Below are 57,671 nucleotides of genomic sequence, written 5' to 3' on the forward strand. Positions count from 1 at the left end.
GCGCTCCAGCGTCGGTTCGGGTCATGCGGGGGCCGTCACATCGGGAGGGAGAAGAGTCGCACAGGCTCCGCAGGCCAGTGCGCATCGTCGCGCAGGGGCGTCACCATGGTCCGCAGCGGCATGGTCACCAAGCGGGTCTCGGGTTGTCCGACGAGTACATGCTGGTCGAGCGGATGCCACCCGAGGCGTTGGTACAGCGGCACGAGGGGAGGCCGGCAGAACAGGAGCGCATGGTGAGGACCCATCGTGCGCGCGTGGTCGAGTGCCGCTGCGACGACGAGCCGAGCCAGACCATGACCTCGCACGTCGGGTGCGACGGCCACTCCGCCGACGCCCACCACCTCCGTCTCGGCGGCACCGATCGCGACAGGCAGCCGTAGCAGGCCGGCGTGGGCCACAAGCCGCTCGCCGTACCTGACACCGAAGTGCTCTTCCTTGGGCAGTCAGGTAAGGCCGGCCGCGGCAACACCGAAGGGATCGGCGCCGCCGCCGAGAATCTCGTCCCCGTCCGCTTTCGTGTACCGGGGGAGCCGCACTACGGCCGGTGCGGCAGGGATGGGTTCTCAGGCATCCCCACCTGATGATCTCTCCTCCGCGGAGTGGCCAAGCGTTCGGCAGTTGCTCGTACGTGCCCGCCGTCACTCGCCACCGTCTACCCGCTGACGGCCCGGGCCGACATTGCGGTCGCTCGAACCACTCAAAAATGGATGTGACCCACGTCACATTCAGCACCTGTCAGGAATCGGGGCGCTGTCCCGCTCAAGTCACCGAGAGCCAAGCGAACCGACAGGAGCAACACCATGAAGCACCGCATCGTCGTCCTCGGCGCCGGCTACGCCGGAGCCTACGCGGCCGGGACCCTGGCGCGTCGACTGTCCCCGGAGGGCACCGAGGTCACCGTGGTCAACGCCGAGCCGGACTTCGTCCAGCGCCTGCGGCTGCACCAGCTCGCGGCAGGCCAGGAGATCGACGCTCCCCAGCTCACCGACGTCTTCGCCGGCACGGGGATACGGCTGCGCCTGGCCCGTGTCACGGCCGTCGACCCCGAGCGCCAGGTCGTCGCTGTGGCCGACGCCGACGGCGGCGGCGAACTCGGTTACGACACGCTTGTCTACGCGCTCGGCAGCCACGGTGACGACCGCGGCGTCCCCGGCGTGGCCGAGCACGCTTTCGACGTCGCCGCCCGGCCCTCCGCGCTGCGCCTGCGTGAGCGTCTGGACAGCCTGGAGAAGCGGGGCGAAGGCGTGAATGTACTGGTCGTCGGCGACGGGCTGACCGGCATCGAGACCGCCACCGAGATCGCTGAATCCCGGTCCGGCCTGTCGGTGGCGCTGGTCGCCCGCGGTGAGCTGGGCGCCCCGCTCTCTGCCGGAGCCCGCGGCCACCTGCGCCAGGTCTGCGACCGGCTGGGCGTCACCGTCCTGGAGCACACCAGCGTCGAATCCGTCGAAGCGACGCGGGTGCTGTGCGCCGACGGCACTGCCCTGGCGGCCGACGCGACCGTGTGGACGGCCGGGTTCGCGGTCAGCTCCATCGCCGCGGCCGGCGGGCTCGAGGTCACCGAGAACGGGCGGATCGTGGTCGATCGCACCATGCGGTCGGTCTCGCACCCGAACGTCTACGCCGTCGGCGACAGCGGCTACGTCATCGGCGACAACGGTCGGCCGCTGCCGATGTCCTGCGCCTCGGCCGGCTACACCGGCCGGCAGGCGGTGGACGCGATCGTCGGACGTCTGACCGGCGGCAAGATCGCGAACACCAAACTGGAGTACCCGGGCAACCACATCAGCCTCGGGCGGCAGGACGGCATCCTGCAGATGGTCGACGACGAAGGACAGGCGAAGCCGAAGTACATGGGCGGCCGGAAGGCCGCCCGGATCAAGGCGGGCATCGTCAGGATGTCGCTGTGGGCCACCTCGCACCCGACCTTCGGCCTGCCCAAGCGCAAGCACCACCTGGCCACCGCGCCGAAGACATCCGCCGCCGAGAAGGCGGTCGCGTAGCCGCCAGGCCGCGCTGCACGATCTTGAGCCACTCGACGCCGTGATCACCGGTGAATCCGCCGTGGCAACCGGCAGACGGCCCTCAACCCCCGCCTGTCCTGGCAGTCCGTGTCGAGAAGCCCGCATCAGCGCTTCCGCTACGTCTGCAATCCGGCAAGAACTGACCCGCGTCGCGGCCGGAAACCCGCTCACCCGGCGATGAACTCCCTCCTCTGAAGGAGAAGACATGTCCACCCAGGCCGCGCCCCCAGTCAGCGCGTCGCCCTACCCCTGGCCGGCCGTCGCCAAGGCAGTCGCCTTGCTCACGGTGAGCATCAGCCTGCTGCTCACCGCCTTCGCCTGGCCGTCGGTACGTTCATCGGTGCATGACGTGCCGATCGCCGTCGCCGGGCCCGCCCTCGCCGTCCAGCAGGTCACGCCCGTACTCGACCAACGGCTTCCCGACGGCTTCGAGGTCGTCGAGGTCGCCGACACCGCCGCCGCCGAACGGCTGATTCGCGACCGTGAGGTGTACGGGGCGATCGACCTCAGCTCCGGCACCCCCCAGGTCATCACCGCGTCCGCCGGAAGCGCCGCCGTCGCCCAGACCCTGAACGGCATCGCGGCCGGCCTCGGCCAGGCGCCGGGAACCGTCGCCGCGGTCGCCGCCCGCGACCTCGTCCCGCTGCCGGCCGACGACCCGCGCGGCGCCGGACTGGCCGCCGGGGCCCTGCCGTTGGTCATGGGCGGCCTGCTCGCCGCCCTGCTGTTGACCAGGCTCGTCCGCGGCGGAGTCCGCCGCGTCACCGGAGCGCTCGCTTTCGCCGTCACCGGCGGACTTGCCGTGGCGGCGATCCTGCAGTTCTGGTTCGGCTCGATGGACGGCTCGTACGCCGCCAACACCGGGGCTATCGCCCTGACTGTCGCGGCCATCGCCCTGACCATCCTCGGTCTCGAGTCGCTGCTCGGGTACGTCGGCTTCGGCCTCGGCGCCGCCATCATGATGCTCATCGGCAACCCCCTGTCGGGCACCGCGACCGCACCCGAGATGCTGCCCGGCTGGTCCGGCGCCCTCGGCCAACTGCTACCCCCTGGGGCCGGTGGTCAACTGCTGCGCTCCACCGCGTTCTTCGACGGTCACGGTGCCACGCACTCCGCCACCGTCCTGGCGACGTGGCTCACGCTCGGTACGGTGCTGTGCCTGGCCGGCAACCTGCGCCGACGCCCTACCGCCACCACCGAAGGCACGGTCGAAGGAACGGCCGCACAGCCGGCCACGCGTGCGACGGTCTGACCCCCGCACCCGACGACCCTCGCGGCGCGACCGCCCTCTCTCCCCCCCACCGACTTGGCGCGCAACACCCCACCTCCACAGGGCAAACGCCCTGAGGCGAGCCTTCCGCCACACCACATAGGGTGGTCCGCATGGACAGCACCGCCATTGATCGCTTCGACACCAGCCGGTTCGAGGCGAGCCGGAACCGGCTGGCCTCGTTGGCGTACCGGCTGCTGGGTTCCGCCACCGACGCCGAAGACGCGGTGCAGGACGCGTTCCTGCACTGGCAGGCCGCGGACCGGCAGCGGATCAAGGTGCCGGAGGCATGGCTGACCAAGGTCGTCACCAACCTGTGCCTGGACCGGCTCCGCTCGGCACAGGCCCGCCGCGAACGCACCGCAGGCGCCTGGATGCCCGAACCGCTCCTCGACGGCGATGCGTTGCTCGGCCCGGCCGACACGTTCGAGCAGCGCGAATCGGTCTCCCTGGCCCTGCTGACGCTCATGGAGCGCCTGTCCCCCTTCGAGCGGGCCGTCTACGTCCTGCGCGAAGCGTTCTCCTACGGTCACGCCGAGATCGCCGAGATCCTCGACATCACCGAATCCGCAAGCCAGCAGCATCTCCACCGGGCACGGCGCCGCATCACCGCCGCGCGCCGCGGCGACAGCGAGGTCGACCCGGCATCCGCCCGCAGGATCGTCGAGGAGTTCCTCGCCGCCGCCGCCTCGGGGCGCACCGAACGGCTGGTGGCGCTGCTCACCGACGACGCGACCGCGATCTCGGACGGCGCAGGCGGCACGGCCGAGAAGCTGCTGCGGTTTGACACCCCGCAGCGCATCGCCGCTGTCGTACGGGCCGGCTTCAAGCCCACAGCGGCGAAGCGGCGACTGGCCGGTGGCACACCGGCCATCCACTACGCGGTCGTCAACGGCGCCCCCGCCATCCTGTTCGTCCTCGTCGACCAGGTCATCGGCGCCGTGACGTTCGACATCGCGGGCGGCAGGATCGCGACCGTGCGCGGCATCGCCGCCCCCGCCCGCCTCGTCCGCCTCACCGAAGCCTGGCGGGAGCACGGAGCGGACACGCCGCTCGTCGCCCAGTGGTGACCCGCCGCCGACCGTGCGGCCGGCGGCGGCACCCGGCGTTGCGAATCAATCCCAACAAGCTCGGCCTGGCTCGAAGCGCAGGAAGTAGGAATCGGCAGGGCGTGAGCCCGTGGCCGTCTGGTCGAGTGCAGTGGACACCCAGCGGGTCTCCCAATAGAGGTCGATGCTGCACCGTGACCGTGTGCATGAAACAGGGCCAGGAAGGCGAAATGCGGCTCACACGGTCGGTCAGGATTCGAGCCGGTGCATCCGCTTCGACGTGATGCTTCCAGGACGATGTGGCGTGCTGCGCCCGGACACGGCGCTTGTGCGTGAGGGGGGGCTGGAGGGTCGTGGTGTGTGTGGCACGGGGATGTGCGTTGCCCTGAGTGGGTGCGAGCGGCCTTGTTCGTGGGAGCCCGGTCGGCTGGAGTGGCCGGTGGATCGGGCCGGTGGTGCAGGACAGGGGCAGACTGCTGGCGGAGTTCGAATGGGCGATGATCTCCGCGGTGATGGACACGGCGGTCTCCTGGGGGTGCGGGCGCCCAGGTCGTCTGGCGGTAGTGCCGGCGCAGGGCTGCTGGAGCCGTGTCTGAGATCTCGTCCGAGATGTACCCGACTGGCCCTCCGTCGTGCCGCGGACGCTACGTCGCCCACGAGTGCGGCCGACGTGCGCCCGCTCCGCGCCCCTGATCAGCCGGTTTCCGTCAAGGCTGCGTGCGCGGCGGCAAGGATCTCCTCCGAGAGCGGGGAGCCCTTGGTGGCCCGGGACAGGGCCAGCGCACCGAACAGGGTGCAGAGGCGGACGAGGCCGTCCAGGTCGTCACCGCCGAGGAAGTCGGCGAAGTCGGCCACCCCCTCGGTGTAGACGCGACGGGCCTCACGACCCCCGCCTTCGCGCGCGATGTCGGTAGCCAGCGCGGCGACCGGGCAGCCGTCCGCCGGGTCGTCGCGGTGTTCGACGGAGAGGTAGGCCTCGATCAGCGCCCGCTGGGCGGCCTCGCGCTGCCCTTCGTTCTGCTCGAGCCCGGCGGTATGGGTCCGAGCGAGCTCGTCGAAGGCGTGGGCGGTGGCCTCGTCGACGAGCGCCTCCTTGGAGGCGAACTGCTTGTAGAAGGCGCCGTGGGTCAGGCCGGCCGCCTTCATCAGGTCGGCGACGCTCACCTGCGTGCCCTGCTCCCGGAACAGCCGCGAGGCGGTGTCCACCACCCGCCTGCGGTTCTCCTCCGCCTGCGCCTGCGATACGCGGCCCATGATCACCCTCCCGCTTGGATGTCGACTGGCATCTATCGTAGTCGCGTGTTTAGATTGGGTACATAATCTAAACCGTGCGGGTAGACCGACGACACCCGCCGAAGACGAGGAGCAGGCATGGAACTGAACAACGCGGTCGCGGTCGTCACCGGAGCCAACCGGGGCCTCGGACGACACCTGGCCGCCCAGCTCGCGGAGCGCGGCGTGAAGGTGTACGCAGCGGCCCGCCGTCCCGAGACGGTCGACGTGCCGGGCGTGATCCCGCTGCGGCTCGACGTGACAGACGAGGCGTCGATACGTGAGGCCGCCCGCATCGCGTCGGACGCGACCCTGCTGATCAACAACGCGGGCATCTCCACCGGCGCGACGCTGATCGGAAGCGACACCGACGAGGTGCGCCGGGAGATGGAGACCAACTTCTTCGGCCCGCTCGCCGCGACCCGCGCCTTCGCCCCCGTCATCGAGGGCAACGGCGGCGGCGCCGTGCTCAACGTCCTGTCCGCCCTGTCCTGGTTCCACCCGGCCGGCCTCGGCTCCTACGCCGCATCCAAGGCCGCCGCCTGGGCGCTGACCGGTGCGACCCGCGACGAGCTGGCGCCTCGCGGCATCGCCGTCTCGGCTCTGCACGTCGGCTACATGGACACCGACATGGCCGCCGACATCCCCGCCGACCAGAAGGTCGCCGCCTCCGACGTCGCGGCCCAGGCCCTGCACGGCATCGAGACGGGCCTGCCCGAGATCCTCGCCGACGAGACCAGCCGGTACGTCAAGCAGAGCCTGGCCGCCACGCCGCAGTCGAGCGCCGCCTGAGGCGCCCCGGGCCCGGGCCTCCGACCTTCCTGATCCCGCACGAGGCAAGGACACCTGATGCGTTGCACGACCTTCGGACACCGGACCGGACTGTGCGTGTCCGAGTACGCGCTCGGCACGGCGAACTTCGGCACCGGCTGGGGCGCCGGCGCCGAGCCGGAAGAGGCGCGCCGCATGTTCGACCGGTTTGCCGAGGCGGGCGGCACCTTCCTCGACAGCGCGGACGCCTACCAGTTCGGGGAGTCGGAGGAGCTGACCGGCAAGCTGATCTCCGCCGACCGCGATCACTTCGTCCTGGCCACCAAGTTCTCCCTCGGGGCCGCGCCACAGCCGGGCTTCTCCAGGACGGGCAACAGTCGCAAGAACATGGTCGCCTCGGTGGAGGCCAGCCTGAAGCGCCTGGGTACCGACTACATCGACCTGCTGTGGGTGCACTTCCCCGACGAGCTCACTCCGATGGAGGAGCTCCTGCGCGGACTCGACGACCTGGTGAGCGCCGGCAAGATCCACCACGCCGCGCTGTCCCACTTCCCCGCCTGGCGCGTCTCGCGCGCGGTGACCCTCGCGGACCTGAGGAACTGGGCCCCGATCGTGGGCATCCAGCACGAGTACAGCCTCGTCGAGCGCACGGCCGACCGCGAACTGCTGCCCATGGCCGAGAGCCTCGGGCTCGGCGCCGCCCTGTGGTCTCCGCTTGGGGGCGGACTGCTCACCGGCAAGTACCGCGGCTCCGCCGAGGGGCGCCTGACCGACCTGGGGGCGGTCATCCACACCGAGAGCACCGACCAGAAGAGCGCCGTCGTCGACACCGTCCTGGCCATCGCCCAGGAGACCGGCGTGACGCCCGCCCAGGTGGCGGTCGCCTGGGTGCGCGAGCGCGCCGCCCGCTCGGTGGCCACGCTGGTCCCGATCATCGGCCCGCGCAACCTCGCCCAGCTCGACACCTACCTCGGAGCCCTTGACGTCCGGCTGACCGACGAGCAGTACACCCGCCTGGCCGAGGTCAGCGCGGTGCCGCTTGGCGCGCCCCACGAGGGGATCGCCGCCACCTTGAATCACCTCCAGGGAGGCGCCACCGACCGCGTCGCCGCCCCGGCCGTGCCGGTGGCCTGAAGGACGGACCCGGCCGAGTGAGCGGTACCCCCGCGCCGCACCCAAGAAAACGACACAAACTGTCTCGTACTGGGAGAAGCCCGGGACGAACGAAGACCCCGCCGCTCCCACGGACGGGAATAGGAACGGAGACGACGATGAAGGCCTTCCTGGTCGAGAAGTACGGCGGCCCGGCCGGGATGCGTGCCGCCGAGGTACCCGACCCGCGGGTGGGCGCCGAGGACGTCCTGGTCGAGATCCGGGCGGCGAGCGTCAACCCGCTGGACATCAAGCTCCGCGACGGGGCCTTCAAGGCGTTCATGTCCTACCGTCTCCCGCTCGTCCTGGGCAACGACCTCGCCGGGAAGGTCGTCCGGGTCGGTCCGTCCGTCACCCGCTTCGCGGTGGGCGACGAGGTCTACGCCCGGCCCGACAAGGACCGCATCGGCACCTTCGCCGAACGCCTCGCCGTCCACCAGGACGACCTGGCCCCGAAGCCGGACGGCCTCACGATGACCGAGGCCGCCTCCCTCCCCCTGGTCGCCCTCACCGCATGGCAGGCACTGGTCGAGCGGGCACGCGTACGGCCGGGCCAGAAGGTCCTCATCCACGCGGGCGCCGGCGGCCTCGGCTCCGTCGCCGTCCAGCTGGCCAAGGCGCTGGGCGCGCACGTGACCACCACCGTGAGCACCGCCAAGGCCGACCTGGTCAGGGAACTCGGCGCGGACGAAGTCATCGACTACCGCACCCAGGACTTCGAGACCGTCCTCGACGGTTACGACGTCGTCCTGGACAGCCTCGGCGGCGAGAACCTCGCCAAATCCCTGCGGATCCTCAAGCCCGGCGGAATGGCCATCAGCGTCGCGGGCCCGCCCGACGCCGCCTTCGCCCGCGAACTCGGCGCGAACCCGATCCTCCGCCTGGCCATGGGCGCGCTGAGCTTCAGGACCCGGCGCAGCGCCAAGCGTCAGGGCGTGACGTACTCGTTCCTATTCATGAAGGCCAGTGGCGCCCAGCTGCGCGAACTCACCGCCCTCATCGACGCCGGAATGATCCGCCCCGTCGTCGACTGTGTCTTCCCGTTCGACGAGACCCTGCAGGCGATGGAATACGTAGAGAAGGGACGGGCCAAGGCCGGCAAGGTCGTCGTCGCGATGACGTGAGGGCGGGAACGAACGCCGGGCACCGGCACCGGACGACACGAGAAGCCCCGCACACCCACTCTTCCCCCACGCCCCGCCCCCCGCACTCCCCTAGGACCCGGTCATGAGCGCAGCGTCCAGTTCCCCCACCCCCACCCCGACGTCGTACGCGAACACGCCGACCCGTTCCGTGTCCGTGCGCGGTGTGGACTTCGTCTACCGGGAGCTCGGCCCGGGCGACGGCGTACCGCTGATCCTCCTCAACCACCTGTCCGCGGTTCTGGACAACTGGGACCCCCGCGTCGTCGACGGACTCGCCGCCCGCCGCCGGGTGATCACCTATGACAACCGCGGCGTCGGCGCGTCCGGCGGCTCCACGCCCGACACCATCGAGGCGATGGCCCTCGACACCGTGCTGTTCGTCCGGGCCCTCGGGTACGAGCAGGTCGACCTGCTCGGCCTGTCGATGGGCGGCTTCATCGCCCAGGTCATCGCGGCGCAGGAACCCCAGCTCATACGCAGGGTCATCCTCGCGGGCACGGGCCCCGCCGGAGGCCCCGGCATCGACAAGGTCACCCGGCTCACCGTCAAGGACACCCTCAGAGCCGTCCTGACCCGCAAGGACCCGAAGCAGTACCTCTTCTTCCCCGACACCACTGTCGGCCGGCGGGCGGCCCACGCCTTCCTCGACCGGCTGAAGGAGCGTACAGACGACCGCGACAAGGCCATCTCGATCTCCTCGTTCCGCGCCCAGCTGAAGGCCATCCACCGCTGGGGCCTCCAGGCGCCGGCCGATCTGTCGCGTATCCACCAACCGGTCCTGGTGGCCAACGGGGAGAGCGACCGGATGGTCCCGAGCGAGAACACCCTGGACCTGGCGGCCCGGCTGCCCAAGGGTGAAATCGAACCCCTCTACCCCGGCGCCGGACACGGCGGGATCTTCCAGTACCACGAGGTGTTCGTCCCGCGGGCGCTTGAATTCCTGGAAGCGTAGCCAGCCGTCAGACAGGTCCAGGGCCCCTGCACTGCATCCAGCGAGACCGGCACCAGCAGATCCGTCCACGTATGTCGGTGGAACCACTGATGATCACGGCGCACCGCCGAGGACCCGTGCCCAGGAATCCATGCGAGTCCATGCAAGACCACCTGCGCCAGCGTCTGAATGTCTGAGCCAAGGAACGCCGGCCCCAGCTCGCCCGCGTCCACATACGTCTCCGCTCCGGATTCGCCCACGTGAGGGGCGAGCGGCGGCCAGGACCTGTTTCCCGAATCTGCGGCAAGGCGGCCCTGACGTGCAGAGGGACGTCTCTCCCCACTGCGGAAATCACCCGCCCGTGGAAGCGAGTGATGCCACGCACGACTGACTCGCCCAGGTAGGCGGCAGCTGAGGATCGTCAGGGAGGCTTCGCCCTTCTGCATGGTCAGTGCGCGGTAGCGTCGCCGAGAGGACCTATCAGGGAAGGAACGATCACCGGATGCCGCACAGCACTGATGTCGCCGATAGGCGCGGTCTGATCCTCGATTTTGCCGGTGTGCTCACCGCGAGCCCTATCGCCGTCCACCGTGATTGGTGCGTGTCCGAAGGACTGGCTCCGGGTGCGTGGCGCAGCACTCTCAATGATCACCCTGAGGGGCGGCGTCTGTACGCGGCTCTGGAGATCGGCGAGATCGGGCAGGCCGAGTGGAACGAGGGCACGGCAGCTCTGTTGGGTGCGCATGTGGATCCGGTGAACCTGATGGGGCGGGCCTGGGCCAGGGTGCCGGCGGCCCGCCGGACGCGCTCGCGCGTGCCGCGCGGGAAGCCGGTCACCGGCTCGCTCTGCTGTCCAACAGCTTTGGCCTCGACCCGTTCAATCCTTACGAACACGTCGGCATCTGTGACCTGTTCGACGCGCACGTCATCTCCGAGCTGGTCGGAATGGCCAAGCCCGACCCGGCGATCTACGAACTCGCCCTGGATCGGATCGGGTTGCCGGGCGAGCGGTGCGTCTTCGTGGACGATCACGCGGTGAACCTTCCGCCGGCCGCCGAGCTGGGAATCGCCACCGTCCACGTCACGGATGAAGACACGGCCGTGGCTGAGCTGGAGGCCCTCCTCGGTGTCACGGCGGTGGTCGCCGCGTGAGGCCAACTGCATTCTGATCAAAGGCTGTCGGCCTCGCCGTTTTTGCCAGTACTGTCCGCGTGGGGCCCATCACGCGGGGTTCTGGATCATGCAGTGGTCGGAGTACACCACCTCTGAGCGCTTGAAGGCGCTGCGCGGCGGCATGACGCAGGAGCAGTTAGCGGAGGCCGCCGGCGTGTCCGTCGGCGTCGTCCGCAAGCTCGAACGCGGCGGGACGGCGTCGCTTCCGTCCCTTCTCTCGATTGCCGACTCGCTCGGTACGGACATCGCCGTGCTCCTCGGCCGGCAGGCGCCCCGCAGGTCCGTGGACCGCGACGAGCGGGCCGCGCTGCGCATGGTCTCCGCAGCCACCCACGACGCCGCCATCGGCATCCCCGCCGAAGTCGAGCCGGGCACCGTCGAAGAGCTCCGTGCCGTCGTCCGTCGTGCGGACGATGCCTACTGGGGAGGCCGGTACACCGAGCTCGGCACCCTCCTGGGCCGACTGCTCCCCGAGGCGCGAGCCAGGTTCGACGCCTCGGGCACGGCCGAGCGAGAGGCCGCCGCCGGAGTCCTGATCGACACCTTCCAGACCGCGGGCATGGCCGCCAACGTGCTCGGTTCCCGTGACCTCGCGTATGCGGCTCTGACGTACGGCCGACAGATTGCCGCCCAGGGCGGCGACGACCTGCGTGGACCACCACCGCACCCGGCGCGGCGGACCAGATGATCGACTACAGCAAGCGGCCCGCCTCCAGCCCCTTCAGCGGCGTCCTGCTGTCCACCTACGACGCCCGCGGCCGCGAGGCCTCCGCCGCTTCGGGCCGCTGGCCCAGCGGCATCCAGACCTTCCACTCCGCCACGGCCGACCTGGGCGAGGACTTCACGAACTCGGGAGCCGTCGACGCCCATTGGGGGGCCGGGAAGGTGTACGACTTCTACTTCTCGAAGTTCGGCCGGACGGCCTCGACGGCAAGGCCGGCTTCGTCAACTCCCTCGTCGGCGTGGTCAGCAACGGCCGCCCCTTCAACAACGCCTTCTGGGACGGCGCCAAGATGGTGTACGGCCAGGGTGGCGGCGACTACCGCACCTTCTCCGCCGACACCGACGTCGTCGGCCACGAGATGACCCACGGCGTCATCGAGCACACCGCGAACCTCGTGTACGTCGGCCAGTCCGGCGCCATGAACGAGGCGATCGCCGACTACTTCGGCAACGCCATCGACGTCGAGGCCAACGGCCTCTCCATGGACGACCCCGACACGGCCCTCCTCGGCGAGGACCTGTGCACCACCATGGCGCCCCGCGACTGCGCGCTGCGCGACCTCGACGACGGCGTGACCACCCAGGACGACTTCATCGGCGTCACCTACCGCGGCGACAACGGCGGCGTCCACCTCAACTCCACCATCTTCTCCGGTGCGTTGTGGGAAATCCGGCAGAACCTGGACGACGACTTCGCCGACAAGATCGTCTACCGCGCCCTGTCGGCCTACATGACCCCGCTCGACGGCTTCACCGACGGCCGTGAGGCAGTCCTCGCCGCCGCGCGGGAGCTGGGCGCGACGAAGGGCCAACTGGCGACCGTCAGCGAGGCGTTCGACGACCATGGCGTCGTCGAGGGCTGGGAGCGGAACCTCGGCGTCGACACGAAGACGCTGATGACCGGCGTCAACATCGCCGGCACCGGTGTCGGCGCCGGAAACGGCACGTACGCCGTCTCCCGCTCCAACGCCTCCGGCGAGGAGCCCTACTCGGTGTGGATCGGCCGCACCGACGGCAAGGGAACCCCGGAACTGGTCAGCGGGAACACCGGCAACTACCAGGTGTACGCCGACACCGACGGAGAGACCGTCGTCTGGGCGGAGTACGGTTCCACGTCCATCGCCATCAAGGCCCGCGCGGTCTCCGGCGGCGTGGTCAGGACCGTCGCCCACGCCGGCATCAGCGCCGCCTCCCTCGCGGTCGACGGCGACGACATCGTCTTCACCGACTTCGACCCGCGGTTCGGCCTGGAGCACGTCGTGCACTTCGACATGAAGACGGGCGTCAGGACCGCCGTCGACCAGGGCCGCGCCGACCGTGCCACCGCCCTGCCCTCCGTCCGCGACGGTAAGATCGCCTACGCCAAGGTGTGGTCGCAGCCCGACGGCTACCACCTGGGCGCCGAGGTCTTCGACATCGCGACCGGCACCACCACGCTGATGCCCGGTGACACCACCAAGACGATGGGAATCGGCCAGACAGCGATCACCGACGACGGCGTCTTCTGGCTGCGGGACGCCGACATCACGGACGGCGGCAAGGCCTCCCTGGAGCGGGCCGGCGTCGACGGCTCGAACCCCGTCACCGTCCTGCCCGAGGCCATCGAGGCCCCGGTCTACGGCTACTCCCTGACCGCCTCCGACGACGCCGTCACCCTCACCTCGCTGCCGCCGGCCACGTCCTGGGACAACGCCACCCTGCCCAAGCTGTACCAGGTGGCGCCCGACGGCAAGGGCGGCGTGAAGCGGGTCTCCTGTAACCGCGGCGACCAGGTCTACGCCGCCGCCGACACCGGCAAGCGGGTGGTCTGGCTGGACGGCACCACCGGCTCCACCGACCTGGTGATGCGCGACCGCCCGGCCGGCACCTGCTGATCCGGACCGGCGCCGGCGCGCGGTAGCCCGTAACCGAGAGGAAGGGCCCGGCACTCCCCAGGGGGGTGTCGGGCCGTTCGGTGTGTGCGGTCCTTCGGCGTGCCGGGACGTCAGGGACGGGTGGCCGCGATCTCCCGCTTGAGGATCTTGCCCGTGGCGCCCTTGGGCAGCGCGTCGAGGATCCAGACCACCCGGGGGTACTTGTACGCGGCGACCTGGCCGCGCACGAACTCCCGCAGCTCCGCGGGGGTCGCGTCGGCGCCGGGGCGCAGCGCGACCGCGGCGCCGACCTCCTCGCCGAGCACGTCGTCGGGCAGTCAATCACGGCGGCCTCGGCGACGGCCGGGTGCTCGTACAGGACCTCCTCGATCTCCCGGGGGCAGACGTTGTAGCCGCCGCGGATCACGAGGTCCTTCTTGCGGTCGACGATGGAGTAGTAGCCGTCCTCGTCGACGCGGGCCAGGTCACCCGTGTACAGCCAGCCGTCCTTCACCGTCTCGGCGGTGGCCTCCGGGCGGCCCCAGTACCCCTTCATGACGTTGTGTCCGCGCACGCATTCACCGACCGCTGGCCGAGGCCGATCCGGCCGCCCACGAATCCGACCTTGCCCTGACGCTGGGCATGCTCGTCTCCGTCGAGATCGCCTCAGGGAGGCCCGGCTCACCGGTGGCCGTCGATGCGGCCCAGGGGGCCGTGGAGATCGTCCGGCGGCTGGCCCGGAGCCAGCCCGAGCGGTACGGCCGCCAACTGGAGGCCGCCCTTGTCATGTTGCGGTACCACCCAGGACGGCCACTTCTGACGGCCTGGCCCGGTCCCGGGGCTCGATACCGGCGGGTGTGGCCGGCCGGGGAGTGAAGGGGACGACACCGAGCCCACTGTCGGTGCAGGAGCGTGCGACTGGCGGTTCGGCGGCAGTCAGGCCCCGGCGGCCGCGCGCCGGATCGCGTCGAGGGTGCGCGTCACATCGTCGTCGGTGGTCGACCAGTTGCTCACCGAGATCCTCATGACGCGTCTGCCGTGCCAGGTGGAGCCGCTGATCCACGCGGTGCCGTCGTCGAGCAGCCGGGCGAGTACCCGGTCGGTGCGCCCGTCGCTGCCGAACTCGGCGCAGACCTGCGTGAACGCGACCTCGTTGAGAACCGTCGCGCCGTCGATCTCGGCGATGCCGGCGGCGAACGCGGAGGCGTGGCGGCACAGCCGCTCGACGAGGTCGGAGACGCCTGACCGGCCGAGGCACCTGAGGGCGGCCCACACGGTGAACGCGCGGCCGCGCCGCGAGAGTTCGGGCACCTTGTCGATGGGGTCACCGTGCTCGTGCTGGATGAGGTAGTCGCCACGCTGGCCCATCGCCGCCCGGACCGCGGACGCGTCGCGGACGATCGCGAGTCCGCAGTCGTAGGGGACGTTCAACGTCTTGTGGGCGTCCGTCGCCCAGGAGTCCGCGTCCGCGCAGCCCGCCGTCAGGTGGGCGCAGTGCGGCGAGGCGGCCGCCCACAGTCCGAACGCGCCGTCGACATGGACCCAGGCGTCTGCCTCGCGCGCCGCACGGATGCTCGCGACGAAGGGATCGAACGCGCCGGAGTGGATGTCGCCGGCCTGGAGGATCACGATCGTGGGGCGCTGTCCGCCGGCCGTCAGCGCCCGCTGCAGGGCCTCGGGCTCGATACGTCCTTGATCGTCCGCCGTCACCAGCTCGGGCAGACCGAGCCCGAGGTAGCGCAGGGCCAGGTCGATGGCCATGTGCCGGGACTCGCCGGCGACGACACGCACGGGCGGGCCACCCGTGAGGCCGTCGCGGGCGACGTTCCAGCCGGTGCGCCGCAGTACCGTGTCCCGCCCGGCGGCGAGGCACGTGAAGTTGGCCATCGTCGCACCCGTGGTGAAGCCGACGGAGCTGTCCCTCGGCAGGCCGAGCAGATCGAGCAACCAGGCGCCGGCGATCTCCTCCGCCGCCGCGTACGCGGGGGAGACAGTGCGCATCACACAATTCTGGTCCCAGGCGCTGACCAGCCAGTCGGCGGCCAGCGCGGCCGGCTCGGTGCCGCCCACCACGAACCCGTAGAAGCGGCCGCTGGGGAACGCGGTGAGCCCCGGCTCACAGGCCGTGGCCAGCAGGTCGACGACGTCGGCGGGCGTACCGGGGCCGGCAGGCAGTTCGGCACCGAGCGCGCTCACGATCTCGTCGACCGAAGCGCGGGCGGGAATCCGGCGGTCGGGCAGGCTCGCCAGCCACCGGACAGCATGCTCGTACGCCTGTCGGAGCGCAGCCTCACGCGCGTCCATACCTCGGACTATGCGACGGTCGCCGCCGCCCCGCAACACCTCGGCGATTCGACTCGCCAACCCGGCTCGTCCGAGTGCACGGCGCATTTGACACCGCCTTGCGTGTCTCATTTAGGGTGAAATCCGACATGCGTAAGAAGTGGCGGCCCGGCATCCCCTACGGAGCGCCCGTCTCATGCGTTCAGGCACCGGCCTTCGGGCCTTGGAGGTCAGATGACGGAGGACTCCGGACAACGGCACCCGCAGACCGCCTCGGGAGCGGACCTGCGGCGCGTGGGGATCCACCCGGACTTCTGGTATCCCGTGGCCCGGTCCAAGGACGTCTCCCGCGGGAGGACTTTCGCCGCCGTGTTCGCGGGTGAGCGGATCGCGCTGTACCGGACCGAGAGCGGTGCGGTCTTCGCACTGGAGGACCGTTGCGCTCACCGGCAGGTGCCCCTGAGCATGGGCGTCGTGGAGGGCGAGACGCTCCGCTGTTGTTACCACGCGTGGGCGTATCGGGGGAACGGTCACATCTCGCAGATTCCGTATCTCCCCAAAGGCGTCAGCAGGCCGCCTCGTGGCGTGCGGGCCTTTCCGGTTCGGGAGAGATACGGGTTCGTGTTCGTGTTCCCCGGAGACAGGGAACGGGCGGAGACCACGCCCCTGCCCGAGCTGCCGGAGTTCGCAGCACCGACGCACAAGACCATGACCTTCTCGCGGACTGTGCGCTGCCACTACTCGTTCATGCACGAGAACCTCCTCGACATGAACCATCAGTTCCTGCACCGAGGTGTCCTCGGCAGGATCAAGCCGGAGCTGCTCGGCTATGAGACGGGCTCCCGCTTCGTCGAGGCCCGCTACTTGTTCGTCCCCGGAGGCGGAAAGAAGGACCGGGGTGCCGGCCTGTTGTCGGCCGAGGGGATCGGGGGCAGCACGTCTCCCGACGTCATCACGGTACGGACCGAGTACCCCTATCAGACGCTGCAAGCCGTTCCGGTGAAGGACGACCAGCCCGCTTTCTCCCTCTGGGTGGCTTACGTACCGAAGGATGCCGAACAGCGGATGAACCACACATTCGGTCTCCTCGCGATCGCGCGACCACCGGTCCCGGGCCTCATCGAGCTCGCTTGGCCCTTCATCCGTCGCTTCACCGAGCGGGTGTTCGCCGAGGACAGGATGGCTGTCGAGGCCGAGCAGCGCGCCTGGGACGAGCAGGGTGAGGACCGGAATCACGAGGTCTTCCCGCTCATCCTCCACGTCCGCGACGTGCTGCGCGCCAACGGTGTTCCTCTTGAGGGCCAGGCCGTGACACCTTGAGCAGTGGCTGAGTCACCTCGCCGGCATGCCCCTCCCGTCATGGTGCATCAGTCGGTCCGTCCGGGTCCGGCGGGCGGTGGTCCAGGCAGCAGCGGACGAAGTCCTGGACGACTCGGTCGGTGTCGGCGGCGGGCGGCCAGGCGACGCCGACACTGGTCGGGGCGACGCCGGTGACGGGCCGGTAGACGATGCCGGGGCGCGGGTAGAAGCGGGCGGCGGACGCGGGGGCGAGAGCGATGCCGTAGCCGTTGGCGATGGCGGTGAGCCAGTCGTCCGGGTTCTCGGTGACGGCTCCGATGAGGACGGGCCGGCCCTCGCGGGCGTCGACGGCCAGCCAGTAGTCGCGCCAGGGGCCGGTCTCGGGCGGGGCGGCGACGAAGGGTTCGTCCCACAGTTCGGAGAAGGGGATCTCGGCACGGCCGGCCAGCGGATGGTCGTCGGGCAGGACGGCCCACCGGTCCTCGGTCAGCAGCGTTTCGGTCCGCAGGCCTTCCTGGCCGGGGAAGGGGAGCCGGAGCAGCGCGGCGTCGACGTCCCCGGCGGCGAGTCCGGCGGTGGGGTCCGACCACGGCGCCTGGCGCATGTCCACGCGCCAGCCGGGCCGGCGGGCGGCGAACGCGGCGGTGATCCGCGGGGTGAGTTCGTTGGCGGCGCTCGCGAGGAAGCCGACGCGCAGGACACGGGCGGCGCGCGAGGCAGCGCTCCGGGTCTCGCGGCGCACCCGGTCCCAGTCGGCGAGCAGGCCGGGGACGCCGGCGGCGAGGGCGCGGCCGGGCTCGGTGAGGGTCATACCGGCCCGGGAGCGGGTGAAGAGCCGGACGTCGAGGAGGGTTTCCAGCTGCCGGATCTGTTTGGTGAGCGCCGGCTGGGAGATGAACAGCCCTTGCGCGGCGCGGGTGAGGTTGCCTTCCTGGGCGACGGCGGCGAAGTAGCGGAGCAATCGGGTGTCCACATCCATGCCGTCAGGCTATGGATGCAGGTATTGGACCCGCAACGGTGGGCGCGGGGAGGGTGGTGAGCAGGGCCGAACGCCCTCTCGTCGGGCTTCTTTCGCCATGGAGGTTTCCGTGTTCGCCGTCTATGTCGTCCTCACCGTGCTCACCGCCGCCGTTCTCGCGTACGGCGCGTGTCTGGACTTCGTCCGGCACCCGTCGATCGCCGCGATCGCGGACCGTGTGAGCGTGCCGCGGACGTGGATGGTGCCGTTGGGGGCGTGTCTTGCGGCGGGTTCGGCCGGGCTGTTGGCGGGGTTCGTCGTTCCGTGGATCGGGGCGGCGGCCGGGGTGGGGCTGGTGCTGTACTTCCTCGGGGCGGTCGGCGCACATCTGCGGGTCGGCGACCTTCGGATCGGCGGGGCCCTCGTCTGCCTGGCGCTGTCGGTTGCCGTGCTCGTCCTGGGCATCGCGGTGCACGGGACGGAATAGGCGCAGACTCCCCGTGCGGGCCCTACCCCTCGTCGTCCCTGGCAGGCACCCACCAGGTGCCGATCCGCCTCCCGCCGTTGCGCCGCAGCAGCCCTCACCCGGATGGGTTCACCGTGCGTGCCCCCGCAGGCGCCTCAAGTGTGCGCGCCCTAGATTCGGGCGGAGGTGCACCGATCGTGTGCGCCTCGCCGTCCGTCGCCCCTACGGCTTCAGCGAGTTCAACGACTGGGGCGACATCGACGGCGGAGCGTGGGCAGGGCTGAAGATCGATCCGGTGATCGCCGGTCAGGCGGTGCGGTGGCTGCGCAACCGGGCCCCGGCCGTGGCGGAGGACCAGCCGTGGTTCATGGCCGTCAACTTCGTCAACCCGCACGACATCATGAGCTTCGACTACGGCGGTACCCCGCAGGTCCGGCTTCCGTTCGGGCTCGCTCACGCGGTGGTCGCCAAGAAGGCGGCCGACATCCCCGTCTACCGGAAGCGCTGGGACTTCCCGCTGCCCGCCAGCCTGCGGGACGACCTGTCCGGCGCGGCCCGGCGGTGGCCGAGTACGCGCGGATGCTCGACACCGTCTTCGGGCCCGTGGCCGACGACGAGCATTGGTACGACGGCCTGAACTCCTACCTCAACGCACTGCGTGACGTCGACCGCAGTGTCGAGCTGGTGCTCGACGCGCTCGAAGCCTCCGGCCAGGCGGACCGCACCGTCGTGGTGTTCACCGCAGATCACGGGGAGATGGCCGGCTCCCACGGACTGCGCCAGAAGGGCAACCTCGTCTACGACGAGAACTTCCATGTCCCGTTCATCCTGTCCCATCCCGATGTCCCCGGCGGCACGCGAACCGAGGCCCTCGGTTCGGGGGTGGACCTCGCTCCCACGCTGCTGGAGTGCGCCGGGGTGGCCCCTTCGGAGATCGCGACCCGCTTCCCCGCGCTCGGGGGCAGTTCCCTGGTTCCGGTTCTCGACGGGACAGTCGTGCGCCAAGGAGCCCTCTCCGCGGTCGAGTCGATCGTGACCCTGGATGCTTCGTTCTGGTTCGAGTTCGCCGACTCCGATGCCTCGGCACGCGTCCAGTCCGGTGCCCTGCGACCCGACTGGACCAAGCGCGGCTTCCTGCGCGCCTACACGGACGATCGCTACACGTTCGGCCGCTACTTCTCCCCGCTGAACCCGAACCGTCCGAAGGACCTCGAATCGCTGTTCGCCGACAACGACGTCGTCCTCTAAGACCGCCAGGAGGACCCGGCCGAGGTGAGCAACCTCGCCGCCGACCCCGACCGTCGTGACCTCGTCCTGCACTACTCCGGTCTCCTGGAATCCCTCATCGACGCGGAGATCGGCACGGACACCCGCGCCTGGGTGACCGAGCGCCCCCGGCTGCTCGGCTGGCCGACGTGGCACGGCGACACGGACCAGCCGGCCGCGGCGGGGGCGGCGGCGTCAGGAGGGTAGGGCGCGGTACGGAGGGCGAGACCCCAGGCCACTCCGGCGCGCGGGGCGGCGGAGTCAGCGGACGGTGCCGGAGTGCGGCTCCGTGCCGCCCTGGTCGAGGCGGAAGGGCGGGTAGGCGTCCGTCATGAGGCTCGCGTAGGCGGCGACGCGCAGGACCCAGCGGTTGAGGCCGACGATCAGGGCGAAGAGATCACGCGGGTACTTCTCGGTGAAGGCCACGGCGAAGCCCGCGATGAGCGTGAGCAGGGTGATCAGTCCGCTGCTCCACCATCCTGCGTGCATGCCGCTGGTGAAGAAGGCGATCACGAGGTACTGGGGGATGGCGAGCAGCCACCACTTGACCAGGACCAGCGAGCGGGAGAGCCGCTCCGGGTAGGCGATGTCGAGCCGGGCCGGGTAGTCGGGTTCGGGGCCCAGGCTGAAGGGCGGGTAGCGGTCGGTGCCGAGTGCGCCGTACGAGTAGTACGAGACGCGCCAGGACCAGCGGAGCACGCCCAGGTTGAAGTCGAACAGACCCCGTGGGAAGCGCTCGGTGAAGAGGATGGCGAAGAACGCGATGACCGTCACCACGAAGAAGGCGATCCACAAGAAGATCAACACGAACCAGTGCGGGATCACCAGGATCCACTTGACCAGCCACAGCCAGCGCGACAGCCGGCCGTCGAGTTCGGCCGTCACCGCCACGGGAGCGTACGGGGCGCTCGGGGTGTCCATGATCGTCACTTCCTCGTCAGGTCGTCGTCTTCGCTGACGCTGCGGTGCCTCATCGCTCGCGCCTTTTCGCGCGTTCGACAGGCGGCCCCCCTCTCAGGATGGCCCGCTTCCGCCGCCTTCGGGAGGTCGGCCCGGCGCCTGGGGTTGACCGTGGTCGTCGGCGTAGGCCGCGAAGACCCGATCGGGTCCCCCTCCCGTGCGCAGAAAGCGCTCGTCGAGCACGGTGGCCAGGTCCTCCAGCGCCCTGCGCAGTACCGACGCGGAGAGCCGGACGTCCGGGTGACGTGCTGCGGTGGCCTGGTCCGCGAGGCCGACGGCGTAGCCGAGCTGCCCGGGCAGGGACGTGTTCTCGTCCCCGTCGTGGAAGTAGTACGACTCGGCGTACTGCAGGAAGTCGACCGTGATCGTGGAAAGTGCCGAGGTGAGGCCGTCGAGGAGCGCCGCACCCCCGTCGGAGTCGAGCGCCTCGGCGGTGGCCCGGCTGCGGCGTACGTGGGACAGCCGCAGGGCCAGCGCTCTGCGGCGGGCGAGCGCGGGGTAGATGCCGAGGAGCCAGGCGACGGTCGCCGACAGCAGCACGAAGCCCACCAGGGCTTCCATCGGGGCGAGCACCCGCAGCCATCCCGAGGTCGGGGCGATGTCGCCGAGCCCGAGCGTGGCAAGGGTGACCAGGGAGATGTACAGGGCGTCGAGCGGGCCGGCGTGTTCGGACGGGACGAGCCCCGCCGCGTACGAGAAGTCCTCCGGCATGTGGGGCCAGTAGATGAGCCCCCAGCCCACGGCCACGGTCAGTGCCCACGCGGCGACGACCGTCACCATGCCGAGCGGGCCCGCGAGACCGGCCGGCCTCCTCCGCGTGCCGAGGCGAGCGGACAGCCACCAGAGGGACACCATCACGAGCCGGCTCAGACCGCCGTGACGAGTCGGGTGCCAGAGCGTGTGGAACACGTCCCGGAGGATGAACAGCACCAGGACAGCGCCCAGGGGCGTCGCGAACCACGTCATCCCGGCACCTTCCCCCACGAGCGGCGTCGGAGTCCCGGCTCACGGCGTCGATCTCAGCCCCGTGGCGGTACCCGCTCGCCCCTTCGGGCGCGCCGGAGCCACGGCGTGCCGCCGCGGTGCTACCGCCCGGCTCGCGTCCGCGCCTCGGTCCGGTGCCGGACGACGGTCGTCAGGGCCGACAGCCGCGTCGTCACGACGGGCACCGGTGCCACCGGGCGGTCGATGCGCCGGGCCTCCTCCGGCAGCGCGGCGAGATCGGCCTCGAAGCGGGCCCGGGCGGCGTCCAGGGTGTCGGGCGGCTCCGTGCGGAGGCCGCCGCGCATCACGGTCCGCAGCAGCGCCTCCGTGCCCTCGGGCGGCTCCTCGTTCGCCAGGCCGATGACGTCCCGAAGCCCGGGGCCGCGGTGGACCTGCTTCCGGCCCGGAGCCGTCACTTTCGCCGACGACAGCCTCATGACGGGCTGACCGGCGTACTCGACCAGTTCGTACGCCGCGTCGAGATACGGGGCGTCGGCGGCCGTGCCGACCTTCGTCCCCACGGCGTACACGTCGATGGGCGCCCCCGCTCGTACGAGCGCGTCGACGCCGTACTCGTCCAGGCCGCCGCTCGCGATGACCTGGACGTCCCTCAGCCCTGCCTCGTCGAGCGCGGTACGGGCGCGTCGGGCGAGCGCGAACAGGTCGCCGCTGTCGAGGCGGATCCCGCAGCCGGGACCGGGGCCGAGATCCTTGAGGACGCGCGCGGCGGTCGCGACGCCGCGGTCGGTGTCGTAGGTGTCGACCAGGAAGGTCACCGGGCCCGGACGGGTGCGGGCGAAGGCCCGGAACGCCTGCTCCTCGGAGCCGAAGGCCTCGACGTACGAGTGGGCCATCGTGCCGGAGGCGGGGATGCCGTACCGGTTCGCGGCGGCGAGGTTGCTGGTGCCCGCGAAACCGACGAGCGCGCAGACGCGCGCCGCCTGCATGCCGGCCTCGGGGCCGTGCGCGCGGCGCAGGGAGAAGTCCACGAGGGGCCGACCGGCGGCGGCGAGCACACACCGTGCCGCCTTGGAGGCGACGGTCGTCTGGTGGCAGACGAGAGACAGCAGGTACGTCTCCACGAGCTGCGCCTGCGGAAGCGGCGCGGTGACTTCGAGAAGGGGCTCACCGGCGAAGACGATCCTCCCCTCGGGCACGGCGCGCACCTGGCCGTCGAACGACAGGCCGTGCAGCGGTTCGAGGTCCGCGACGGGGCACCGCAGAGCCTCCGCGAAGTGCTGGAGGTCACCGCCCCCCACCCGGAAGCGGGAGAGGTGGTCGAGGGCGGGTTCTAGCCCCGCGGCGACGAGGAATCCTCGGCCCGGCGGAAGGTCACGGACGGAGAGGCCGAAGGTGGCCGGTGCGCGCATGTCCTCCCGCACGTACGAGAGCGCCATCGTGACCTCGTACAGGTCGGTGGCGGTCACCTGGGACATGCTTCGAGCATGCGCTGCCCGCCCCCGACCCGCACGGGAACGGCCGGACGTGCCTAGGCCGGGCCCCGGGCGGTGAGGTCGCACCGTACGTCCACGACCCCTGGTCCGGAGGCCCGAGCTCAATCGAAGCTGAGCACTTCGGAGACGGGCCGGCGGGGCGTGGCCCGCCCCTGGGGGCCGTAGCCCAGACGGAACACCATGTGGACGAAGCCGACCTTCGAGCTGGGGTCGCGTGCGTCGGAGCGGAGTTCGGGCCACTCCAGGGGCTGGGACATGAGGGAGGTGGAGAGACCGTCGAGGGTGGCCTGCAGCAGGACGCGCTGCATGGCCTGGCCAGCCTTCAGCCACTGCTCCGGGGTGTCGTCGGCAGTGCCGAGCAGCGCGATCTGCGGGTTCTTCTCGAAGCGTGCCGAGACACGGCCGGGCACCTGACGAGGGGCGTCGAAATCCCTGGCGGGGGAGGTCACGTCGTACTGCCGTGGGCCGAAGGCGTACGCGGGGACGCCCTCGGTGGCGGGGCCTTCCCCGACAGCGCCCGTGCGTGTCCAGGCGGCGATCTCCGCTCGTACCGCTTCGTCCGCCGCCTCGAACAGTTCGGCGGTGTGGACGAGGCCCATGACGGTGTCGGTGTGCCAGGCGCCCGGTACGACCAGTCGGCAGCCCTCCAGCAATGCCGCGGCACGGAGCCCGTCGACCACTTCGGAGGGGATCCGCCGGTCGAACTCCGTCGTGTCGATGTGACCACCGGGAGCGGCCGAGTTGACCTGTCGGCCCGACGCGCCGAGGTAGTGCACGTCGGCGCGCTGGTAGTCGGAAGCGTTCAGTGCGGTGCCGGAGGCCGAGGCGGGGATCGCGTCGGCGGGGAAGACGGCGGTCGCGTCGGTCGGCGCGTCGAGCTGGCCCCATGTCTTCACGTCCGCGGCGCCCATGCCGTACGGGGCGGCGGCGCCGGTCAGCGGCACGTCGTAGACGACGCTCGTGGTGGCGGTGCCTTCCTGGACGTCCGTGGTGCCCTGCTTGAGGCCGGACCGGGACGCGTTCAGGAGCATGCCGTCACCGGCGGTGGCCGCGTTTCCGGCCTTGCCGTATGTGAACGTCCAGGGCAGTTCACCGGGCGGCACGAGCGTGGTGACGCGTCCCTCGGCGTCGTAGCCGTACTCGGTCTTCAGCGGCGGGTTGATCTGGGGGTTCCATGCCTGGCGCAGCCGGTTGGCGTCGTCGTAGACGTAGGTCTGCACGGCCTTCGAGGTCGCCGCGGCCGCGCCCGGGGCGGTGCTCCACAGGCGGACCTCCTTCACCTGGCCGGCCACGTCGCCGAAGGTGCCGGCGGTCGCCGTGGTGGAGGTCGCGTAGACGAACTCCAGGGCGCGGCAGCCCTTGGTGGCCGGGTCGGCCGCACAGCCGGCGGTGGTGACGGCCGACGTGGGAGCGATGATCCGCTTGGGGCGGGCAGGGTCTTGCCGTCGACGGCGACGGTCTCGGAGACCACGGTGACGGTGGAGTTGGACACGCCCTCCATCAGGGTGCTGGAGACCTGCCAGGTGGTGGCGGAGGCGTCGGGCTTGGTGAACTCGGTCACCGTGCCCTCGTTGTCGGTCAGGGTGAACGTCGCGGTCACCCCGCCCTTGAGGGTGAGCTCCTCGGCGCCCGGCTCGGCGATCCAGCCGGTCCTGGCCGTGTTCGAGGTGAAGTGGGTCTCGTCGCCCTCGGAGCCGATGACGGCGACCGCGGTGTCGGAGATCCGGCGGACGTGGGAGTAGCTGGACGCCCACTTCCGCGGCGGTGCCGGCCACCCACTCCTTGCCGAAGATCGGCGCCTGGCCCTCCTGCCTGGCCGCCTTGTCGGGCGTACGGGAGGACGCGGTACGCGCCAGCGAGGGGCCGAACGCGGAGGCGTCCGTGGTCGACAGCGTGAACTCGCCGGTGAGCAGGTTCACCGAGCCGGGGCCGATGTCGGTGGAGGCGGCGCCGGAGGCGTTGCGGTCCACGATGACCTTGAGCGGCTGGGTGCTGCCCGTCGCGGCGTCGGGGCCGGTGAGGTCGGCCTTGATCTGGACGCTGCCGTCGGGGTTGACCGTGTCGGTGGCGTTCCAGACGAGGGCGGCGTTCTTTCCGCCGGTCATCGGTACCGGCCAGCCGGTGAGCGGTGTGCCGCCGGAGGTGACGTGGCCGGCGGGGATCGGGACCCAGGGGTCGGCCTCGGAGCGGCGCCAGGAGAAGGCCGCCGCGTCGTACCTGGTGCCGTCCGGCCTCGGCGACCAGGGTCAGGCGGCGCGCGGTGCGTTCGCCGTCGGCGGGCTGGACGAAGCCGCCGGGGCCGGCGTGGAAGGCGTACCTGATGGCCTCGGACTTGTTGTCGGCCTTGTCGGCCTGCCGTACCTGGAGGGTGTGGGTGCCGTCCTTGGGCGGGGTGACGGTCAGGGCCTTGGCGGTGGTGGCGCCCCCGGTGGCGACCTTGGTCCAGGTCACTCCGTCGAGGGACCATTCGAGCCAGTTGTGGTCGGTGCCGTTCGGGGTGACGGTGAAGGTTCCGGCCTGGCCCGCGCCCTTGACCCAGGTGTTCGGCGGGTAGTCGGTGGAGGCGATGCCGGTGGGTGCGGACGGGGCGGTGGTGTCGACCGTGAAGGTCTTCCACTCCGACCAGCCCAGGTTGTAGTGCGTGCCGTCGTAGGGGCTGCTACGGAACTTGTACGTCTTGCCGTTGGCCAGCGCACCGGCCGGCACGGTCACCGGGGCGGGCTGTCCGGACGGCACGAACGCCGACCGCAGGACCGCGCCGACCTGGGTGTCGGTGACGGAGTCGAAGATCTGGTAGGCGCCCTGGGTCTTGTCGCCGTTGGGGTCGAGGAACGTGTCGCGCAGGGTCGGTGTCGCGGTGTTGACGACGTAGGCGCCGGAGTAGGAGAAGTACGGCGGACCGGCCTCCTGCTTCGTGCCGGTGCGAGGCCGGTAGTTGTAGGTGACGACCAGCTTCGGGGGGTTGGTGGCGGCGTTGGCGGAGTTGACCCGCTTCCACTGCGCGGTGATGTTCTCGTCGGAGGCGCGCAGCCCCATGTGGGACTTGGCGGCCTTGGCCGAGGCCCATTCCTGCACCATCGTGGTGACGTTGGCGTTGATCCAGCCGTCCGGCTGGATGGCCGAGCAGGAGGCGTTGCCGCGGGTCTCGGTCGAGGTGGCCTTCGCCGCGATCCACGCCGGCTGGGCCGTCCACCGCGACCCGGTCGAGGCCGCTCCGGTGGACCACAGGGTCGACCGTCACCGGGTACTTCATCGCCGGGTCGGTGAGGAATCCGGCGTCCGGGGTGAGGGTGAGGTCGACGCCGCCCTTGGTCTTGACGGCCTTCATCGCGACCCTGGCCTGGCGTGTGTGCTCACCGGAGACGGGGTCGACGGTCGCGTCCCACATCACCGGGGCGGGCATGACCGCGGACTTCCTGGACTTCTTGTCCGTGAACAACACGCTGCCGTCGGGGCGCGGTTCGACCTTCAGGCCCTTGGTCCTGAGCGGCAGGGTGTAGGAGAAGCCGGCCGCGGGCCTGGACTTGATGTCGACGAACTGTTCGAAGCCCGTACGGGTCGCCTCGATCACGACGTCGGCGCCGGGCACCGCGTCGACGTAGGTCGCGCGGGTGCCGTCGAGCAGGGGTGCGGGCAGGCCGCCCCGCCACTGGAGGGTGATCTGCTCGTCGCCCTGACCGAGGGTGACCAGGTCGGTGGCCGGTGCGGACCGCGCCGCGAGGAGGGATCGCGCGGGCGCGCCGGTCCTGCCCGACAGGGTCAGACCCTCCGGGTGGGCCTTGGCGGCGACGGAACCGTCCGCCTGCGCGGCGAGGTCGACATCCACATCGCGCCAGGCGTCCGTGACCGCATCCTTGAACCGGACCGGTCCTGCGGACAGCTCGGTGGTGAGGGAACCGTCCTTGTTGGCCCAGGTGGTGGAGGTCTCGGTGCGTTCCGAGAGTGCCTCGACCCGTCGGCCCGACAGCCGCGCGGCGACGCGCGCGGAGCGGATGTCCGCCGCCTGGGTGACGGCGGGCCTGTCGGGTGTGGCCGCCGCCGGGAGCGGTGCGGCCGTCGCTTCGGCGCCGTTGAGGAGCGTGAGGGACATGGCCAGGGCGAGGCTTCCCGCTATGCAGCCGGAAGCCCTTTCGCGCCAGAGGCGTCTGCGTCTAGATGGCGCAGACCTACCAGGCATCATATTTCTTCGATCTCCAGTTCGAATATATGTGTATGGGTGGGGTGTGGTGAACATGGGCACGTCGCCGCGCGTGTGCCGAGGGCGGGTGCCGGACCACTCCGTCGAGTGGGTGGCCACCAAGAGGGGTCGGGGGCCACCCACCTCGGCCGTGCGCCGCGGGTCAGACCGCGGGGGGCGCGACGGGCTGGGACTGGGTGGCGCAGTGGATGCCGCCGCCGCCGGAGGCGATGTTGTCGATCCTGACCTGGACGACGGTCCGGCCGGGGTAGGCGGCCCGCAGGATGCCGTAGGCCGCGTCGTCGGCGTAGCTGTCGCCGAACTGGGGCACGAGGAGTGCGCCGTTGACGGTGTAGTAGTTGGTGTAGCTGGAGAGGAAGTCCGTGCCCTTTCCTCGGATGTACCGCCGGTCGGGACCGGGGAGCTCCGTGATCTCCAGTCGGCGACCCTGGGCGTCGGTGGCGCTCTGGAGGACCTTCTTGGTCTCGTTGTAGACGGCGACCCACTTGCTGCTGGCGCCGGGGCCGGGCTGGTCGAGGATCACCTTGCCGGGCGCGACGAAGCGTGCGAGACAGTCGATGTGGCAGTCCGTGATGTCCTGGCCGGCCAGGCCCGGGACCCAGATGACCTTGTCCGCGCCGAGGGCCCACTTCATCGACCGCTCCACCTGATCCTGGGTCATGCCCGGGTTCCGGTTGCTGTTCACCATGGAGCTGACCGTCGCCATCAGGGTGCCCTGGCCGTCGGCCTCGAGCGATCCGCCCTCGCCGACGAACGGAGCCTGGATCCTGTTGACCCCGTACTGGCTCAGGAGGGTCGTGGCCGCCGCGGCGTCGTTGGCGTAGGGCTGGTAGTAGCTGGTGCCGGTCTTGCCCCAGCCGTTGAAGTTGGTGTCCACGCCGGCGACGGCGCCGGGCGCGACGACGAAGGTGGGGCCGAAGTCGCGGATCCACAGGTCGTCGACGGGAATCTCTATGACCTCGATGCCGTGGTAGGCGCCGGGGCCGCAGATGTACCGGGCGTCGGCGGCCTGCGAGGGACGGGCGAGCACGACGACCGGCTCGAAGCGGGAGATGGCGTAGGCGATGCGCGCGATGTCGTTGCGGACGCCCTCGAGCTGCGTGGACCAGACCGACGACAGCGCCGGCCAGGCCATGAAGGTACGCACGTGGGGGTCGGTCTCCGCGGGGACCCGCAGGGTGGTGCCCGATGCGGCGGTGGCCGCGACGGCGGGCGTGGGCAGTGCGGCCCCGAGGGTGGCGAGCGGCACGGCCGTCGCACCGAACTGGAGAAGCCTGCGTCGGGACGTGAGGGGCGACGTGGACATGAGGGCTCCCTTGAGGAGGGTCGGCTGATTGCGTCGCCCATCCTGGCCTTAACTGAAAATTCAGTCAAGATCGTTGATACGGCTACTTGGTGAGCTCGGCGGGCCGGTGCGAGGACATTCCCGATGAGTCGGAGGAACATCTACTTCTGTGAGGTCGGCACGGCGCGCCACGCCGACAGTGGGCAGGGGGTGGCGCGCGGGTGGTCGGCCATGAGGAGGCGGCCATGATCGTCGACTGTGCACATTATCGGGACGGGCGTCGCCAGCACGAGGGCGCGATGCCACTGGAGCAGGCGGCCGCACGCTGCAAGCTGGGCGGGTTCGTGTGGCTGGGAGTCTTCGAACCGGGTCCTGAGGAACTGAGCCGGGTCCGCGAGGTCTTCGGACTGCACGAGCTCGCCGTCGAGGACGCCCGTACCTTCCACCTGCGGCCGAAGGCCGAGCAGTACGAGGACGGCACCGAACTGATCATCCTGCGCACGGCACGCTACGACGACGAGCGCGAGGAGGTCGACACCGGCGAGATCAGCATCTTCCTCGCCGAACACTTCGTGATCACCGTGCGCCAGGGCGTCGCGAGCGAGCTGCACGAGGCGCGGAGCCGACTCGAAAGCCGCCCCGAACTCCTGAAGACCGGTAGCGCGTCCACGCTGTGGGCCATCTTCGACCAGGTGGTGGACAGCTACGCGCCGGTCGTCGAGGAGCTCGAACGCGACATCGAGCAGATCGAGGCCACCGTGTTCTCCGGGGCGGTCGCCCCGACCCAACGGATCTACTCCCTGCGCCGAGAGGTGACGGACTTCTACCGCGCCGTGCACCCGCTCCTCGCCGTGCTGGGGCGGCGCCTGCAACCCGGCAAGTCGCCACCCGCGCTCCTGCCGTACATCCGCGACGTGCACGACCACCTGCTGCTGGTGAACGAGGAGGTCGCCGCCCAGCGCGACCTCCTGACCACGGTCCTGGAAGCGAACATCGCGGTGATCTCCGTCGAGCAGAACAAGATCAATCTTCGGCAGAGCGCCACGATGGAGCGGCTCACCATCCTCGCGAGTGTGTTCCTCCCGCTGTCCTTCGTGGTCGGGTTCTTCGGGCAGAACTTCGACTGGCTGGTCAGCCACATAGGCAGCTTCACGGCGTTCCTCGTCCTCACCCTGGCGGGGCTGCTGCTGCCGTGCCTGATGCTCTACGTCTGGCTGCGCCGGCGCCGCAGCCATCCACCACCCCCGACATCCGAGGTGACCGGCACCGTCCCGCGCGAAACGACGGCCCCCAGGGAGTGAGGACGAGCGCCCGGTCCCTCGGCGTCAGAGAAGCGTCAGACGCTGTCCCGAAGTAAAGGGGTGAGCCCCGGCGCCGTGTGGCGCCGGGGCTCACCCGGTGGTCGGGCCTGACTCACCCGAAGGCGAGCTTGTCGCCCCAGCCCGATCCGATGACCGTCTTCACCGGGGGGTTGGTGTTGGTGAGCGACGGGTGGTAGATCGACATGTGCCCGTCGGACTTGAACCGGGCCCAGATGTCCGGGATCCCGTCGCCGTTGATGTCCGGGATGCCGATCGCCGCGTCGACGTTGGCCTCGGTCCAGCTGCTGCCGAACGGCTCGTCCCCGTTGGCGGCGTTGGCGGCCAGCATCAGGGAGTTGAGGTCGACACCGCCGGCCGCGGCGGGCTTGCCGCGGCGCAGGTACATGTTGCCGTTGTCCAGGTTCCGCCAGAGCAGGTCGGCCACGCCGTCCTTGTTCACGTCGGCCAGGTTGACGATGTCACGGCGTGCCCAGGCGTCCGCGTTCATCTGCGTCGCGGCCCTGAAGGCACCACCGGTGTAGCCGGAGAGCACCCAGAACCCCGCCGCGTCGCGCAGCACCACGTCCGGCAGCTTGTCGCCCGTGATGTCGCCGAGGACCTTCATCTGGATCCAGGTGGACGGCGCCGGCGCGTTCGACGGGAGCCGCACCTTCATCCGCTGCCCGACGTCGAAGGAGCCGTAGCCGTCACCCGGGTAGAGCCAGAAGCCGCCGTCCGGGGTGCGGGCGAAGAGGTCCGTCGTGCCGTCGCCGGGATAGACGTCCTGGTGGTGGCCGATCAGCGCGGCCTTGTTGCCGAGCGTCGAGGCGGGGTCGTACCAGTGGCCCGGCGGGTTGAGCGTCGTCGTGCCGTCCTTGTTCCGGAGGTACGAGGACGTCAGCGCGGCGTACAGCTCGCCGCCCGGCTGGTCCGTGCCGGCGACGGGCGTGCCCGGGTACGTCTTCAGCACGCCCTCGGGGTCGATGACCAGCAGGTCGGGGGTGCCGTCGCCGCCCGTGTCACCGGGGGCGTCGGCGTTGTTCTTCGGCGGGACGTAGGTCGTGTGGTCCGTCCGCTTGCTCGGGTTGCCGAGGCTGTCGTAGGCGTACACCTGAAGGGTGTTGGGCCCGGCGGTCAGCGGCTTGAGTTCCGGGACGGTGGCGACGCCGTTGGCGTCGGCGTTGACCGTGACCGGGGCGATGCCGCCCCAGGCGTACGTGAACTTCACGGCGCCGGGGGACTCGAAGGTGATCGGACCGGTCTTGCCGAAGCTCACCGTCGCCCAGGTGGCGCCGTCCGGGGTGACCGGCAGCCACACGTCACTGGTGACGATGGGCTGGGACGGTCCGCTCGGGTCGACCGTGATCCGGCAGGGCTCGGTGCCCGGCGGGTAGTTCGAGGATGTGGCACCCGCCAGGTCCTCGCTCATGGCGTCCCACGAGAAGGTGGTGTTGGTGACGATGTCCTTCAGCAGCGGGTCGGTGACCGGGATGGTCAGCGTGGCGGTGCCGCCGGTGGCGCCGATCGTGTAGTAGGTGCCGGCCGGGACCGTGCCGCCCGTCTTCCAGAACCGGAACCGGACCCGCTTCATGTTGTTGTCGGGGTCCTTGGCGGTGACCCGCAGGGTGATGTTGGTCTTGCCGACCGTCACTCCCGCGCCGGGACCCGGAGTGCAGGGACCACCCGGGGTCGAGCTGCCGGTGGTGGGCTCGGACGGGTTGCGGTTGTAGACGGACTCGATGACCGCGGAGGTCGCCTTGAACTTCCGCCAGGTCTGGGTGTTGCCCTCAAGGGTGGCCCGCATGCCCAGGGTCACGGTGGCATGGCCGTTGGTGGTGGCGTACTGGGCCGCGTCCTTGACGTTGAACGCCTCGTAGTCGTCCGGGCAGGTCGAGCCCGACCCCGGCCAGCCGTGCGCGAACCGCTTGCGCTGGATCTCGTCGGACCAGCTCGGCTGCGCGCTCCAGGTCGTACCGGAGGAGATCGGGCCGGTGCGCCACAGCTGGAACTCCATCGCCGTGCAGGACCAGGAGTGGACGTTGAGCACCTTGAAGGTGGCGCTGCTGATCGTGGCGCCCTTGATGGTCTTGTCCCAGTCCATGCGCCAGAACGAGCGGGCGGTGCCGTTGGTCTCGTTCTCGCTGCCGACGCGGGCCTCGGAGGTGCCGGAGTTGAAGTTCGTGCCGTTGAAGAAGCTCGTCGTCGGGTACGGCTTGTAGGCCACGGTCCAGGCGTCCCAGCCGGGGTTCAGCGGCGGGTCGACGAACAGCGGGTAGCGGACGCCCTCGCGGCCGGCCAGACCGGTGGCGGCGAAGCCGAGCTCCAGGCGGGCGGCGCCGGTGTTCTCGCCGGCCAGGGCGATCGGCAGGGGCGCGGACTTCGCGCCGGGCTCGATGCCGCTGAGGCCGGACAGCTTCAGCACCTGCGCCGGGCTGTCCGTGGCCGTCAGGTTCGGTGCGCCGTCGGGCAGTTCGGGGTCACGGCCGCTGGAGTCCCAGGCGAAGGGCGTGGGGATCGAGGCGATCTCCTTGCCGGCCTTGTCCAGGACGCGGACGCGGCTGGCCTTGCGGTCCTGCCGGAAGACGGCGGTGTCCGAGCGCAGCCCGTACGTGACGGTGGCCAGGGCCTTCTGGCGGGCCGCCTCGGGGGTCTTGACGATCAGGACCTGGGCCAGGCCGCCCTCCTCACGGGCCACGAGCAGCAGGTCGACGCCCGGCAGCACCTCGGAGTAGAGGGCGCGGGGGCCGTCGAGCACCGGCTCGGGCAGGGCGCCCGGCCAGGTGTACGCGATGGTGTGACCGCCGCCGAGGTCGAGCTCGGCCAGCACCGTCTCGCCCGGCTTCCCGGCGCGGGCGAACGAGCGGTCGGCGCGGTTCTTCGGCGCGTTGCCGCTCGCGAAGCGGACGGGGGCGGCCGGGTTCACGGGTGCGATGCCGAGGCCCCGGGGAGCCTTGGCGGTTCGCCTGAGGGTGTTGTCGATCGCGGCCCACTCGCCCTTGGCGTTCTTCGCGCGGGTGGGTGCGGCCGTGGTCCGGGTCCTGAACTGCCCGTCGGGCAGCGCCCAGGTCAGCGAGGTGGCGGTGGTGGCCGTGTCGACGAGCACCTGCTTGCCGGTGCGCAGGGCCTGGGCGATGGCGGCGGCCTCGTCGCGCGGCCCGGTCGCCGCGGGCCTGGCGTCGGTGGAGCGGCCCCCGGCGGTGGTCGGAGGCGGGCCGTCGGGCTGCCACCAGGGCAGCAGGGCGGCGGTCAGGGCGGCCAGGACGAGGCCGATGGTCAAGGACAACCGCGTGCGCGTACGCACGAACGGTATGAGGTATCGGGGCGGGGCGGTCACGGCGGTCTACTCCCGTGGGGACCAAGCGGATGGGGACAGCACAGACAGCCCCGTACGGCGGTCCGCGGGGCAGGAGGCGCGCACACGATCACACATGCGAAGGTCTGCGTCCACGCGTGACGATGTTGTGAATCCGTTACGCGAATCCGGAAAGGGTGCGACGGGGCGTCAAGTGCGCCCGGTTCAGGGCATTTCCGGGGGGTGTATCGGATGCGATCGGCGGGCGTTTCCCTGATCCGCCTGATGGGCCGTTACCGGAGGGATCTGATCCCTTTCGGGGCGTGACGTAGATCACTCGGTGCGGTGTTCGGCCTGTATACCGATCTTGAATTAAGTGGTGGACATGACAGAGAGTGCGCACGCACGCGCCTGAGCAAGGCGTGTGCCCTTTGGTGTTTTCGCACCTCGTCCGTTGTCTGAATTGCCAGGGTGGGAGTCGGCGCGTATGCGTGCTTCAGGTCCGCTGTCACGGCTGGGGCGAGGACGCCCAGCCTTGACGGAGTCACAACGAAGGCGCCGGCGGCGAAGCCGCACGGCGATCGTCCTCTTGTTGTCCTCGACATTGACGGTGACCAGCCTGGCCGGCCAGGCGCTGGCCGTGCCCGGCCCCGGCATGAACCGCGAACAGAGCGTCGCCGAGGTCGACCTGCCGGACCTGCCGGAGGCCAGCGACGTCGCGGGCAACGACGCCGCCGACAAGACGCTGTCCCTGGCACCGGAGAACCCGGTCACCCTGTACACGCCCACCAACACCGCGGCGTGGGCCTCCGGCACCGGCAGCGTGCCGATCGCGGCGACCGACGCCCCCGGCACCATGAAGGCGGTCCAGGCCGGCGCGACCACCCTGCCCGTCGCCATCGGCGTACCCGAGGGCGGCGATCCCGCCGCCCTCGCCGGCAACTGGACCGTGGGCGTGGCCCCGCAGACGACCTCGCAGAGCGCGGGCGTCTCCGGCATCGTCATGAAGCTCACGCCTCCGGCCACGGTCGACCCGAACGCCGAAGTGGCGGTCGACATCGACTACACCGGCTTCCGCGACATGTACGGACCGGCGGCCGCCGACCGCTTCGGTCTGGTGCTGCTGCCCGAGTGCGTCTACTCCACCCCCACCGAGGGCGACTGCGCCGCCGGCGGCGGCATGACCGCGATGTCCGGCTCCGACGGGGACAAGGACGTCAAGGACGGCAAGAAGGACTTCCAGCGGCTGCGCAGCACGGTGAAGACCGTGCCGGCCAAGGACGCGCCCACCCGGGCCACCGCGGCCAAGAACGCCAAGACCCGCCAGGTCCTCAGTGGCACGGTCCCGGTCTCCAGCCTCGTCGGCGAGGGCTTCGTCCCCGCCAAGGCCACGAAGGCGTCCTACCAGGACGGGGTCCGGCCCGCGGTCTCCACGAACGGCGGCAACGCCCTGGGCGGCCTCGACACCGGCTCCTCGGTGCAGGGCGACTTCACGGCCTCCCCGCTGCTGTCCTCCGGCTCCTGGTCGTCCGGCTCGTCCTCGGGCGCCTTCACCTACGCGTACCAGGTGCAGGTCCCGGAGACCGCCGGCGGTCTGATGCCGAAGATCCCGCTGTCGTACTCCTCGCAGTCCGTCGACGGCCGCACCTCGTCGAGCAACAACCAGGCCTCCTGGATCGGCGACGGCTGGGACTACAACGCGGGCTCCATCACCCGCACGTACGCCAACTGCCGCCAGGACTCGAAGAAGCCGGGCTCCAACAACTCCACGCACCGCACCGCGGACCTGTGCTGGGGCTCGGAGAACGCCACCCTCTCACTCGGCGGCATGACCACCGAGCTGGTGTGGGACGAGACCAAGAGCACGTGGGTCACCGCCAGCGGCGACGGCTCCAAGGTCGAGCGGATCACCGGCACGGACCGCGGCAACGGCGCCCGGCTCAACGAGTACTGGGTCGTCACCACCAAGGACGGCACCAAGTACCACTTCGGCATGAACAAGCTGCCGGGCTGGTCCGACAAGGGCACCGCCGAGAAGACCGACGACGACCCGACGACGGACTCCGTCCTCACCGTCCCCGTCTACGGCAACCACAGCGGCGAGGACTGCTACAAGGGCCCGACGACCACCGACTGGACCAACTCCTTCTGCACCCAGGCCTGGCGCTGGGGCCTCGACTACGTCGAGGACGTCCACGGCAACGCCATGTCGCTGTGGTGGAAGAAGGACGAGCAGAACTACTACGCCCGGAACTTCAACTTCAAGGCGCCGGTCGCCTACGACCGCGACGGCTGGCTCGACCACATCTACTACGGCCAGCGCAAGGACAACATCTTCACCGCGACGGCCCCGGCCCGTGTCGGCTTCACGGTGGCGGAGCGCTGCTACACCGTCGACGACGTCACCTGCTCCAACGCCAACTACCTCTCCAAGGACCCGCGCAACTACCGGCCGTGGTTCGACACCCCCGTCGACATGCGCTGTGAGGCCGACAAGCCCTGCTGGAACGCAGGCCCGTCCTTCTGGACCCGCAAGCGTCTCGACACGATCACGACCTCGGCCCAGCGGCGCACCGACACCACCGCCCGCCAGGTCGTCGACGAGTACGCCCTGAAGCAGAGCTTCGCCAAGCTGCGGACCGGCCCGAACACCGCCCTGTGGCTGGAGTCCATCCAGCGCACGGGTTACGCCCGCAAGGGCACCACCGACGCGAGCGTCAAGCTCAACACGGTGAAGTTCGAGCCCCACGCCGAGGACATGCCGAACCGGGTCGTGGAGTACAACCCGCACCGGCCCGGCTTCTCGCGGCTGCGCATCGGACGCGTCGTCAACGAGTACGGCGGCGAGACCATCGTCACGTACAAGCCGGCCGCCGGCGACTGCGCGTCCGGCGACCTGCCCCGGATCGTCCAGCAGTCCGGGGAGACCCGCGCGCAGGCCATCGCCAGGCTGCAGCCGACGCTGAAGGCGAACGACCGTCTCTGCTACCCGTCGTTCTGGAACCCGGACTCCGAGTTCGAGGACATCGACTGGTTCCACAAGTACGTCGTGGACACGGTCGAGGAGCTGCCGAACATCGACGGCAGCTTCCCCACCAGGACGGAGTACCAGTACAAGAACCCGGCCTGGAAGCTCGCCGAGGCCGAGTTCACCAAGAAGTCCACGCGCACCTACTCGCAGTTCGCCGGCGTCGAGCAGACCACGGTCCTCACGGGTCCGGTCGTCGAGGACACCGCGGACGCCCCCGGCCAGCGCTCCAAGGCCGTCACGCGCTTCTTCCGCGGCCTCGGCGACACCGTGTCCGTCAAGGACATCGCCGGTGTCGAGATCGCCAAGGACGAGGAGCCGTTCGCCGGCCGGATCGCCGAGGAGCTCACCTACCTCGACTCCACCAAGGCCGACTCCGAGTGGATGAGCCGCAGCACCACCAAGCCCGCGGCCACCGAACTCGCCAGGCGCAACCGCGACGACGGCCTGAGCCCCCTGCGGGCGTGGCGGGTCACGGAGCCCGAGGACATCGCGTACACCCGGTCGTCCGGCACCAACACCGACGACGCGCGCACGCTGCGCACGGTGAAGACGACGACGGAGTACGAGTCGACGTACGGTCTGCCGACGCTGGTGGAGTCGCTCGGCGACACCGAGAAGCCCGGTGACGAGTTCTGCACCAAGTCGGAGTACGTCCACCAGACGGCGAAGAACCTGATCGGTCTGACCAAGCAGGTCCTGGTCTCGCCGACGACCTGTGCGAAGGCCGACTGGGCGGACTACGGTTCGCTGAGCGCGGGCAACCGTGCGGCCTACGACGGTATGGCGTACGGCACCGCACTCGGTGCCTCGACCCGCGGTCTGGCCAGCGAGGCGTGGTCGCTCAACGGCGCCGGCACCGGCTTCCAGTCCGACGGCACCAAGGAGTTCGACGCCGTAGGCCGCGTGGTCAAGCAGACGCCGGCGGAGCAGCTGACCCAGCCGACGCCCAAGTCCTCCACGATCAAGTACGAGCCCATCGGGCCGGCCACCGGCCAGGTCTTCAAGGTCACCACGACCAACGTGCTCGGACACAGCCAGATCCAGGAGCTTGAGCCGGGCCGCTCGGTCACCGTGAAGGCGACCGACGCCAACGGGCACGTGAGCGAGGCCGTCTACGACCCGATGGGTCGCCTGTCCGAGGCGTGGGCCCCGGGCCGTACCCCCGGCAGCGGCGTCGCGGACTTCCGTGCGGTCTACATGATCCCCGAGGAGACGACCGACCCGACCGACTCCAAGCTCAAGATCCGCAAGCCTCCGTACGTCACCACCTACGCGCGTGGCTACGAGGACCGGATCGAGACCTCCGTCACCCTCTACGACGGCCTCGGCCGCGAGCGGCAGACGCAGGAGGAGGCCGACAACGACTCCGGCTGGCTGATCACCGACACGCTGTACAACAACTCCGGTGAGGTCTACCAGACCAACAACGCCTACCTGACCCAGGACGCGACGCCGGGCGAGCTGTTCAGCCCGCTGTCCGACACGGCCGTTCCCAACATCACGCGCTACACCTACGACGGTCTCGGCCGCGTGATGCAGGAGACGCCGTACCTCAAGTGGATCGACCCGGACACCAAGGAGTCCTTCTCCAAGCCGTACGAGGACCGGGCCGTCCGCTACGAGTACGGCGAGGACTGGTCGAAGGTCATCCAGCCGCAGGGCGACTCGTCCTACCGCGTCTGGACGGACGCGCTCGGCCGCACCGTCCGCACGGACACCTTCAACCCGGCGGCCCCCGGCGGGTTCACGTCGACGCGCTACCAGATCGACTCGCGCGGCCAGGTCGTGAAGGCGATCCCGTCGGGGGATCCGACGCACCCGTGGTCGTGGACGTACGGCCGCAACGGCCAGATAGAGACGTCGACGGACCCGGACTCGGGTACGAGCCGCAACACGTACGACGCCTTCGGCCGGGTCCAGTCGACCGAGAACGACCGTGGCGTCAAGGTCTGGTACGGCTACGACGAGTTGTCGCGTCCGAAGGAGATACGCGAGGTCGGCGCCGCCGGCAAGCTGCTCTCCTCGTTCGGGTACGACACCGTCCCGGGCGGCAAGGGCATGCCCGCCACCGCCACCCGCTACACCGACGGAGAGGCGTACACACAGGCGGTCAACGGCTACACGAAGGAGTACCAGCCGACCGCGACCACGCTGTCCCTGCCGCAGTCGATCGTCGACACCTGGGGTCTGAAGAAGGACTACCGGTACGACTACACGTACAACGACCGCGGCATGCTGGACGAGACCACCCTTCCCGAGGTGGGCAAGTTCGGCTCGGAGAAGGTGGTCGTCCGCTACAACAAGGACGGCAAGCCGCTCTCCCTCTCCGGCAAGGACTGGTACGGCTCCGAGATCACCTACGACGCGTACGGTCAGGTGCTCCGCTCCACGCTCGGTGCCCAGCCGTACCGCGTGTGGACGCAGAACGCCTACGACGAGTCCAGCGGTGAGCTCACCGAGCAGTCGGTCTATCGAGAGAAGGGCGCCACCGACCCCGCCACCGACAAGAGCGTCGTCGGCGGCAACCTCGTCTCGAACCGGGGGTACACCTACGACCCGGCCGGCAACGTCACCTCGATCCAGGAGAAGTCCACCGGGATCGCGGAGCGCCAGTGCTTCGTCTACGACCCGGTCGGGCAGCTGAAGTCCGCCTGGACCTCCAAGGACCAGACGGGCTGCGTCAACCCCAGGAACCCGGACGGCTCGCTCAACAAGAACACGGACGGCACGCTCCGCGCCGCCGTGGGCCCGGACAGCTCCGGCTACTGGCAGGAGTACGAGTACGACCTGCTCGGCAACCGCACCCGGCTGACCGAGAACGACCTCACGGGCGACACCACCAAGAACGCGGTCACCACGTACGCGTACGGCAAGAACGCCGCCAAGGACCAGCCGCACTCGCTGACCAAGGTGACGAAGAAGTACAAGACGCCGGCCGGCGCCGAGGTGACCGCCGAGGCGACCCGGCTGTACGAGCTCACCGGTGAGACCAAGACGATCACCTCGGTCGAGAACGGCGACAAGCAGGAACTCAGCTGGACGCACGACGGTCTGGTCGACCGGATCACCGGCGCGGGCACCGGCGGCAAGACCCCGTACGTGGGTCTCGGCCAGAAGTGTCTGGACCTGAAGTCGGGCGTGGCCGCGGCCGGCCAGCCCCTCCAGCTCTACGCCTGCAACACCTCGGTGGCGCAGAACTTCACGTTCACGCCCACCCCGGGCACGGCTGCGGCGCCGCAGACCGATGCCAACAGGGGCACGCTCTCGGTCCACGGAAACTGGTGCCTCCAGCCCGCGGCCAACACGGCCGGCTCCGCGCTCCAGATCCAGAAGTGCGACGGCACCTCGAAGCAGGAACTGAAGCGCAACGCCTCCGGGCAGCTGACGCACGTCGACTCCACCCTGTGCCTCGCGGTGCAGGGCGCGGCGAACGTGAACGCGACGCCGATCGTGCTCGCCACCTGCGACGCCGCTTCCGCGGCCCAGCAGTGGCTGCCGCAGAACGACACCCGTCACATCTACGGCCCCGACGGCTCCCGTCTGCTCACCATCAAGGGCAAGCAGGCGACCCTCCACCTGGGCGAGGCCGAGGTGACCGTCCAGCAGGGCGGCGTCCTCGTCAACACCCAGCGCACCTACCCGGCTCCGGGCGGTGCGGTCATGCGCTACGCCTACGGCACAGGCGCCGAGACCCTGGTCGCCCAGACCTCGGATCATCAGGGCAGCGCGTATGCGGAGGTCGCCCTCTACGGCGGCCAGTCGGTACGCATCCGCAAGCAGGACCCCTTCGGCAACGAGCGTGGCACCGCCGGTGCCAACCTCCAGAACCACAAGGGATTCCTCGGCAAGACCCGGGACGACTCCTCCGGCTTCCAGCCGTTGGGCGTCCGCCTGTACGACCCGGTGGTCGGACGTTTCCTGTCCGTCGACCCGATGCTCGATCTGAACGACCCGCTGCAGTCGAACGGGTACGGCTACGCGCAGAACAACCCCGTCACGTACTCCGACCCGACCGGGCTCGCGATCAGCCTGACCGCATCGGAGAAGGCCGCGGCGCTCGCCGGCGCCGGTCTGTCCGCGGCGCAGGTCGCGCAGGCCCAGGCGATGCAGGGCAAGTCCCTCACGTCGGTCATCCTCGCCGTGGCGTGGGAGACGCTGAAGGACTTCATCGGCATCAACGACGCCATGGCGTGCTTCGGCGGTGACATGTGGTCCTGCGTCGGCATCGTGGTCGACGCCGTCCCCTGGATGAAGCTCGGGAAGATCCCGTCCCTCATCAAGGCGGTCAACCGCACGATCGATGCCATCAAGGCGTTCAAGGCGGCCAAGAAGGCGGCCGAGATCGTGCTGAAGGCGGCCAAGGCAGCCGAGGCAGCCGCACTGAAGGCCAAGAAGGCCGCTATCGAGAAGGCCAAGAAGGAGGCCGCCCAAAGAGCGAAGAAGAAGGCCGCGGAAGCCGCCAAGAGAAAGGCCGACGAAGCGGCCGCCGCGAAGCGGAAGACGGGTAACCCCGTCCAGAAGCAGTCCCAGTCGAAGGCCGCACCGAAGTCCTCCTCGCAACCGAGCAAGGGCGGCGGAAGCAAGAGCTCCGGCGGCGGAGGCGGCGGCAAGTCCGGCGGCTCCTCCCGCAGCAGCGGAGGCTCCAGCGGTGGTGGTGGTTCCGGCAAGGCCGGTGGCGGCAGCGGTGGCGGCAGCGGTTCCTGCCCGACCGACAACAGCTTCGTGCCCGGCACGAAGGTGTTGATGGCCGATGGCTCCACCAAGCCGATCGAGAAGGTCAAGGCCGGCGACAAGGTCAAGGCGACCGACCCGAAGACCGGGGAGACCCGGATCGAGACGGTCACCGCGGAGATCACGGGGCAGGGCCTCAAGAACCTGGTCGACGTCACCGTCGACGTCGACGGTGCGGCCGGCTCGAAGACGGCCCGGGTCACCGCGACCGACGGCCACCCCTTCTGGGTCCCCGAGCTCGGCAGGTGGATCGACGCCACCGACCTGAAGTCGGGCGAGTGGCTGCAGACCAGCACGGGTACCTATGTACAGGTCACCGCCGTCCAGCGGTGGACCGGTCAGGGCGCCACGGTTCACAACCTGACCGTCTCGGACGTCCACACGTACTATGTCGTGGCGGGCAGCGCCCCGCTCCTGGTCCACAACTGTGGAAGGAACCAGGACGGGTATCTGTACCGCGGTCTTGCCCGGGGGCACCACCAGTACGATGCCGCTGCCGAAGGCCGTGCGGTTCCCTTCGGGGGCAACCGGACCATCCAACAGCACTCGGGTTCGAACCAGACAGACAGCCCCTTCACGTCGTGGACGGATGACCCCGACACGGCCGCGGAAAGTGCCCAGACGCTGAACGAGACCTGGGTCGGGGAAGGTGTGATCCTGCGTATCAGGGTGGCAAACATCGATCCCGCCATCGGGCCGTCGAGGAATATTCAGATCCACGACTCGCCCTATGAGAACTGGGGTGAGGACGAGCATCTCATCGTCGGTGAGATCGAGGCCGACGAGATCAGCTTCGACCTCGGGAATACCTGGTCACCCGTAAGGCGGCGATGAGATGAACGAAGTATCCGCGAGTGAACTGCTCGCCGCGTGGGAGTCCGGATCCGAGGTCAGTGTTCAGGCCCAGAATGCACTGCTTTCCGGAGCGCATTTCAAGGTCTGGCCCGACCCCGTTCCGGCGCCGAGACTTCGGGGCATCCTGCGCCGCAGGGTGACAGCCACGCAACGGCGCGGCAGGCCGGTCGTCGGGGCCACGGAATGCCTTGCGAGTCTTGCCGAAATGGGCGAGCGGGGCCTTCTTATGGGCTACGTGGACGAGCGCGAACGAGCGGGATACTGGTTTCAGCTCTATCTCGATCCGCACCCGCTCAAAGTGATCGGATGCGTCAAGGTCGGCATGTCCCCCGGAGATGACCCCATCACCGGCACCGTATAAAGCCCCAGCGGCCCCACCGGATCTGTTTCCGGTGGGGCCGCTGGGTTTTCTGACATGTCAGCTCACCGGCAGGCAGTGGTCGAGGAGTGCGTGCATGCGGGGAACGGGGAGGGAGGGGTTGGACGCGGCGCTCTCGGCGGTACGGGGGTCGGCGAGGAGGGTCTCCAGGACTTCCGGTGACAGGCTCGGGTTGGTGGCCGCCGCCCGGCGCACCGACGCGTCGGGGTCCTCCAGCGGGGGGTCGGGCAGGGCGGGATCGGCTGCGGCCAGGGCGCGTACCTCGGGATCCGAGTGGTCGACGAGGTGAGCCCAGCCGGTACGGGGGAACGCGGGCAGCGCCAGCAGGTGCGGACGGTGGGCCGGGCGGGTGACGAAGACATCCAGGAGGAGATGCGGCGGAGCCAGCGGGTGGTGGCAGGCCAGCCGGATCCTCACCTCCTCGTCGTCGTCCTGCGCGAGCGTCTCGACGAGCCCCGCCGGCAGGCCCGGCCAACTCGCCGCGACCTGGCGGAGCCCGGGTTCCTCGGACACCGCACAGGCGGCGAACCAGTCGGGCGACGGCCCGACGGCCGGCTCGGTACGCGACGGGATGAAGGGCTCGCCCATCGGGCAGGTGCAGTCAGGCCCGTGCCCGACGATCTGATCGATCGCCCGGTACTCCGCCCAGGTACGGGGGAAGGGGTGGAGGCGCGCGTACATCCGCACGCCCTCGTGCGGGTCCTCCCTCAACTCCGCCACCAGGTCCGGTCCCACGTCGGGCCGGGCGGCGACCGAGGCGCGGACAGCCGCGCCGGGGTGGCGGGTGAGCCGGGCGAGGGCGTAGGCCGGGGTGTGCGGGTTCCGGGCCATGGGGAGCACCGTGCCGTCCGCGAAGCCCTGTTCGACGAGCGCGGGGGACAGAGCGCATGAGTCGAACACAAATTCGTTGCGCGAACCGAAGGACGGCAGCATGGCCTCCACCCGTTCCGGGTCCTGCCTCCAGTTCCTGTCCTGCGCCGCTTCACGGACCGTGGGGTCCGGATCGTCGAGCAGCGCCGCCCGCTGCGCCGGGGTGAGGGACTCCCACCTCCAGGTGGCCGTTCTGCGGAGTTCGGGGTGCTCGTGGCCGGCGATGGAGCGGAAGAAGGACAGCGGGATCTGCCGGGACGAATCGAGCTCCGCGATGATCTCCTTCGCGGTGACCTTGTTGTCCTCGCCCCCGTCCTGGGCCATCAGGAGGGTCACGAGGATGTCGTCCGGCAGCGGTCGGACCCTTCGGGGGAAGCCGCGGGGGCCGGAGGCGAGCCACGCGCGGACGAGCCCCGACGGGTCCGTGGCCAGGCGGGCGAGCCGCGCCGGGTCGACGTACTGGTTGCGGGCGAGCGCGCGGCGGACGACTCCGGCAGGGTGGTGCAGGGCGGCATCGACGACGGCATCAGGCAGGTCGCGTCCCTCGCACATCAGCAGGCCGGCCTCACCGGCCGTTCGATCCAACAGGCGTACCAGTACGTCGGAGGGCGCCGCCGGATTGAAGGCGATGCCGCGCAGCCACCGTTCACACGGAGAGTCGAACACCGCGTCATCCTGCCACCTCGCCTTCCGAAGGCTTCGGGCGCGCTACGCCGTACGGAAGAGGATCTTGTGCTTGCCGGGGAAGAGGGGGTCGGCCCGCATGAGTCTGGCCTGGACGCCTGTGCCCAGGTCGAGCTCGGCGTCGGAGGTGATCCTGCCCATCACGGCGGGTTCCGCCAGGTGCAGCGTGCCTTCCTTCGGCCTGCCGTCCTCCGCGTCGGTGTTGATGACCGTGCCGACGAAGATCTCGCCTTCCCGGTCCTTCAGCAGCGCGGCCTCCGCCAGGTCCACCGCCCTCCGGTCGGCCAGCTTCCCCTTCCCCCGCGCCATGTCGCACGGCAGGCACTGCAGGGCGTTGAGCACCCAGTCCGGCGGGGCCTGGCCGGCGCACGCGGCCACGCACAGCTCACCGGTGTAGCGGTCGATCAGGCGCCGCAGCGGGGCCGTGGAGTAGGTGTACGGGGCCGCGATCGCCGCGTGGCCCGTGTGCTTCGGGATCCGGTGGTCGCGGAAGGTGGCGTACTCCGCCCTGAGCAGCATGGCGGTGGCCTCGCTGAGGAAGGCCATCTGCTTCCGGTCGGCCGGATCGAGGGAGTTGACCAGCTTGGCGTACGAGACGTCGGGCTTCCACTCGATGCCCAGGTCCTTCGCGATCCCGCGCACGCGATCGACCTCGTCCTGGTCGGTCTGCTCCTTCTGGGTCCGCAGGATCCCGGTACCGCTGTCCAGCATGATCCGGGCCGCGGCCATTCCGGTCATGAGGGAGATCTGCTCGTTCCAGCCCTCCACGGGCAGGGTCGCCACGTAGCTCAGCCGGAACGATCCGTCCTGAAGGGTGACCTCCTGGTCCGGCAGGTTCACCGCGACCCCGCCGCGCTCGGCCTCGACGGCTTCCCGCAGCCTGCCGATCTCACGCAGCAGGGCGACGGATTCCATGGCCGTGCCGGCGTCGATGTCCTGCTGGACCCCGGCATAGTCGAGCTTGGCCTGGCTGCGGACCCTGGCCCGGCTCACGGTCGAGCCGGTCACGTTCCCCTCGGCGTCGAGGTCGTGCTGCCACAGCAGGGCGGGGACGACCTGGTCGGGGAGCAGGCTGGCCGGCCCCTCGGAGATCAGGGGCGGATACAGGGGCACCTTGAGGTCGGGGAAGTACAGCGTCTCGATCCGGTCGCGGGCCTCGGCCTCCATCACGCTGCCGGGTTTGACGAAGGTCGTGACGTCGGCGATGGCGTAGTGCACGCGGTACCCGCCACCGGGCCGCCGCTCCAGGTGCATCGCCTGGTCGAGATCCCGCGAGGTCGGCGGATCGATCGTGAACAGCGGAAGGTGGGTGGCGTCCTTCTCGGGCAGCTGGAAATGGTCCTTCGCCTCCTGCGCGGCTTCCAGCACATGCACGGGAAATTCCACGGAGGCCTTCAGCTCGGCCCGGATCTGCCGCAGGCCTTCGAGCAGGGCGTTCCGGGCCTCGGGGGACATACGCATCTGACCGCGTCGCATGCCCCGAGCGTAGGGCGGCGACCACGGAGCGGCGCGGTGAGCGGGTCCGGGCGGGGGAGAGCGCCCGCACGACCGAGGGCACCACGCTTCCCGGACCGCCTGATGATGTCCCGGTCCGCCGGCGGACGGCCGACCGGGACATCGGACTCACGCGAGCTCGAACCGATCGAGGTTCATCACCTTGTCCCACGCCGCCACGAAATCACGCACGAACTTCTCGCCCGCGTCCTCGGAGGCGTAGACCTCCGCGATCGCGCGGAGCTGCGAGTGCGAACCGAAGACGAGGTCCACGGCGGTGGCCGTCCACTTGGTCTCGCCCGTGGTGTGATCCTCGCCCTCGAAGACGTTCTCCGCCGTGGCCGACGGCTTCCACTTCGTGCCCATGTCGAGCAGGTTGGCGAAGAAGTCGTTGGTCAACGTCTCCGGCCGGTGGGTCAGGACGCCGTGCGGGGATCGCTCGAAGCCGGTGTTCAGGGCCCGCATGCCGCCGGTCAGGACCGTCATCTCGGGAGCGGTCAGCGTCAACAGGTTGGCGCGGTCCAGGAGGAGGGTCTCCGGCGACAGCTTCTCACCGGCCCGCAGGTAGTTGCGGAACCCGTCCGCCCGGGGTTCGAGCACGGCGAACGACTCCACGTCCGTCTGCTCCTGCGAGGCGTCCGTGCGTCCCGGTGCGAACGGGACCGTGACGGCGTGCCCGGCGTTCTTCGCGGCCTGCTCGACGGCCGCGCACCCGCCCAGGACGATCAGGTCGGCGAGCGAGATCTTCGCCCCGTTGGAGCTGTTGAAGTCCTGCTGGAGCTGTTCGAGGGTCTGCAGCGTCTCGGTCACCTCCGGCTGGGCGTTGACCTCCCAGTCCCTCTGCGGTGCGAGTCGAATCCGCGCCCCGTTGGCCCCGCCGCGTTTGTCGGTGCCGCGGAAGCTCGCCGCCGACGCCCAGGCGGTGGTGACCAGTTGGGGGACGGACAGTCCCGAGGCGAGGATCCTCGCCTTGAGGTCGGCGATGTCCTTGTCCCTGACCAGCTGGTGGTCGACCGCGGGCACAGGGTCCTGCCACAGCTGCGGTTCGGGAATCCACGGGCCGAGGTAGCGCGAGAGGGGTCCCATGTCGCGGTGCAACAGCTTGTACCAGGCCTTGGCGAACGCGTCCGCGAGCTTGTCCGGGTTCTCGTGGAAGCTCTTCGCGATCGGCGCGTAGATCGGATCCAGCTTCAACGAGAGGTCCGTCGTCAGCATCATCGGCGCGTGCCTCTTCGACGGATCATGGGCATCGGGCACCGTGCCCTTCGCCGAGGGATCCTTGGGGGTCCACTGCTGTGCGCCGGCCGGGCTCGTCGTCAGTTCCCAGTCGTACCGGAACAGGTTGTCCAGGTACCCGTTGTCCCACTTCGTCGGCTCGGTCGTCCATGCGCCCTCGAGCCCACTGGTGAGCGAGTCCGCGCCCTTGCCGCTGCCGTACCTGTTCCGCCAGCCGAGGCCCTGCTGCTCGATGGGGCCGGCCTCGGGTTCCGGACCGATGTACGAGGGATCGACGGCACCGTGGCACTTGCCGAACGTGTGGCCCCCGACGATGAGCGCGACCGTCTCCTCGTCGTTCATCGCCATACGCGCGAACGTCTCGCGGATGTCCCTGGCGGCCGCGATCGGATCCGGGGTGCCGTTGGGCCCCTCCGGATTGACGTAGATCAATCCCATCTGGACGGCACCGAAAGGACCGGCGAGTTCCCTGTCACCGCTGTAGCGCTCATCCCCGAGCCAGGTGTCCTCGGGCCCCCAGAAGATCTCCTCGGGTTCCCAGATGTCCTCTCGCCCGAATCCGAATCCGAACGTCTTGAAGCCCATGGAATCCATGGCGCAGTTGCCGGCGAAAACCAGAAGATCGGCCCAGGAGATCTTCCGGCCGTATTTCTGCTTGACCGGCCAGAGGAGACGGCGCGCCTTGTCGAGGCTCGCGTTGTCCGGCCAGCTGTTGAGGGGAGCGAAGCGCTGGGCGCCGGAGCCGCCACCGCCTCGGCCGTCGGCGATGCGGTACGTCCCGGCGGCATGCCAGCTCATCCGGATGAAGAGCGGTCCGTAGTGTCCGTAGTCGGCCGGCCACCACTCCTGCGACGTCGTCATCACCTCGATGACGTCGCGCTTCAGCGCGTCGACGTCGAGGGTCGCGAACTCCTTCGCGTAGTCGAAGTCCTCGTCCATCGGATTGGACTGGGGAGAGTGCTGGTGGAGCACCGTGAGGTCCAGCTGGTTGGGCCACCAGTCCCGGTTCGTGCTCGGGCGGGTCGACGTGGGGGTGGGGGTGGGGATTACCGGGTTTTCGCTTTCGCTGCCGGGCACGTCCGTCCCTTCTCTCTGTCTCGGTGTTTCCGTCTGCTGCCGGCGGGGACCGCATCGGCGTCCGTATGGTTGCGCACCGTGGACCGCACCGGCAGGGGAACACGCAGAGCGCCCCCGCATAACAAAGTCGAATTCCGGTGGAAGGTGTCATTTTCCGATCATCGTGATGGCGCTGTCGGGGTGCGAGAAACAGTCCCGGGGAAAGTCACCCCTTCCGCTTCCCGTCGGAACCGGGATATCTACCGGTAAACTCCCGCCACCCCACCGAGCGTGAACAGGTGAACCGACATGAGCGACCTGCTGGAGCGACTGCGAGCGCGCGGCTGGCGGATCACGCCCCAGCGGCGTGTCGTCGCCGAGGTCCTCGAAGGCGACCACGTACACCTCACGGCCGACGAGGTGCAGGCCCGCGCCGCACAGCGGCTGCCCGAGATCTCCCGGGCGGCCGTCTACACCATCCTGAGCGGACTGGTCCTGCTCGGTGAGGTGGCGGAGGTCTCGGCCCTGGGCCGCGCGAAACGCTACGACCCCAACGCGCACCCTCCGCACGATCACCTGGTGTGCTCCGGCTGCGGCACCATCCGCGACGTCCACCCGACCGGCGACCCACTGGCCGCCCTCCCGGAGGGGGAACGCTTCGGCTTCACCGTGTCCGGGGTCGAGATCACCTACCGCGGGCTGTGCCCCCAGTGCGCGCCCGGCCTGCCGCACGGGTGATCCGCTCCGGTCCGCCACCGCGGGCACACCGTCCGGCAGCGTGAGCCGCGGGCCGCCCGGAGTGGGACGCTGAGAGGTGAGGGTGCCGACGAGACTCGGGAGAGCCGAACGGTACGCGGCATCCCCCGCCTGCCACAGCCGGTGGCGGGAGCACCTTGGAGAGCCGACGTGACGCGCGCAGAGTGGCTGCTGGTCCCCGGTGAACGCGGCAACACGGCGACGCGCCTGGACAGGCGCCGCCCGGACGGGGAGGTCTGGTCCGACGGGAACCAGGCACACGCCCTGGTCCACGGCGCCACGTACTTCGGGGAACTCCTGGCGGCCATCCGCGAGATGCGCGCGGGTGACCTGCTTCTGTTCACCGACTGGCGCGGCGATCCCGAGGAGCGGCTCGCCGGGCCGGGCACCGAGGTCGGCAAGGTCCTGTGCCGGGCGGCCGGGCGTCATGTCGTCGTCAAGGGGCTGCTCTGGCGGTCCCACCTGGACAGTCTCCGGTTCAGCCAGGAGGAGAACCGCCGCTTCGGCAAGGAGATCGAGGAGGCGGGCGGCGAGTGCCTGCTCGACATGCGGGTGCGGCCCGGCGGCTCGCACCACCAGAAACTGGTGGTGCTGCGCCACCCCGGCCGCCCCGAGCTGGACGTGGCGTACGTCGGAGGAATCGATCTCTGCCGCAACCGCAACGACGACGCCACCCACCGCGGCGACCGCCAGTCCCTGCCCATGGCCGCCGCCTACGGCCCGCACCCGCCGTGGCACGACGTCCAGCTCGCCCTGCGCGGCCCGGTCGTCGGGGACGTCGAAGCCGTGTTCCGCGAACGATGGCAGGACCCCGCTCCGCTCACCCGCAGCCCGATCACCCGGCTGCGCGCCCTGAGGCATCGGGAGGACACCGACGCGGACACCCTGCCGCCGCAGGTCACCGATCCCGTTCCGTGCGGCACGCACACCGTGCAGCTCATGCGCACCTATCCGAACCGGCTGCTGCTCGGGTACCCCTTCGCCCCCGACGGGGAGCGGAGCATCGCACGGGGGTACCTCAAGGCGCTGCGCCGGGCCCGGTCGCTGATCTACGTCGAGGACCAGTACCTCTGGTCGCCGAGGGTCGTGGCCTGCTTCGCCCGGGCGCTGTCCGCGAACCCCGGACTGCTGATGATCGGAGTCATCCCCACGGTCCCGGAGCAGGACGGCCGGATCACCGGACCCATGAACCTGGTCGGGCGGGTCACCGCCCTGGACGAGCTGCGGCGCGCGGGCGGGGACCGGGTCGCGGTGTACGGCCTGGAGAACCATGCGGGGACCCCCGTGTACGTGCACGCCAAGGTGTGCGTGATCGACGACGTGTGGGCCTCCGTGGGCTCCGACAACATCAACCTCCGCTCCTGGACCCACGACTCCGAGCTCAGCTGCGCCGTGATCGACGAGAGCCGGGACCCGCGGCAGCCGCGCGACCCCGGGGGACTGGGAGACGGTGCACGCGTCTTCGCCCGGGACCTGCGCCTGGAGCTCATGCGCGAGCACCTCGACGTGCAGGGGCCCGAGGAGCAGCAGCCCGGGGCCCCGGACGCACTGTGTGACCCGGCGACCGCCTTCGGTGCCTTCGCGGAGGCTGCCGCCGTGCTCGACGCATGGCACGAAGGCGGCCGCCGTGGCCCACGGCCGCCGGGCCGGCTGCGCGGGTACACGGCCCCCGGCCTCTCCGGGACGGAGAAGGTGCTGGCGACCCCCCTGCACCACGTACTGGTCGATCCGGACGGCCGTCCGATGGGGATGCGGCGCCGCAACACGTTCTGAACGAGTCGTTCCGTCGAGGGGCGCGATTCCCGGTGCGTGACTAGCGTGACTCACGGAACGAACTCACAGGAAAGGAGCAGTCCGTCATGGCCGGCAAAGGCATGGAGAAGGCGAAGGGCAAGCTGAAGGAAGTCGCCGGAAAGGTGACGGGCAACAAGCGCCTGGAGACGGAAGGCAAGACGGACCAGCTGAAGGCCAAGGCCCGGGAAGCGGGCGAGGCGGTCCGTGACCGCGTCAAGGGCATCCGCGACTCCCTGGACCGCGACAAGTAGACCCCGGCGAGCGCTCCAGGCGTCGGAGCCGGCAGCCCCCGCCCACCTCTGAGGAGGCGGGGGCGCTGTCCGTGGGTGGAGGACTCCGGCTGCGAACGGCTTCGTCCGCTCCTACTGACATGTGCGGCCGGGTGCCGGGAGGAGACGGAGCCTGTCGGCCGCCGGGTCGTACGCGATCGGGTCGCCGGGCTCCTGGAAGTGAAGGGCGATGCGGGCCCCGGACCGATAGGCGTCCAGTCCGGCCCGGCAGTACGCGACCATCGGCTCCGGCAGGGCGACGAAGGGGAACCACTCCATGGCGTCGCACTTGTCCGGCTCCCGGATCTGCGGGGTGCCGTCCCAGCGGCGGACCTCGAAGAAGAACCCGGCCCGCGCCCGCCCGCCGGGCGCGCGGTGGTGCACGGTGAGAGTCGCGCCGACGTCGAGCGGGTCCACGACCAGGCCCGTCTCCTCGCGTGTCTCCCGCACGAGGGCGGTGACGACGTCCTCGTGAGACCCGTCCACGTGCCCCGACGGCGCGTGCCACATCCCGGCCGCGTACACGGATCCGGCACGCCGGGACAGCAGCACCTCGGCCCCCTTCGCCCCGTCACGGACCGCGATCAGGTGCACGTCCAAGGGGACGGTGTGCCGTCCGTCGCCGCTCACCGGGCACCTCCCGTACGCGGCCAGCCCATCTCCGTGTAGGGGCGGCCGGCCAGGACGCCCTCGATCGCGGCGCGCGTGTAGGGGACGATCGGCTCCGGCAGATCCCTGGCTCTCCACCACTGCCACGCGACGCACTTGTCCGGCTCCCGTACCTCCGGCACGCCCTCCCAGTGGCGGGCTCGGAAGAAGAGACCGATACGGGGCCGGGCTCCGGGCCGGTCGACGAGGTGCACGGTGTGGACGAGTTCGAGGTCGGCCGGGTCGATCACCAGCCCGGCCTCCTCGTGCGCCTCCCGGACCAGGCCGGCGGTCGCGGACTCCGCCTCGAGGTGCCCGGCCAGGGTGTGCCAGGATCCGCCCGCGTACGCCGAGTCGGGATGACGGCGGCCCAGCAGGACGTGGCCGTCGCGCTCCAGGTACAGGTGGACGCCGACGATGTTCGGCACGGTCCCCGACGGCGCCTTCATGACAGCACCTCTCCCTCGTCGAGGAGGGTGCCGGGCTTGCCCGACGTGCCCATCCCCGCGGCGGGTGCGCCCGGCTGTGCCGGCACCGAGGGCGCCGCGAACTGCCGGGCCTGCAGCTCGTACGCCTCCCGGAACGCCCCCGTGCTCGTGGCCGGGTCCATGAGCTGGGCGAACGTGCCGTGCTCGACGACCCGGCCCTCGTCCAGGACGTAGATCAGATCGGCGTGGCGCACGCTGTGGAGGCGGTGCGTGATCAGGACGGTGGTCTGACCGGTGCCCGCGAGACGGTGGATCTGATCGAAGACGCGCTGCTCGGCAGCCGGATCGAGGGCACTCGTCGGCTCGTCGACGATCAGCACCTGACCGTCACGAGCCTTGCTCCGGGCCAGGCCGAACGCCTGCCACTGTCCGCCGGAGAGCTCCTGCCCGCCCCGGTAGCCGCGAGCCAACAGGGTGCTCAGACCGCGGGGGAGACCCCTGACGACCTCATCGGCTCCCGCGTAGGCGGCCGCCGCCTCGATGGCCGTGTCGTCCATCGGGACGCTGCTGCGGCCGATGCTGATGTTCACCCGGGCGGTGAAGGGCCATCGTTGGAAGTCCTGCGCGACCATCGCCACGCGGGAGAAGATCCGGGCCCTGCATGCGTCGGCAGCGCTGACGTCCCCCCACAGGACCCGCCCGGAGGCAGGCAGGTGCAGGCCGCACAACAGCTTCGAGACCGTCGACTTGCCCGATCCGTTCCTCCCTACCAGCGCCACCGTCCTGCCGCGGGGGATGACCAGGTCCACCTCCCGCAGGGAGGGTTCGTCCGCACCGTGGTAGGAGAAGGAGACCTTCTCGAATCGGATCGCGTCGAAGTCCTCGGGGACCTCCACACCCGTCTCCGGGATCGCACGCCGCTCCGCCTCGGTGCACAGCCGCTCCAGATCGGCCACGAACAGGGACTCCTCCTGGATGTCGGTGACCCGCAGCACCAGGTCGGTGATGCTCGCCGACCCGGCCCGGATCGCGAGGACGGCGGTGCCGCCGACCGCGAGCGCCATCTGCCCGTTCCACAGCAGCAGACCGAGCACGCCGTACGCGGCCACCGTGGCCGCACCACGGGCCCCGTCGGCGAACAGCCCCGTACGAGCGGCCACCCAGGCGAGCCGCGTCTGCTCCCGCTCGCTGGTCTCCGCCATGCCCCGGAAGTGCTCCAGGAGGAACGGACCCACGTCATGGACCCGGACCTCACCCGCCGCCTGCTGGTCGATCAGCAGACGGCTGATCAGCTGCGCGGCGCGCGCGTGCTGGACGAACCGGTGCCAGCTCGCATAGCGCGCCCGGGCCATCGTCAACGCCCCCCACGCGCTGGGCAGCGCCATCGCGACCAGCAGCGGCAGAAGTGCCCAGTGCAGCACCGTGAGGACGCTCGCGGCGGCGATCAGCGAGATCGCCGAGGCCACCACGGCCGTGCAGTAGCCCACCATCCGCCGGGCCCCGTCGGCGCCCCACTGCGCCGAGTCCATCAGCTTGTGGAACGCGTCGTCCTCGATGGCGTCCATCTCCACCCGGGCGACCAGGCTCAGATACCGCTCGGTGGCGACCCGCTGGACCTTCGGCTCCAGGACCCCCGTCGACGCGGTCGACGCCGACTTCAGCAGCGAGGAGACGACCGCCAACACCGATACCAGCACCAGCGCCGGCACGGAGCCCCGCAGGCGGTCGACCAGGGTCCCGGCAGCCAGCAGCTCGGCCAGCAGCGCGTTCACCGCGACCAGGGTGAACGCCTGCGCCAGTCCCCGGCCGAACTCGCTGACCGCCACCGTGTACAAGGCCCTCCGGTCGGCCTGCCGTGCCAGACGGACGGCGACGGCGACCTGCCGGGGAAAGCTCACGGCCATGCTCCACATGCCCAGCTTCACCCAGGTCCCGCGGTGCTGGTTCCACCCCTGGTCGTAGTCGAGTCGACCGCCGAACAGGAGCTCCTCGGAGGCCGAATGGGTCTCCGCCCCCGCTGTGGACGATGCGTCGTCCGTGGTGCTCGTCATGCCCCCCACCTCGTATCCGAAGGTGCCGCGAGCAGGGCGCCGACGCGGCGAAGGGCGCCGCGGGCGCCGGCCGTGAGCCGGGTGATTCCGGGCCGCACGAAGGCGGGGAGGGGAGTCGTCACAACGGGAAGGGGGTACACGGCGGCCTCCGAGAGGAAGTGGTCTGGGGTGTCAGGGCGTTCAACGACCTGCCCGCCGTTTCGAACGCATGTGTTTCGGACGCGGCGCGAACCCCGTGGGCAGGCGAATGTGCGTTCGTGCGGGGTACATCGACCCTTGCGGTCCGTGGCCCGAGGCAGGCGAGGCTGCTGGCCGAAACGCCGACACGGCCGACGAGGCATCACCATGATCGGCCGGACAGGTCATAGCGCGTTCGCCCCGTCGCGCGCGTCTCACCAAAAGTGCGACAAGTCTGCAAATATCCATTCTCCAGAGCTTCCGGTGCTAGGAGATGTCTGATGGGTGTTGTCTCTACGAGTGCTTACGGCGCGTGGTTCTACGCCGGCCAACAGGACGGCTCGCGGCGCTCCGCCGAGCGCGTGCTGCCGTTGGTGTTCGATCTCGTCCGGCCGACGAGCGTCGTGGACGTCGGGTGCGGCACCGGTTCCTGGCTCGCCACCGCCCAACACCTGGGAGTGGACGAGATCCTGGGCGTCGACGGACCCTGGGTCTCCGCCGACGCACTGCACATCCCCCCGCAGTGCTTCCTGCAGCAGGACCTCAGCACCCCGCTGCGCCTGGACCGGCGGTTCGACCTGGCGATGTGCATGGAGGCCGCCGAGCACTTCGACGAGTCCCGTGCCGACTCGCTGGTGGCGGACCTGTGCGCCATGGCGGATGTCGTCCTGTTCTCCGCCGCGATCCCCGGACAGACGGGAACGGACCACCGCAACGAGCAGTGGCCGCCGTACTGGCGCGAGCGTTTCGGGCAGTGGGGCTACGAGCTCGTGGACTGCCTGCGCACCCGCTTGTGGGACGACCAGGCGATCGAACCCTGGTACGCGCAGAACGCCTTCCTCTACGTCAGCGGCGAGCGGCTCGCCGCCGACGAGCGGCTCCGGGCGGCGGCCACCGAGAACGGCCGGATGCCCCTGTGCGCCGTCCACCCCGGCGTACTCGCGCTGTTCTCCGCCCCGTACGCCCCCGCGGTGCCCGAACCCGCCGACCGCCGGGGCGCACCGCGCAGGTTCATCGGCCAGAGCGAGCCGCGGTGCCGGTGCGACGCCCCGGCCCCGACGGCGCGAGCCTGAGCCGACACTCGGACATGCGTCCGACAGGCCCGCAGGAGTACCCGGTTGGGTGACTGTGTCACCGGGCGGTCACCGGCAAGATCATCTGCATGAGAGCCTCCCTGACGCGCCGCGCGTGCGCCGTAGCCCTGCTCGTGACGTCCACGCTCGCCCCCGCGGTGGCCGTGGCCGCCCAACCCGGCGGAAACGAAAGGCAGTCGGAGCGTGCGGCGGTACAGGCCCGCCTGCTCGGCGAGAAGATCGTTCCGCACAAGCTCGACTTCCAGGGCACCACGGTCGGCGGCTTCTCCGGCGTCGACCGCAACCGGTGCACCGGTGAGTACGTGTTCCTCAGCGACGACCGCTCGCAGTTGCAGCCCGCCCGCTTCTACACCGCCAGGCTCGACGTGGACGCGGCCGGAGTGCACGCGGTCGACTTCACCGGCACCCACTCCCTCCTCCAGCCCGACGGCTCGTCCTACCCGTCGCCGTCCCTCGGCGACGGCAAGGCCGTCGACCCGGAGGAGATCCGGGTCGACCCGCGGACCTGCGACTACTGGTGGGCGCAGGAGGGCGACCGGCCCAAGGCGGTCGGCGCGGGACCGGTGATCCAGCCGTCCATCCAGTTCGCCGGCCCCACCGGCGACTACCTCGGCCGGCTGCCGCTGCCGTCGAACTACGAGATCACCATGGAGGAGCGCGGCCCGCGCCGGAACCAGGCGATCGAGGCGATCACCTTCGGCTCCAACGGCCGGGTGGTGACCAGCGCGGTCGAGGGTCCGCTCCTTCAGGACGGCCCGGTACCCGACCTGGAGAACGGCGCGCTCGTCCGGGTCACACGGCAGACCCGCGACGGCCGGGTGCTCGGCCAGTTCGCGTACCCCATCGAGAAGATCTTCGCCCCGTCGGACCCGACCAGCCCCTGGGGCCCGGACACCGGAGTCCCGTCCCTCCTCGCCTTCCCCGACAACCCCCACCGCTACCTCGTCCTGGAACGCACCTGGGTCGCCGGCTCGGGATACAAGATCCGTCTCTACGACGCCACCACGCGTGGCGCGACCGATGTGCAGGCGAGGGAGTCACTGGCCGGACAGCCCGTCGTGGCGATGCGCAAGAAGCTCGTCGCGGACTTCGACACCCTGGGCCTGTCCACCGTGGACAACACCGAGGGCATGACGTGGGGCCCGGAACTTCCCTCCGGTGAAAGGTCGCTGATCCTGGTCAGCGACGACAACTTCGTCTCGGACGCGGTCACCCAGATCATCGCCCTCGCCATCCGCTGACCACGACGGGAGCACATCCGATCCGCCTCGGGCCGTCCTGGTCAGAGCAGCCCTTCCACCGCGTAGAGGGTGCCGAGACCGACGGCCAGGGAGCCGAGGAGCACGCGCAGGAACGTGTCGGGCATGCGCGGTTGCAGGCGTGCTCCGAGGTACCCCCCGATGAGTCCGCCCAGGCCGCAGGCCAGGCCGAGTGGCCAGTCGGGGGCGATGTTGCCGCTGTGCGTCACGGACAGCAGAGCGTAGGTGCAGGCGCCGACCACCGACGTGGCGAAGGTCGACGCGAGGGCGGCCGGCGCGACGGTGGAGACGGGGACACCACGACCGACGAGGACCGGGCCGAGGATCGATCCGCCGCCGATGCCGTAGACGCCTCCCACGACCCCGACCGCCAGCGCCATGGAGACGACCGTCCGAGGCGCGGGTCCGGGCCGGGGAGCCGATGAGTGCGCGGGGCGCAGGGTTCTGACGATGAGCCAGGCGCCCAGCGGCAGCATCAGCGCGGCGATCAGGAGGCGGAAGACTCGCGGGCCGGGGAGGGCGAACACACGGATGATCGCGCCGAGGACGACACCGGGCAGTGAGCCCCACACCAGGAGACGCACGAGCGGTCCGGTCAGAGCGCCGTCCCTCCGATAGCGCAGCAGGGCGCCGGGCCCCGCCACCACGTTGTAGAGCAGGTTCGTGGGCGTGACGGCCGGACTGGGCACGGCGAAGACGCTGAGCTGGACCGGGAGCAGGAACACGGCCCCGGAGACTCCGACCGGCGCCGTCACCACGGCTGTCAGCAGCCCGACCACGAGGCCGGCGACGCCGAGCTCCCACTCCACTTGGTCCCCCCCCCTGGGCACTGCCGTCGGCGTGAGGCCGCTCGACTCGGTGCCAGCCTAGACGTCGCGGTCCCGGCAGTGGCGTCGGGAGTGGGGTCGCCCCGGTCGCGTGCGGATCAGAGGCCGGGAGGGCAGGCCACCAGCAGCGGCAGGAGCGGGACGGCGACGGCCGCGGAGGCCATGGATCCACGGAGCGCGGGATGCGGGGCCCGGTGCGGGCCCAGGATGCGCTTCATACGGAGCAGCGCCGTCGACCCGCCCACCGTGAGGGCGCCTTCGGGCGCGCGGCCGGCGGCCATCTCGTACATCGCGGTGGCGAGGACCTCGCGGGGATGGCGTCGCAGGGCGCCGTCGTCCGCGATCATCTCCAGCAGGACGGCCGTCTGCTCCCGCCCGAGGCGTGCCAGCGGCAGCCGCGGGAAGACGGTGGCGAATCCGTCCGCGGCGGCAAGCAGCAGGTGGTGGCGGCCGGCGACGTGGGCCCGCTCGTGAGCGAGGACGGCGTCCAACTGCTCCTCCGTGAGCAGCCGGACGGCGGCGTCGCTGACGACGATGCGCGAGCGGAAGCCCGGCAGGCAGTACGCCCCCGGGGTGGCGTGGGGGAGCACCGTGACGTGGAGCCGGTCGCACCGCACGCCCACCTTGTCGAGCCGGTCGCGGTGCCGTGCGCGGACGAGACCCGTGCGGGCGAGATGGAAGAGGAACGCGCCGACGACGGCCGTGACGACGGCGAGGGGCATGGCGACGGCCAACCGGTCCGCCGTGGTGGGGTCGGGACCGGCAGCCTCGGTGCCCAGACCGCAGGCGTGGAGCAGCCCCAGGAGCCCCGCGTGCAGATGCTCGGTCGGCGCCGCGAGCTGCGTGGCCGCGAGTGCCACCGTGAGCGTGAACGACACCATCAGGGCGAGCCACACGGCCGCGCCCAACGCGGGTGCGCGGTA

The 57,671-nt window shown here is 70.4% G+C and carries 38 protein-coding genes and 6 pseudogenes (1 of these 44 running past the window's edge); 24 read left to right on the plus strand and 20 right to left on the minus strand.

Features of this window, described 5'->3' with window-relative positions; translation table 11 throughout:
* Positions 1 to 35: 35 nt before the first annotated feature.
* A pseudogene (locus SGA01_RS00005) lies at positions 36 to 536 on the minus strand (GNAT family N-acetyltransferase).
* A 264-nt stretch (positions 537 to 800) separates the two neighbouring features.
* On the opposite strand from SGA01_RS00005, the gene SGA01_RS00010 reads away from it, so the two are divergent.
* From SGA01_RS00010 to SGA01_RS00020, 3 genes are all read left to right on the plus strand, one after another.
* On the plus strand, positions 801 to 2,003 hold the full coding sequence (locus tag SGA01_RS00010; protein ID WP_141292346.1) for an NAD(P)/FAD-dependent oxidoreductase: 1,203 nt from the start codon (positions 801 to 803) through the stop codon (positions 2,001 to 2,003).
* A gap of 226 nt (positions 2,004 to 2,229) precedes the next feature.
* Positions 2,230 to 3,276: a hypothetical protein gene (locus SGA01_RS00015; protein ID WP_141292232.1), complete on the plus strand. Its 1,047-nt coding sequence runs from the start codon at positions 2,230 to 2,232 to the stop codon at positions 3,274 to 3,276.
* Positions 3,277 to 3,407: 131 nt separating this feature from the next.
* Positions 3,408 to 4,364, plus strand: a complete 957-nt coding sequence (locus SGA01_RS00020; protein ID WP_174867182.1) for a sigma-70 family RNA polymerase sigma factor — start codon at positions 3,408 to 3,410, stop codon at positions 4,362 to 4,364.
* Between the two features lie 672 nt (positions 4,365 to 5,036).
* Here SGA01_RS00020 and SGA01_RS00025 read toward each other — a convergent pair.
* Complete coding sequence (locus SGA01_RS00025) at positions 5,037 to 5,597, minus strand: TetR/AcrR family transcriptional regulator (RefSeq protein WP_141292234.1); 561 nt, start codon at positions 5,595 to 5,597, stop codon at positions 5,037 to 5,039.
* A 117-nt stretch (positions 5,598 to 5,714) separates the two neighbouring features.
* On the opposite strand from SGA01_RS00025, the gene SGA01_RS00030 reads away from it, so the two are divergent.
* The 8 genes and pseudogenes from SGA01_RS00030 to SGA01_RS00060 all read left to right on the plus strand — a co-directional run bounded on the left by SGA01_RS00030 (position 5,715) and on the right by SGA01_RS00060 (position 13,384).
* Positions 5,715 to 6,407, plus strand: a complete 693-nt coding sequence (locus tag SGA01_RS00030) for an SDR family oxidoreductase (protein WP_141292235.1) — start codon at positions 5,715 to 5,717, stop codon at positions 6,405 to 6,407.
* A gap of 57 nt (positions 6,408 to 6,464) precedes the next feature.
* Entirely contained in the window at positions 6,465 to 7,520 is a 1,056-nt protein-coding gene (locus SGA01_RS00035) for an aldo/keto reductase (protein ID WP_141292236.1), read from the plus strand.
* A 137-nt stretch (positions 7,521 to 7,657) separates the two neighbouring features.
* Positions 7,658 to 8,662, plus strand: coding sequence for an NADP-dependent oxidoreductase (locus tag SGA01_RS00040; protein WP_141292237.1), 1,005 nt, complete (start codon positions 7,658 to 7,660; stop codon positions 8,660 to 8,662).
* A gap of 103 nt (positions 8,663 to 8,765) precedes the next feature.
* Positions 8,766 to 9,635: an alpha/beta fold hydrolase gene (locus SGA01_RS00045; RefSeq protein ID WP_141292238.1), complete on the plus strand. Its 870-nt coding sequence runs from the start codon at positions 8,766 to 8,768 to the stop codon at positions 9,633 to 9,635.
* A gap of 481 nt (positions 9,636 to 10,116) precedes the next feature.
* A pseudogene (locus SGA01_RS00050) lies at positions 10,117 to 10,766 on the plus strand (HAD-IA family hydrolase).
* Positions 10,767 to 10,854: 88 nt separating this feature from the next.
* The gene (locus SGA01_RS00055) at positions 10,855 to 11,475 is read left to right on the plus strand and encodes a helix-turn-helix domain-containing protein (RefSeq protein ID WP_229918611.1); all 621 of its coding nucleotides are present in this window, start codon (positions 10,855 to 10,857) and stop codon (positions 11,473 to 11,475) included.
* Positions 11,472 to 11,830, plus strand: a pseudogene (locus SGA01_RS41645) (M4 family metallopeptidase); the annotation flags it as partial. The gene SGA01_RS00055 and the pseudogene SGA01_RS41645, both read left to right, overlap by 4 nt.
* A gap of 99 nt (positions 11,831 to 11,929) precedes the next feature.
* Positions 11,930 to 13,384: a M4 family metallopeptidase gene (locus SGA01_RS00060; protein WP_255325127.1), complete on the plus strand. Its 1,455-nt coding sequence runs from the start codon at positions 11,930 to 11,932 to the stop codon at positions 13,382 to 13,384.
* A gap of 110 nt (positions 13,385 to 13,494) precedes the next feature.
* Here SGA01_RS00060 and SGA01_RS00065 read toward each other — a convergent pair.
* Positions 13,495 to 13,949, minus strand: a pseudogene (locus tag SGA01_RS00065) (AMP-binding enzyme); the annotation flags it as partial.
* A gap of 350 nt (positions 13,950 to 14,299) precedes the next feature.
* A complete protein-coding gene (locus SGA01_RS00070) occupies positions 14,300 to 15,667 on the minus strand; it encodes a pyridoxal phosphate-dependent decarboxylase family protein (RefSeq protein ID WP_141292239.1) in 1,368 nt (455 codons plus the stop codon).
* A gap of 213 nt (positions 15,668 to 15,880) precedes the next feature.
* Between SGA01_RS00070 and SGA01_RS00075 the strand changes: the two genes are divergently transcribed.
* Positions 15,881 to 16,966, plus strand: a complete 1,086-nt coding sequence (locus SGA01_RS00075; protein ID WP_141292240.1) for a Rieske 2Fe-2S domain-containing protein — start codon at positions 15,881 to 15,883, stop codon at positions 16,964 to 16,966.
* Between the two features lie 37 nt (positions 16,967 to 17,003).
* On the opposite strand, the gene SGA01_RS00080 is transcribed toward SGA01_RS00075, so the two are convergent.
* Entirely contained in the window at positions 17,004 to 17,924 is a 921-nt protein-coding gene (locus SGA01_RS00080) for a LysR family transcriptional regulator (RefSeq protein ID WP_141292241.1), read from the minus strand.
* Positions 17,925 to 18,033: 109 nt separating this feature from the next.
* Between SGA01_RS00080 and SGA01_RS00085 the strand changes: the two genes are divergently transcribed.
* The 4 genes from SGA01_RS00085 (at position 18,034) to SGA01_RS00100 (ending at position 19,842) form a co-directional block, all read left to right on the plus strand.
* Positions 18,034 to 18,390: a DoxX family protein gene (locus tag SGA01_RS00085; RefSeq protein WP_167533960.1), complete on the plus strand. Its 357-nt coding sequence runs from the start codon at positions 18,034 to 18,036 to the stop codon at positions 18,388 to 18,390.
* 178 nt (positions 18,391 to 18,568) lie between these two features.
* A complete protein-coding gene (locus SGA01_RS00090; protein WP_141292243.1) occupies positions 18,569 to 19,006 on the plus strand; it encodes a hypothetical protein in 438 nt (145 codons plus the stop codon).
* Positions 18,931 to 19,617, plus strand: coding sequence for a sulfatase-like hydrolase/transferase (locus SGA01_RS00095; protein WP_141292244.1), 687 nt, complete (start codon positions 18,931 to 18,933; stop codon positions 19,615 to 19,617). The genes SGA01_RS00090 and SGA01_RS00095 overlap by 76 nt, the downstream gene beginning before the upstream one ends.
* Before the next feature lie 24 nt (positions 19,618 to 19,641).
* Positions 19,642 to 19,842, plus strand: coding sequence for a hypothetical protein (locus tag SGA01_RS00100; RefSeq protein WP_141292245.1), 201 nt, complete (start codon positions 19,642 to 19,644; stop codon positions 19,840 to 19,842).
* A 54-nt stretch (positions 19,843 to 19,896) separates the two neighbouring features.
* Here SGA01_RS00100 and SGA01_RS00105 read toward each other — a convergent pair whose 3' ends face one another.
* The 6 genes and pseudogenes from SGA01_RS00105 to SGA01_RS00125 all read right to left on the minus strand — a co-directional run bounded on the left by SGA01_RS00105 (position 19,897) and on the right by SGA01_RS00125 (position 28,537).
* Positions 19,897 to 20,556 carry a DUF4389 domain-containing protein gene (locus SGA01_RS00105; RefSeq protein ID WP_141292246.1) on the minus strand — a complete coding sequence of 220 codons (660 nt, stop codon included), beginning with the start codon at positions 20,554 to 20,556 and terminating at the stop codon, positions 19,897 to 19,899.
* Between the two features lie 93 nt (positions 20,557 to 20,649).
* Positions 20,650 to 21,561 carry a potassium channel family protein gene (locus SGA01_RS00110; RefSeq protein ID WP_141292247.1) on the minus strand — a complete coding sequence of 304 codons (912 nt, stop codon included), beginning with the start codon at positions 21,559 to 21,561 and terminating at the stop codon, positions 20,650 to 20,652.
* A 119-nt stretch (positions 21,562 to 21,680) separates the two neighbouring features.
* Positions 21,681 to 23,015 carry a nicotinate phosphoribosyltransferase gene (locus tag SGA01_RS00115; protein WP_141292248.1) on the minus strand — a complete coding sequence of 445 codons (1,335 nt, stop codon included), beginning with the start codon at positions 23,013 to 23,015 and terminating at the stop codon, positions 21,681 to 21,683.
* A 119-nt stretch (positions 23,016 to 23,134) separates the two neighbouring features.
* Positions 23,135 to 23,734: pseudogene (locus tag SGA01_RS41405) on the minus strand (Acg family FMN-binding oxidoreductase); the annotation flags it as partial.
* Positions 23,729 to 27,123: pseudogene (locus SGA01_RS00120) on the minus strand (DNRLRE domain-containing protein); the annotation flags it as partial. The pseudogenes SGA01_RS00120 and SGA01_RS41405, both read right to left, overlap by 6 nt.
* 250 nt (positions 27,124 to 27,373) lie before the next feature.
* Positions 27,374 to 28,537, minus strand: a complete 1,164-nt coding sequence (locus SGA01_RS00125; RefSeq protein ID WP_141292249.1) for an agmatine deiminase family protein — start codon at positions 28,535 to 28,537, stop codon at positions 27,374 to 27,376.
* Positions 28,538 to 28,815: 278 nt separating this feature from the next.
* Here SGA01_RS00125 and SGA01_RS00130 point away from each other — a divergent pair, with 278 nt between their 5' ends.
* Positions 28,816 to 29,817, plus strand: coding sequence for a magnesium and cobalt transport protein CorA (locus SGA01_RS00130; protein WP_218037796.1), 1,002 nt, complete (start codon positions 28,816 to 28,818; stop codon positions 29,815 to 29,817).
* 112 nt (positions 29,818 to 29,929) lie between these two features.
* Here the strand turns inward: SGA01_RS00130 and SGA01_RS00135 are convergent, their stop codons facing one another.
* Positions 29,930 to 33,118: a VCBS repeat-containing protein gene (locus SGA01_RS00135; RefSeq protein ID WP_141292251.1), complete on the minus strand. Its 3,189-nt coding sequence runs from the start codon at positions 33,116 to 33,118 to the stop codon at positions 29,930 to 29,932.
* 646 nt (positions 33,119 to 33,764) lie between these two features.
* Between SGA01_RS00135 and SGA01_RS00140 the strand changes: the two genes are divergently transcribed.
* Complete coding sequence (locus tag SGA01_RS00140; RefSeq protein WP_229917733.1) at positions 33,765 to 41,705, plus strand: ricin-type beta-trefoil lectin domain protein; 7,941 nt, start codon at positions 33,765 to 33,767, stop codon at positions 41,703 to 41,705.
* Position 41,706: 1 nt separating this feature from the next.
* Positions 41,707 to 42,087, plus strand: coding sequence for a hypothetical protein (locus SGA01_RS00145; RefSeq protein WP_141292253.1), 381 nt, complete (start codon positions 41,707 to 41,709; stop codon positions 42,085 to 42,087).
* Positions 42,088 to 42,144: 57 nt separating this feature from the next.
* Here SGA01_RS00145 and SGA01_RS00150 read toward each other — a convergent pair whose 3' ends face one another.
* The 3 genes from SGA01_RS00150 to katG form a co-directional block, all read right to left on the minus strand.
* A complete protein-coding gene (locus tag SGA01_RS00150) occupies positions 42,145 to 43,641 on the minus strand; it encodes a hypothetical protein (RefSeq protein ID WP_141292254.1) in 1,497 nt (498 codons plus the stop codon).
* Between the two features lie 42 nt (positions 43,642 to 43,683).
* Positions 43,684 to 45,135 (minus strand): RNB domain-containing ribonuclease, encoded by a 1,452-nt coding sequence (locus SGA01_RS00155; RefSeq protein WP_229917665.1) that lies wholly within the window; start codon positions 45,133 to 45,135, stop codon positions 43,684 to 43,686.
* A gap of 147 nt (positions 45,136 to 45,282) precedes the next feature.
* Positions 45,283 to 47,466 (minus strand): catalase/peroxidase HPI, encoded by a 2,184-nt coding sequence (katG, locus tag SGA01_RS00160; RefSeq protein ID WP_141292255.1) that lies wholly within the window; start codon positions 47,464 to 47,466, stop codon positions 45,283 to 45,285.
* Positions 47,467 to 47,754: 288 nt separating this feature from the next.
* Between katG and SGA01_RS00165 the strand changes: the two genes are divergently transcribed.
* The 3 genes from SGA01_RS00165 (at position 47,755) to SGA01_RS00175 (ending at position 50,246) form a co-directional block, all read left to right on the plus strand.
* The gene (locus tag SGA01_RS00165) at positions 47,755 to 48,183 is read left to right on the plus strand and encodes a Fur family transcriptional regulator (protein WP_141292256.1); all 429 of its coding nucleotides are present in this window, start codon (positions 47,755 to 47,757) and stop codon (positions 48,181 to 48,183) included.
* Positions 48,184 to 48,351: 168 nt separating this feature from the next.
* Positions 48,352 to 49,974: a phospholipase D family protein gene (locus SGA01_RS00170; protein WP_141292257.1), complete on the plus strand. Its 1,623-nt coding sequence runs from the start codon at positions 48,352 to 48,354 to the stop codon at positions 49,972 to 49,974.
* Positions 49,975 to 50,060: 86 nt separating this feature from the next.
* Complete coding sequence (locus tag SGA01_RS00175) at positions 50,061 to 50,246, plus strand: CsbD family protein (protein WP_141292258.1); 186 nt, start codon at positions 50,061 to 50,063, stop codon at positions 50,244 to 50,246.
* 111 nt (positions 50,247 to 50,357) lie between these two features.
* On the opposite strand, the gene SGA01_RS00180 is transcribed toward SGA01_RS00175, so the two are convergent.
* Genes SGA01_RS00180 through SGA01_RS00190 form a run of 3 tightly spaced genes read right to left on the minus strand, consistent with a single transcriptional unit; the run spans position 50,358 to position 53,391 of the window.
* Positions 50,358 to 50,894 carry an NUDIX hydrolase gene (locus SGA01_RS00180; RefSeq protein ID WP_141292259.1) on the minus strand — a complete coding sequence of 179 codons (537 nt, stop codon included), beginning with the start codon at positions 50,892 to 50,894 and terminating at the stop codon, positions 50,358 to 50,360.
* Positions 50,891 to 51,361 carry an NUDIX hydrolase gene (locus SGA01_RS00185; RefSeq protein ID WP_141292260.1) on the minus strand — a complete coding sequence of 157 codons (471 nt, stop codon included), beginning with the start codon at positions 51,359 to 51,361 and terminating at the stop codon, positions 50,891 to 50,893. Before SGA01_RS00185 ends, SGA01_RS00180 begins: the two co-directional genes overlap by 4 nt.
* The gene (locus tag SGA01_RS00190) at positions 51,358 to 53,391 is read right to left on the minus strand and encodes an ATP-binding cassette domain-containing protein (protein ID WP_141292261.1); all 2,034 of its coding nucleotides are present in this window, start codon (positions 53,389 to 53,391) and stop codon (positions 51,358 to 51,360) included. The genes SGA01_RS00185 and SGA01_RS00190 overlap by 4 nt, the downstream gene beginning before the upstream one ends.
* Before the next feature lie 458 nt (positions 53,392 to 53,849).
* On the opposite strand from SGA01_RS00190, the gene SGA01_RS00195 reads away from it, so the two are divergent.
* Positions 53,850 to 54,641, plus strand: coding sequence for a class I SAM-dependent methyltransferase (locus tag SGA01_RS00195; RefSeq protein ID WP_141292262.1), 792 nt, complete (start codon positions 53,850 to 53,852; stop codon positions 54,639 to 54,641).
* Between the two features lie 89 nt (positions 54,642 to 54,730).
* Complete coding sequence (locus tag SGA01_RS00200; protein ID WP_141292263.1) at positions 54,731 to 55,903, plus strand: esterase-like activity of phytase family protein; 1,173 nt, start codon at positions 54,731 to 54,733, stop codon at positions 55,901 to 55,903.
* A gap of 41 nt (positions 55,904 to 55,944) precedes the next feature.
* Here SGA01_RS00200 and SGA01_RS00205 read toward each other — a convergent pair whose 3' ends face one another.
* A complete protein-coding gene (locus tag SGA01_RS00205) occupies positions 55,945 to 56,730 on the minus strand; it encodes a sulfite exporter TauE/SafE family protein (RefSeq protein ID WP_141292264.1) in 786 nt (261 codons plus the stop codon).
* 116 nt (positions 56,731 to 56,846) lie between these two features.
* A protein-coding gene (locus SGA01_RS00210; RefSeq protein ID WP_141292265.1) for a M56 family metallopeptidase crosses the window boundary here: on the minus strand, positions 56,847 to 57,671 show its 3' portion. Its footprint extends 84 nt past the window's final position; only the last 825 of its 909 coding nucleotides appear in the window; its start codon lies beyond the right edge, outside the window — the gene reads right to left on this strand; the stop codon is at positions 56,847 to 56,849.

Source organism: Streptomyces gardneri (assembly GCF_006539185.1).
In the GTDB taxonomy this organism is placed as follows: Bacteria; Actinomycetota; Actinomycetes; order Streptomycetales; family Streptomycetaceae; genus Streptomyces; species Streptomyces gardneri.

Coding starts and splice junctions, on each gene's coding strand:
- SGA01_RS00070 (WP_141292239.1), bottom strand. CDS start 15,667: ATGGACGCGCGTGAGGCTGCGCTCCGACAGGCGTACGAGCATGCTGTC.
- SGA01_RS00080 (WP_141292241.1), bottom strand. CDS start 17,924: ATGGATGTGGACACCCGATTGCTCCGCTACTTCGCCGCCGTCGCCCAG.
- SGA01_RS00020 (WP_174867182.1), top strand. CDS start 3,408: ATGGACAGCACCGCCATTGATCGCTTCGACACCAGCCGGTTCGAGGCG.
- SGA01_RS00165 (WP_141292256.1), top strand. CDS start 47,755: ATGAGCGACCTGCTGGAGCGACTGCGAGCGCGCGGCTGGCGGATCACG.
- SGA01_RS00035 (WP_141292236.1), top strand. CDS start 6,465: ATGCGTTGCACGACCTTCGGACACCGGACCGGACTGTGCGTGTCCGAG.
- SGA01_RS00130 (WP_218037796.1), top strand. CDS start 28,816: ATGCCACTGGAGCAGGCGGCCGCACGCTGCAAGCTGGGCGGGTTCGTG.
- SGA01_RS00155 (WP_229917665.1), bottom strand. CDS start 45,135: ATGCGACGCGGTCAGATGCGTATGTCCCCCGAGGCCCGGAACGCCCTG.
- SGA01_RS00145 (WP_141292253.1), top strand. CDS start 41,707: ATGAACGAAGTATCCGCGAGTGAACTGCTCGCCGCGTGGGAGTCCGGA.
- SGA01_RS00025 (WP_141292234.1), bottom strand. CDS start 5,597: ATGGGCCGCGTATCGCAGGCGCAGGCGGAGGAGAACCGCAGGCGGGTG.
- SGA01_RS00105 (WP_141292246.1), bottom strand. CDS start 20,556: ATGGACACCCCGAGCGCCCCGTACGCTCCCGTGGCGGTGACGGCCGAA.
- SGA01_RS00185 (WP_141292260.1), bottom strand. CDS start 51,361: ATGAAGGCGCCGTCGGGGACCGTGCCGAACATCGTCGGCGTCCACCTG.
- SGA01_RS00110 (WP_141292247.1), bottom strand. CDS start 21,561: ATGACGTGGTTCGCGACGCCCCTGGGCGCTGTCCTGGTGCTGTTCATC.
- SGA01_RS00015 (WP_141292232.1), top strand. CDS start 2,230: ATGTCCACCCAGGCCGCGCCCCCAGTCAGCGCGTCGCCCTACCCCTGG.
- SGA01_RS00075 (WP_141292240.1), top strand. CDS start 15,881: ATGACGGAGGACTCCGGACAACGGCACCCGCAGACCGCCTCGGGAGCG.
- SGA01_RS00175 (WP_141292258.1), top strand. CDS start 50,061: ATGGCCGGCAAAGGCATGGAGAAGGCGAAGGGCAAGCTGAAGGAAGTC.
- SGA01_RS00115 (WP_141292248.1), bottom strand. CDS start 23,015: ATGTCCCAGGTGACCGCCACCGACCTGTACGAGGTCACGATGGCGCTC.
- SGA01_RS00190 (WP_141292261.1), bottom strand. CDS start 53,391: ATGACGAGCACCACGGACGACGCATCGTCCACAGCGGGGGCGGAGACC.
- SGA01_RS00010 (WP_141292346.1), top strand. CDS start 801: ATGAAGCACCGCATCGTCGTCCTCGGCGCCGGCTACGCCGGAGCCTAC.
- SGA01_RS00060 (WP_255325127.1), top strand. CDS start 11,930: ATGAACGAGGCGATCGCCGACTACTTCGGCAACGCCATCGACGTCGAG.
- SGA01_RS00125 (WP_141292249.1), bottom strand. CDS start 28,537: ATGTCCACGTCGCCCCTCACGTCCCGACGCAGGCTTCTCCAGTTCGGT.
- SGA01_RS00140 (WP_229917733.1), top strand. CDS start 33,765: ATGAACCGCGAACAGAGCGTCGCCGAGGTCGACCTGCCGGACCTGCCG.
- SGA01_RS00045 (WP_141292238.1), top strand. CDS start 8,766: ATGAGCGCAGCGTCCAGTTCCCCCACCCCCACCCCGACGTCGTACGCG.
- SGA01_RS00195 (WP_141292262.1), top strand. CDS start 53,850: ATGGGTGTTGTCTCTACGAGTGCTTACGGCGCGTGGTTCTACGCCGGC.
- SGA01_RS00040 (WP_141292237.1), top strand. CDS start 7,658: ATGAAGGCCTTCCTGGTCGAGAAGTACGGCGGCCCGGCCGGGATGCGT.
- SGA01_RS00200 (WP_141292263.1), top strand. CDS start 54,731: ATGAGAGCCTCCCTGACGCGCCGCGCGTGCGCCGTAGCCCTGCTCGTG.
- SGA01_RS00055 (WP_229918611.1), top strand. CDS start 10,855: ATGCAGTGGTCGGAGTACACCACCTCTGAGCGCTTGAAGGCGCTGCGC.
- SGA01_RS00030 (WP_141292235.1), top strand. CDS start 5,715: ATGGAACTGAACAACGCGGTCGCGGTCGTCACCGGAGCCAACCGGGGC.